The following is a 55,590-nucleotide window of genomic DNA, read 5'->3' as shown; positions in this document are numbered from 1 at the left end:
GCCGCCGGCACCAAGGGCAGCATGGACACCAAGGCCGCCGAGGACCTGCTCGCGAAGATCGCTGAGATCGACAAGATCTTCTGGGAGACCAAGCAGGGCTGAGCGCGTCCAGCTCACCGCGAGGGCCGTCCGCTCCAGGACGGCCCTCGCGGCTTGTCATGGGGCGATCAAGCGGGCGAGGGACGGGCGGCCCGAGTGAGGGCGTCGCCGGTGAGGCGGTAGACCGTCCACTCGTCCTGCGGGCGGGCGCCGAGGGCCTTGTAGAACCCGATCGCCGGCTCGTTCCAGTCCAGGACCGACCATTCGACGCGCCCGTAGCCGCGGTCGTCGGCGACGCGGGCCAGCTCGGTGAGCAGGGCCTTGCCGTAGCCGTGGCCGCGGTACTCCGGCTCGACGTACAGGTCCTCCAGGTAGATGCCGTGCGTGCCGTTCCATGTGGAGAACGACAGGAACCACACGGCGAACCCGACGACCCGTCCGTCGTGCTCGGCGACGTGGGCGAAGACCTTGGGGTCGTCGCCGAACAGCCGGTCCCGCAGCTGGTCCTCGGTCGCCTTCACCTCGTGGCGGGCGCGCTCGTACTCGGCCAGTTCGTGGACCAGCCGCAGGATCTCCGGGACGTCGCCGGTCGTCGCGTAACGAATCACACGTGGAAGGCTATTCGAGCGGCGGCAGTGCGGCGTCGGGGTCGGCCCACCGGTCGTTGGGGACGAGCGGGTACCAGCCCGGGCGGCCGGGGTCGCGGTCGTAGGGATAGCCGCCGAGCTCCCTGTACAGCTCCGCGTACTCGGCCAGCTTGTCGCGGTCCAGGCTGACGCCAAGGCCGGGCCCCGACGGAACCGGGATCCTGCCGCCGGAGTACCGCATCGGCCCGCCCTCGATGACGTCGTCGGCGAGGTGGTGGTAGTGCGCGTCGGCGGCGTAGGTGAGGTTGGGCAGGACGGCGCCGAGGTGCAGCATGGTGGCGAGCTGGATGCCGAGCTCGCCGGAGGAGTGGACGGCGACGCCGATCTGGAACGTCTCGCACACCCCGGCGGCCTTCACGCACGCCCGGATGCCGCCCCAGAACGTGGTGTCGAGCAGGACGACGTCCGCGCTGCGGCGCAGCACGTTCGCGGCGAGCTGCTCGAAGTTCACGACGACGGTGTTGGTGGCGAGCGGGACGTTGACGCGCTCGCGGACGAGGCGCAGCCCCTCCAGCCCGAGGACGGGGTCCTCCAGGTAGTCGTTGGGCAGGTCCTCGATGGCCTTCCCGAACCGCAGGCCCTCCTCCAGGCTCAGCACGGAGTTCGGGTCGTAGCGGAAGCGGTCGCCGGGGAACGCCTCGGCGAGCGCCTTGTAGCACTCCAGCTCGTGGGCCGGGGGGAACACCCCGCCCTTCAGCTTGTGGACGGTGAACCCGTGCGCGTCCTTGAGCGCGCGGGCGTGCTCGACGAGCTGCTCGGGGGTGCGGACCTCCGGCGAGCCCCCCGCGCCCGGATAGCGGTAGAACAGGTAGGACGCGAACGGGACGGAGTCGCGGATGCGTCCGCCGAGCAGGTCGTGCACCGGGACGCCGAGGTGCCGGCCGACGAGGTCGAGGCACGCGAACTCGATGGCGGCCAGCATCTGGGTGCGGTTGTTGTACAGGCTCGCCGTCGGATTGGCGATCTTGAAGCGGAGCGCCTCCAGCTCGAACGGGTCGTGGCCCTCCAGGTGCGGGGCGAGGGCCTGGAAGGCGGCCTCGGCGCTCTGCCCGCCCCCGCCCATCTCACCGAGCCCGACCAGGCCGTTGTCGGCCTCGACCTCGACGATCGTCCGGACGAAGCGGCCCCAGTGCGCGCCGTTGCTGTGCAGGAGGGGGGCCTCCAGCGGCACGGTGACCGTGGTGGCGCGGATACCTGTGATCTTCATGTGTCCCCGATCCGTACTCAACGCCGAACCGTGACGGTGGCGACGCCGCAGGCGGGCAGCCGCACCGTCATGGTGCCGTCCCGGACGGGCAGCTCCGCCGGGTCACGCTCCAGGCCGCCGCTCAGCAGGGCGCCGGTGGCGCCCGGAACGTGCAGGCCGGTCTCCACGGGGCCCGCGGCGAGCGACTGGAGCCGGACGGCCAGCCCGTCGCCGTCGCGGGCACGGCCCACGGAGGTGACGAGCACGTCCGGGTCGTCCACGCGCAGGAAGGTCCCCGATTCCGCGGCGGGCATGTCGCCGGTGGCGAGGGTGGCGACGAACGGGTCGGTGATCCCTGCGGCCGTGCGGGCGCCGAGCCGCCGGCCCGAGCCCGCCGCGCCGGAGGCGAACGCGTACCGGAACGTGGTCTCGCCCTGCTGCTGGGACGGGAAGTTGGTGTCCCAGATGTTGTTCAGCGCCCACGAGTAGACGGTGCCGTCCTCGTTGTCGAGCGTGGGCGGGAACGGCGCGTAGGGCATGTGGATGGAGCCGAACTGGACGAGCGGCGCCTCCAGCGTCGCCCAGGCGACGGTCAGTCCGGGGTCCTCGAAGGCGACCCAGTGGCGGATCGGGCGCATGTGCTCGGCCGATCCCGGGACGCTCGGGACGCCGGTGCCGCCGACGCCGCCGGTGAGCTCCCACGCGGCGGGCGGGCCGTCCACCGCGAACGGGAACGCGAAGAAGACCGCCTCCTTGGCCGCGGTGGGCTGCTTGCCGAGCTGGTAGCGGACGTCCACGCGCGGCACGCCCGCGTACAGGTCGATGGTCGTGCGCAGCCAGTCGACGCCCTTGCCGTGCAGCTCGACGACGAGCCGCTCCCCCGCGGGCGTCCGGCTGCACTCGGTGACGGTGGCGTGGGTGGCGACGGCCCGGTCGCCGAGCATCGTCTTGTCGTGCACGAGCATGTGCCCGGACATGTGGTTGAAGTGCGGCGCGGTCGCGTACCGGTCGTAGACGTACTGCCCGAACCCGGCGACGGAGTCGGAGTTCACCAGCTCGCGGCCGGCGGTCTTGTCGAAGACCGAGCCGATGTGCCCTTCCCTCAGGTCGTAGACGACCCGGTAGAACTCGTTCTCGATGGTGCCGTCGAAGCCGAGGTCGACCGGCTCCGGCGCGGCCGTCCCGGCGCGGACCACGTCCACGCGGACGTGGCCGTGGCCGGGGACGTCCGGCACGACCGCCTCCAGGTGGCGGCCGATGGGGCGGGTGGGCCACTCGTCCGGGTCGACCTCCTCCTCGCGGTGGGGGACGGGTTCGCCGGTGCGGGCGTCGACCAGCGCGAGGGGGACGTCCACGGCGACTATGTCGCGGGGCAGGAACGCGCGGGCCACGTCCGTGCGGGCGGCCGTGCCGGGGTTGACGACGAGGAACGACGCGAGCGCGTCCGGCGCGGCCCCGAACGTCGCGCCGATCCGCCGCGCGCCGGCCTGCAGCAGGTCGAGGGCGTCGTCGTGGGCCTGGTAGCCGACCTGGGACTTGCGGGTCCACTGCAGGCCGCCGGAGTCGCCGCCCTCCTCCGCGTCCTCCCACGGGTTGGCGGCGCCCCAGGTGTGCTCGTCGAACAGCGCGGCCCGGTCGTAGGCCTCGTCGATCGCCCTGGTGGCCGAGAGGGACGCGCCGGCGCCCTCGCCGCCGCGCTCGTCGGCGAGGGCGTGCAGCGTCTCGGCGGCCCGCAGGACGTTCTGCGCCCGGCGCACGTAGCCGAGCGGCCGGGCGCCGGAGCCGAGGCCGTCGGCCCACCAGTCCGTCCAGTCGCCCTCGTGGGTCTGGAGCCGGTCGCCGTGGTGCTCCTCGACGTACTCGAAGAAGTCGGCGTTGGTCGCCATCCGCAGCCGCGGGTACGCCCAGGTCTCGTTCCACCGGTGCGCGATGTCGGCGGGGACGATCGACGGCCCGGCGTTGTCGGCGTGCGCGCCCTGCACGCGCAGGTGGACGGCGTCCAGGAAGTCGGGGTCCTTGGCGGCGCCGACCTGGCCGGGCGCGGCGTACCAGCCGAACGTGCCGGGCCCGTAGGGGTAGGGCCGGTCGGCGAGGGAGCCGAGGTAGCGGGGCAGCAGGTCCTCGGCGAGGTCGTAGCCGTCGACGAGCCCGACGGTGTTGCCCTCCATGTAGGCCATGCCGTGCGGGGTGTCGGTGAACCAGACGATCAGCTCGCCGCCGCCCGGCGACCGCCACCGGAACGGGCGGGCGAGCCTGTCGCCGCCCGTGATGTACGGGACGGAGCGCCCGGCCCAGTTGTGCGCGGCGGCGAGGTACCGGACGCCGGCCGCGTTGAGGGCGTCCACGGTCCCGACGACCGCGCCCGGGATGTCGGTGTGCATCGCCGACCGGACCTCGATGCCGTGCTCGCGGCGCAGCTGCTCGACGAAGCGGAGCTGCCGGTACAGCTCCTCGGTCGAGCACGCCTCGGTGTGCAGCTGCATCGGGAACGCGGTGACCTCGATGTCGCCCGCGCGGGCCCGCTCGGCGAACTCGGCGACCTGGTCGTCGGGGCGGGTCGCGAGCCACCGCAGCGCGGGCATGGACGACTCGACCGACCAGCGGAAGCGGGCGTCGTCCGGCCGCCCGTCGGTCTCGCGCGCCAGCCGCAGCGCCGCGTCGAGGTAGTCGAGGTGGTGCCGCAGGACGGTGCCCTGCGTGTCGGTGTAGCCGATGTCGAGGTGCGAGTGGTGGACGACGAAGACGTTCCACTTGCGCTGGGGGATGACGTCGAGCGGCGCGGCCCCGACGAGTCCCCCGGAGTCGCGCACCTCCAGGGTGAGGCGGCGGGGGGCGTCCACCTCGGGGACGAGCAGCGTGACGCTCCCGCCCTCCGCCGCCGCGGACGCGACCCGGGCGTCGCCGTCCTTGAGGACCGCCTCCACCGGCGCTTCGCCGGACAGCGTCAGCCGGACGGCCTGGAGGAGCGCGCCGTTCCCGTCCCGCCTGAACAGCGGCAGCACGGCGGCGCGCACCGACAGGCCGCGCACGGCGAGCACCTCGGTGGAGGTGTCCTGGCGCAGCGCGTCGCGGATCCCGTCATAGTCGGGCGAGCCGAGGCTCGCCTGGAGCAGGCGACTCGTCATCGTTATGCGTCACATTCCTCTCTGGGAGTCCGCCGGGGGTTCCAGGGGGCCGCCCCCCTGGGCAGACACGGGCTAGAACTGGGCGAGGGTGAGGCCGCGGGTGAACAGGCGCTGCGTCGCGAGGAAGATCGCGACGGTCGGCAGCGAGACCACCAGGCCGGCGGCCAGCGCGATCGGCACCGGCGTCCCGGCGTAGACGTCGGTGGTCAGCGCGGACAGTTCGGCCCACACGGGCCGGACGGTCGGCGACTGCGAGAGCGTCAGGCCGAACAGCAGGTCGTTCCAGACGAAGGTGAACTCCAGGATGAACACCGCGGCGAGGGCCGCGGCCGACAGCGGCAGGTAGATGCGCCAGAAGATCCGGAAGGTGGAGGCGCCGTCCAGCCTGGCCGCCTCGAAGATCGACACGGCGACGTTGCCGAAGAAGTTGCGCATCACCAGCGCGGCCAGCGGCACGTTGACCGCCGAGTAGATGATGATCAGCCCGAGGCGGTCGTCGTACAGCGTCACCTTGCTGTAGCCGACGAACAGCGGCACCAGCAGCATCTGGAACGGCACGACCGTCCCGGCGAAGATCACCACGAACCAGGCGAAACCGTGCCGCAGGCGCAGCACCACGATCGCGTACCCGGCGAGCGCGCCCGTCAGGACGGCCAGCGCGGGCGAGACGACGCTGTACAGCAGGGTGCTGAGCAGCGTGTCGCCGACGGCGGTGCGGTCCCAGGCCTGCGCGATGTTGTCGAACAGGCCGATCGAGGACGGCGGGCTCACCGCGTCCGAGGGGTCGTAGTCGCCGGCGGGCCGCAGCGCGTTCGCGACGATCAGGTAGGTGGGGAAGAGCCACACCAGGCCCAGCGCCGCCAGCACGGCGCGGCGCAACTGGAGGAGTCCCTTTCCGGTCATCGCGTCTCCTCCCTGCTCACCTGGCGGCGCAGGTACACGTACGAGGCCAGGCCCGTGACGGTGGTGAGCAGGACCGCGACCGCGGACCCGTAGCCGTACTCGTTGGCGACGAACACGTCCCGGTACATGGTCACGGCGAGGGTCTCGGACGAGCGTCCGGGACCGCCCTGCGTCATCACCCACACGATGTCGAAGTTCTTCAGGCCGGCGACGAGCGCGAGACCGAACACCACGGTGGTGATCGGGCGCATCAGCGGCCAGACGACGTGCCGGAACATCGCCCATCCGGACGCGCCGTCGATGCGGGCGGCCTCGATCGGCGCCTTCGGGATCGACTGGAGGCCGACGACGAACAGCAGCATGTTGACGCCGAGCTGCTGCCACGTCCACACCACGATCATGGCGACGGTGTTGCGGGGGCCGTCCTGCAGGAACGCGGTGTCGCCGCCGGGCATCCCGAACAGGGTCAGGATCTGGTTCGCCATCCCGTCCGGCTGGAGGATGAAGCCCCAGATCACGCCGAGTCCGGCGCCCGACATCGCGTACGGGAGCAGGAACGGCAGCCGGAGCCACGCGCCCCGCTTGAGGTCGTAGGACAGGACGGCGACGAGCAGGCCGAGCCCCACCGGCAGGACGACGGTGCCGACGACCCACAGCAGCGTGTTGCGGATCGAGGTGACGAGCGCGTCGTCCTCAAGGAGCCGCCGGTAGTTGTCGAGGCCCGTGAACTCGGGTGAGGCGAGCCCGTCGTAGCTGGTGAAGCTCAGGTACGCCGTCCACAGGAACGGCAGGTAGAGCAGGACGGCGACGAACAGCACGGCCGGCGATATGTAGACGTGCCGGAACCGGCCGTGCAGCGCGAAACCCCTGCCGGGGCGGGCGCCGGACGCCTTGCGGCGCCCGCCGCCCGCGGGTGGCACCACCGTCAGCTCGGGACGGTCCGCGGTGGCCTTGTGCGTGCCCATGGATCAGTGCGACTTCCAGTAGTCCTCGTTGACCTTCTGGATGCCCTTGAGCACGTCCATGTAGGTCTCCGGCTTGTTGAGGAACTTGTCGAAGCCGCTGAGCGCCTCGGTGAGCACCGGCGCCGGCGCCGCCTCGAAGTAGCGCAGGACCAGGCGGTTGCCGCCCGACGCGGCCTCCTTGGTGACCTTGTCCAGCTCGGGGTCGGCGACCTTCACCTTCGGGTTGCCGGAGACGTCGCCGCGCGCGTTCGCCCACTTCTCCTGCGCGGCGGGCGTGACCCACCACTTGAGGTACTTGGTGCTGGCGGCCGCGTCGGGGGCCTTGCGCAGCGAGCACAGCGGGCCGCTCTCGAACACCAGCGACCGCTTGGGCAGCGCCGGGTCCACGTTCGGGATGAAGAAGAACCCGTAGTCCTCGCCCTGCTTGAGGCCGCGCTGGGTCATGCTCGTGTTGAACCAGGTGCCGTTGACGACCATGGCCGCGTCGCCGGACTTGAAGTGGTCGGCGGGGTCGGCCTTGTCGCCCGGCTTGCTGAACCACCCGGCGTCGATCATCGACTTCCAGCGCTCCATCGCCTTCACGACGCCGGGGTCGGTGTAGGACGCCTGGCCCTTCGACAGCCGCTCGTACAGGTCGGGGTCGGTTCCGGCGAGGATCTGCTCGAACCAGGCGAAGGAGAACAGCGACGTCGGGGTGGTCTGGTTGAAGGGCACCTGGCCCTTCGACTTCAGCGTCCGCGCCGTCTTCTCCAGCTCCGCCCACGTCGTGGGCGGCTTCAGGTCGTACTTGTCGAAGACCTTCTTGTTGTAGAACATCCCCCAGTAGGCGGTGTTCAGGGGGACGCAGTACTGCTTGCCGCCGACGGTGTAGTACTTCTTCAGGTCCTCGGTGAGGTCGCCGCTGCCGATGGCGTCCTGCCAGATCTTCGTGGTCTCGGCGACCTGGTTCTGCTTGACGATCTCTTCCAGGCGCCCGCCGGTCGTCCAGGTGAACAGGTCGGGCTTGACGTTCGTGCGGAACGAGGTCTTGATGAACGCCGTGTAGGTCGGCTCGTCGGTGTAGCCGACCGGCGTCATGCCGAGGCCGGTCTGCTGCTTGCCGAGGGCGCCCATCTGCTCGAAGAAGGGCTTCCACGCGCCCTTGTCGTTGTAGAGCTTGAGTTCGGACCTGCTCCCGCCCGAGTCGCCGGACCCGCAGCCGGCGGCGAGCAGCAGCGCGCCCACGGTGAGCGCGGTCACCTGGAGTCGCTTGGACGGCACCATGGTGAGCCTCCTTCATCGGGCGGCGATGCCCGATCGGGGTGGTCGAAGGATGGAATCGGAGAAGGGTGAACCGGCCGCGCGGCGCTCTCGCCGGCGGCGGGGAGGCGGCCCGCTCAGGCGAGCCGCTGCTCGATCACGTGCTTGACGTCGGCGAGGTGGGACCGCATGAGGGACTCGGCGTCCCGCTCCGCGCCCGCCTCGATGGCGGCGAGGATCGCGGTGTGCTCGTCGAAGTCGCGGACGCGGTCGTCGAAGATCCGCTGTATGGCGCGCTGCTCGGAGGCGTGCACCGACAGCAGGGAGTCGATGACCTCGCAGAGCACGGAGTTGCCCGCGACGCCGGCGACCTCCCGGTGGAAGGCCATGTTCGCCTTGTGCAGGCGGGCCTCCGCCTCCGGCTCGTCCGTGCCGAGGTCCGCGCCCGCCTGGTCGAGGAGGGCCCGGAGCAGCTCGATGTCGGCGGGCCGCGACCGCCGCGCCGCCCGTCCGGCCAGCGGCGGCTCGATGAGCAGCCGCGCGTCCAGCAGCTGGAGCAGCCGGTCGGCCTCCAGCTCGCGGACGTTGGGGTTGGGGATGACCACGCGTTCGAGGTCGGCGCCCACGTAGATGCCCGAGCCGTGCCGGAGCTGGATCGCCCCCGTCGCCTCCAGGCGGCGCAGCGCCTCCCGCAGCGTCGGGGTCGTCACCGCGAAGCGCTGGGACAGCTCCCGCGCGGACGGCAGCCGGTCGCCGGCGCGCAGGCCGCCGTCCCTGATCAGGTCCAGCATGCGCTCCGTGAGGGCGTCCGCCAGGCTCGGCCGGGCCACATCCTGTGACATCGCCACCTCGTTCCCAAGACGTAAAGTCATCTAATCACTTAGCGATTGGCGTGTCCACCCTCCCGGAGAGACATCGCCGCAGGACGGCGCGCTCCTCCTCGAACGCGAGCCGCCCGAGCCGCGCCGACATGATGCCGTCGAAACCGTGGCAGGCGCCCGGCACATGGTGCAGCTCCGTGGAAACCCCGGAGACGATCAGCCGGTGCGCGTAGGCGAGCCCCTCGTCCCGCAGCGGGTCGTGCTCGGGGACGAGCACGTAGGCGCGCGGCAGGCCGCTCAGGTCCTCGGCCCGCGCCGGGGCGGCGTAGGCGGGGACGTCCGCCCGCCCGCCGAGGTAGTGGCGCCACATGTGCCGCACGTCGCCGCTGTTGAACAGCGGCGGCTCGGTGAACGTCCGCATCGACGGCGTGGCCATCCGGTCGTCCAGGACGGGGTAGAGCAGCATCTGGAACACCAGCGGCGGCCCTTCCTCGTCCCGCGCCCGCAGCGCCACTGCGGCGGCCAGCGCCCCGCCCGCGCTCCCGCCGCCGACCGCGACCCGCCCCGGGTCGCCGCCCAACTCCCCCGCGTGCTCGTGGGCCCACGCGGTCGCGGCGTAGCAGTCCTCGAACCCGGCCGGGAAGGGATGCTCGGGCGCGAGCCGGTAGTCGACCGAGACGACCGCGATCCCGTCCTGCCCGGCGAACTCCAGGCACCGCTCGTGCTCGTTCTCCAGCCCGCCGGTCACGAACCCGCCGCCGTGGAAGTACACGAGCACGGGCGCCGGCGTCTCGCGCGGCCGGTAGACCCGCACCGGGACCCCGCCGGGAACGAGCCGGTCCTCGACGACCACCCTCTCGTCGCCCACGGGGCGGGCGAGGGCGCGGACCAGATCGTTCATGGCGGCGCGGGCCCGCACGGGATCCGCGAGCCCGACATAGGGCATGCCGTCCAGCGCGGCGGCGAGTTCGGGGTCAAGGGGCATGGTCGGCACCTCCGGAGGGGGCGAACGGGACGCGCCCCCGGGCGGGAGGTCACCCGGGGGCGCGGGAAGCGGCACCGCCGTGGACGGGACGACGGCACCGCGGCTTCGGGCTAGCCGGAGACCGGCAGGTTGATGTAGCGGGCCCGGTAGATGCTCACGTCCCGGTAGTTGTCGTTGGCCGGGCCGTCGGTGGCGTCCAGGCTGTTGACGTTGTAGGAGATGACCAGCGTGCCGCTGGACGAGAGCGCCGCGTGCTGGTGGGCGTTGTAGGTGAAGATGTCCGGGTCGCCGTAGGAGCCGAAGGGGCCGGTCTCGGGCGTCTTGTACACGGTCTGCTCGCCGCTGAACGGCCCGGCCGCCGAGCACGACAGCCAGACGTCGATCTCACCGCCGAAGGCGATGTTCGCGTCCTGGTTGACCATGATGTAGTGCGATCCGCGCTTGGTGACGCTGAACTCGTTCGACACCCCGCTCATCAGCCGCACCGAGTCCGTCTCCGTGGACGACCAGCCGCTCGCGGTGCGGTACTGCCAGGCGCCGCGCAGGTCCGTGCCGCTGACCCGCGCGACGCGCAGGTACTTGGTGTTCACCTGCGTCTGGGGGTCGGTGTAGTCCTCGGTGCCGTAGACGTAGGTGTAGCCGCCGTCCCTGAGCAGCGCCGACCCCCATTGCACGCCCGACGCCGAGGGCATCGCCTGCACGGTCGGCGCGGCGAGGTTCCCGCTGGGGAACCGGGCGAGGACGTTGTCCTTGAACTTCATGTCCCACCCGGTGCCGTTGCTCGGGTCCGGGTCGTAGTACTCGCGGTAGAGCTGCTGGACCTCCGACCCGCTCTGGGTGAGGTCGCCCGCCCAGTACCAGTGGGCCGGCTGCGCGGGCGGCATGACCGCCTTCGGGTCGGCGGCGGTCCCGCCGTGCACGGTGGTCAGTCCCCCGCCCGTCCCCTGGACGACGAACGAGTTGTTGATGAACGGCGTCGTGCCGCCCTCCTCGACGACGACCGGCCGCGACCCGTCCGCGTTGACCTTGCCGAGGAAGGTGTCGGAGTAGGCGTAGACGATGCGCCCGTCCGAGAGCTTCAGCGAGTACGTCGTGTCCGCGCCGGTCCAGTCGTCCAGCAGCGTGTTGCTGTTGCCGTAGGACGTGAACTTGCCGTTGAGGGCGGTGTTCTGCGAGGCGGTGCCGAAGGTCGGCGCGGCGTTCCCGGAGCACGCGGGGCCGGCGGCCGCGCGGCCGAGGGCCTTACCGCGCCCCTTTCCGGGGCCGTGGCCGTGCGTGTCGGCGCCGGCGGGCGCGGCGGGCGCGGCGACGAGCGCCAGGACGGACGCGAAGACTCCGGCGCGCCGCCGCCACCCCCCGCGAACGGAGGAGGGGCGATCGGGAGAGAAGGGAGAGGGAGGGACGGACGCCTGCATGGAAACCTCCGCGAGGTCACGATCACACGGTCCTCGTGCGCCCCACATTTTGAGTCATCAAATGACTTGGTGTCTAGGTCTTTTAGGAGATTTCCGGCAGTGCGGCCGGATTGCGGGCCAGCAGGCCGCCGTCCACCCGGTGCTCGGCCCCGGTCACGAACGACGAGCGCGGCCCGGCGAGGAACGCCACGACCTCGGCGACCTCCGCGGGCGCCGCGACCCTCCCGAGCGGATGCGCGCGCCCCCATTCGGCGACCTGCGCGTCCTGCTCCCTGTCGCCGCGGAACAGGTCGGCGGCCCAGCGCAGCATGGGAGTGTCGACCGACCCCGGGCACACGACGTTCGCGCGGATGCCGTCGGCCGCGTGGTCCAGCGCCACCGCCCGCGTCAGCGCGTTGATCGCGGCCTTGCTCGCGCTGTAGGCGGCGACCCGGTCCTGCGAGACGAACGCCTGCACCGACGACACCGTGACGACGGCGCCGCCTCCCCGGCGCCGCAGCTCCGGCACGGCGGCGCGGCAGGCGAGGAAGACGCCCTTGACGTTGACGCCGAGCACCTCGTCCCACAGCTCCTCGGACGTCTCCTCGACCGTCCCGTACCGCTGCACGCCCGCGCACGTCACCAGCACGTCCAGGCCGCCGTACCGGGACACGGCCTGCCCGACCAGCCCGTCCATCCGCGCGGCGTCGGTCACGTCGGCGACGGCGCCGGCGACCTCCAGCCCCTCGCCCCGCAGGTCCTCCTCCGCCCGACGGACCTCGTCCTCCCCGATCCCGCAGAACACCACGGCGGCGCCGTCGCGGGCGAGCCGCTCCACCACGGCCCGCCCGATCCCCAGCGACCCGCCGGTCACGACGGCGACCTTGCCCTCGAACTCCCTCACGTGCCCTCCTCGATGACCGCGGCACGCAGCCACAGGCTCCGCCGCGCACGCGGTTCCAGCGTCAACGCGGTGCCGTTCGCGACGGCGGCGGCCAGCCCGTCCGTCGGGTATCCGGCGAACGGCTCCAGGCCCATCACGTACGCGCGGCCCCACCACGGATGCCCCGTGGTCGCCCCGAACTCCTGCCACAGCCACAGATGAGGCAGGACGTCCACGTCCCAGCGCACCCGCATCCCGAAACCGTCCGGGTCGACGACCTCGTAGCGGCCCTCCTCCAACCCGGTGAGATAGACGATCTCACTGGGCACCCCGGCCTCGGGCACCACACCGAGATCGACGACCTCGCCGTTCTCCCCCGGCACACGCGGCCAGGCATGCGGCCCGTGCCCGCTCACCCGCCGCCCGCCGGGACCGATCGCCGTCTCGTGCGGAACCACGACGGCGCCCTCGGCCACCCTGACCCGGTGCCCGGGCCGCAGAAACGGCGCCCCGAACACGATGTGGTGCCCCCACATCGCCTCCAGCGCCACCCCCGACTCGTTGACCAGCTCCTCCTCGACGAGGAGCTCGGCCTCGCCCGCCTTCAACCGCAGCGTCTTGACGACCCGCAGCGGCATCCGCCGCCCCCGGACGGTGAGCCGGACCGCGACCTCCCGAGCCTCGTCGACCACGATCTCGGAATCCCACGGCAGCCCCGCCACCTCCCCGTGCTGCGCGAACGCCGCCCCCCGATACGTGCTGGGCGCGCCCCCGTTGGGCAGGACCTCCTGCCACCCGCCCTCGTAGCCGTCGAGGAACAGAGCGACATCATCGCCCGCTCCCCCGGCCACATCCCGCGGATCGCGCAGCCCATCAGGGGAAAGCCACACGAAATCCATGTCGCGCGGCTTGAAGCAGAATTCGGCGACGTCACCGCCCTTGCCCACGAGGACGGTGACCCGAAGCAGCTCGTTCTCCAGGACCAGGGCCTCGACCCCCGCCCAGACGATCTCGTGAACGCGGGCGCCCCAGTTGCGGGACGGCCGATGCCGGCGCATCAGCTCCAGTTCTCCGCGCCGCTGAAGGCGAAGTGCTCCCCCGCCCGGTACCGGGGCCGCGGCTGGTACTCGTTCACGCCCGGGTCGCCGCGCAGCAGCAGCGCGGACGGGAACGGCAGCGGCTCCTCGGTGATGCGCGTCGAGGTCGGGATGTACCGGATGGTCAGCCCGCACCGCCGGTACGGCGACTCGTTCGCGTTGCTGCCGTGCATGATGTTCGGGTGGTGGACCTCGACGTCGCCCGGTTCGAGGACGAGGTCCACGGCGCGCGACTCGTCCACGCCCACGGCGCTCTCCACCCCGAAGACGGCCTCCGCGTCCTCCCGCTCCCGCACCTCGTGCAGGACTTCCCTGTGACTCCCGGGAATGACGCGGAGGCACCCGTTCTCCGGCGTCGACCGGTCGACGGCGAGCCACAGCGTCACCACGCGCATCGGTTCGAGCGGCCAGAACGCCCCGTCCTGGTGCCACAGCACGGCCTTGCCCGTGAAGGGCGGCTTGGAGATGTAGGCGGACGCGAACAGGGCGATGTCGGGCCCGATGAACCGCTCGGCGACATCGAGAAGCCGCTCATCGGACACCAGCCGCACCCAGAACGGGTCCCTGGCGACGAGCTCGGTGGAGAGCTCCTCGCCGGTCCGGTCGGGATGGCGGGCCTCCAACCAGCGGACATGCTCGTCCGCCTCCGCCACCAGTTCCGGATCCAGGACGTTCCGGAAGATCGCGTACCCGTCCTCGTCGTAACCTCGCAGCGGGTCGTGCATGGGGCGTCCCTTCTCGATGAAGCGCGACACCCCGAAGTCTTAGTCATCAGATCACTTGTTGTCTAGATGTATCGTGACCCGCCATGCGGAACCGGATCGCCCTGATCGGCGAATGCATGATCGAACTGAGCCATCTCGCCCCCGACCGCCTGGCCGTCGGCTACGCCGGCGACGCCTTCAACGTCGCCGCCTACCTGGCCCGCACCGCCGCCCCCGGCACGGCCGACGTCCAGTTCGTCACCCTCGTCGGCGACGACCCCTACAGCACCCGGATGCGCGCCTCCTGGGAAACCCACGACGTCGGCTCCGATCACACCCGCACCGTCCCTGGCGGCCAGGCAGGCCTCTACCTCATCCGCACCGACGAGGGCGGCGAGCGGACGTTCCACTACTACCGGTCGCAGTCGGCGGCCCGCGGCCTGTTCGGCCCCGCCCACCCCCGGGACATCGACGACGCGATCGCCGACCACGACCTCGTCTACCTGTCCGGCATCACGCTGTCGATCCTCAGCCCCGACGCTCGCGGAAGGCTCCTCACCGTCCTGGACGAGACCCGCCGCCGCGGCGGCCGAGTGGCCTTCGACACCAACTACCGCCCCGCCGGCTGGCCCTCCCCGGCGGCCGCCTCCGAAGCCATGTCCGCCGTCCTGACCAGGACGGACATAGCCCTCCCCACCTTCACCGACGACCAGACGGTCTTCGGCGACCTGACCCCGGCCGACACGATCAGACGCCTGAGACAAGCCGGAGTGACCGAGATGGCGGTCAAACGAGGCCCCCAAGGCTGCGTGATCGCCGACACCATGACGAACCTCTCGATCCCCGCCGTCCCCCACGTCCAAGTGATCGACACCACGGCCGCAGGCGACGCCTTCAACGGCGCCTACCTGGCCACCCGCCTGACCGGCGCCCCGCAGCAACAAGCAGCCGAAACCGCCACCACCCTGGCCGCCCAGGTGATAACCCACCGAGGCGCCCTACTCCCCCCGCGCCAAACCCGCCCCCCAGCACACGAAACGAGCAAGACAAGCCCCACCCGAGAAGCGACCCACTAGGCAAGCGAAGCACGGCACGAGCGAAGCAAGGGCCAACCGCGAAGCGAGCCGCAAGGCGAGCCGAAGCGCCAGAGCAACCCCCCAAAACCCGCACCAGAACCCACGCACGGTGCAAGCGAAGCGAGCACCACCCGCGAAGCGAGCCGCTAGGCGAGCCGAAGCGCCACCGCAACCCCCCACCACCCGCGGTAGACCCCCGCAGACGGGCCCCACCGAAACCCCCCGCTCCGCACACATCACCAGCCACCACAGCACCCCGGACCAAGGGTGACGGTCGCGATCGCGTCCGAAGGCAGTTTCGAGCGAAGCAAGAAACTGATCGCGCAGCGAGCCGCAAGGCGAGCCGGAGCGATGCAGCGATCGCACGCGGTGCGTTGGGTTGGGGCGCCCCAGGCGCCCCAACCCAACGCACCGCAAATAAACACAGCGCGCCGAAGTCTCGATGCACGGCTCGTAGGCGGTAGTTTCGATGGCAGCGGGACCATCCTGCGAGGGAGTGACGTGACCGAGGAAACCGCTGCAATGCCGGCCAGTACGAAGTTGTCCGTCCGTGACGTGGTCACGGTGAAGCTGCCTGCCGCGAGTGCCTACCTGTCCGTGCTGCGGACCGCGACCGCGGGCCTGGCGGCCAGGTTGGACTTCACGCTGGACGAGATAGAAGACCTGCGCATCGCCGTTGACGAGGCGTGCGCGATGCTGCTCGCTCAGGCGGTGCCGGGCACCGACCTGACGTGCGAGTTCGAGCTGACCGGGGAGGCGATGCGCATCTCCGTGTCGGTCCTGACGGTGGACGGTGAGGAGCCGAGCCGCGACACGTTCGCCTGGACGGTGCTGTCGTCCCTGGCGGGCGAGGTGGACGCCAGGGTGGGCTCCGACGACCGGGTCACCGTGACGCTGCAGAAGCGGCGCGGTGCGGCGGGGGCCCCGTGACGGAGAAGACGACGACGGAGCAGACGACGGTCGCGGGGGCGAGCACCGAGCGTTCGGACAGCAGCGCCGTCCCGGACCGGGCGCGGGCGCGGGCGCTTTTCGAGCGTCTCGCGCAGCTGCCGGAGGGCGACCCGGAGCGTCAGCGCATCCGCGACCAGCTCGTGGAGCTGCATCTGCCGCTGGTGGAGTATCTCGCCCGGCGCTTCCGCAACCGCGGGGAGTGGCTGGACGATCTGATCCAGGTCGCCACGATCGGTCTGATCAAGTCGATCGACCGGTTCGATCTGGAGCGCGGGGTGGAGTTCTCCACCTATGCCACGCCGACGATCGTCGGTGAGATCAAGCGGCACTTCCGCGACAAGGGCTGGGCGGTGCGCGTGCCGCGCCGGCTGCAGGAGCTGAAGCTGTCGCTGACGAAGGCGATCAGTGATCTCGCGCAGCGGGAGGGCCGCGCCCCGACGGTGAGCGAGCTGGCGGCGCACCTGCAGATGAGCGAGGAGGAGGTGCTGGAGGGGCTGGAGTCGGCGAACGCCTATTCCACGGTGTCCCTCGACGCGCCCGACTCCGGCGACGAGGACGCGCCCGCGGTGGCGGACTCGCTCGGCATGGTGGACGAGTCGCTGGAGGGCGTGGAGTACCGCGAGTCCCTCAAGCCGCTGCTGGAGAAGCTCCCGGCGCGCGAGAAGAAGATCCTTCTGCTGCGTTTCTTCGGGAACATGACGCAGTCGCAGATCGCCGCGGAGCTCGGCATCTCCCAGATGCACGTGTCCCGGCTGCTGGCGCGGACTCTCGCGCAGCTCCGGGACGGGCTGACCGCCGACGAGTAGCGGGTGAAGAGCCGAAAGGGCCCCGAGGACGCGTCCTCAGGGCCCTTTCGGCGTCCGGTCAGTTCTGGCCGTTCTTGGTGGGCTGTTCGTTGAGGCGGTCTTTGAGGCGCCGTCCGAGGGAGCGCGGCTCCCCGGTCGGCGCGGCGCCGGCAGCCTTGGCGGGTGCGGGGTCCTTCGGCGCGGCCTCCTCGTCGTCCCGGTCGTCCTCGTCGTGGTCCTCGATGAGCCAGGCGGTGCTCGGCGGGCTGAGGACGGCGATCAGTGCGAGGACGGCGACCACGCCCAGCGGGACGGCGATCGCGGGACGGTCGCTCTGCCACAGCGAGTAGGCGATCGGCAGGGCGAACAGCTGGGTCAGGACCGTGGGGGCGCGGCTCCACTGGGCGGCGCGCAGCAGCCCGCGGGCGCAGCCCAGCATGCCGAGGCCGCCGGCGAGGGCGAGGACGGTGACCCCGATCGCGCTGGCCGGGTCGACGGCGGCGCCGGCGGCCGTCTCGACGCCGGTGAAGACGCCGAATCCGACGGCTGCGGCACCCTCGGCGGCCTGGAGCGCGGCGGCGGCCTGCACGGTGAAGGGACGCTTGGTCACACCCCGAAACCCTACTCGCCCCTTGCGGCGGCCCGCTCCCAGGGGAAACTGCGGGCGAACGCATCCGGAACGATCGATACCCTGACGCCGTGCGCGCCATGCTCATCGCCAACCCCAAGGCGACCTCCACCTCCCGGCGGGCCCGTGACATTCTCGTGCGGGCCTTCACCGGCGACCTCGATCTCGTCCTCGCCGAGACCGGCCATCGCGGCCACGCGACCGAGCTGGCCCGGCAGGCCGCCGTCGAGGGTTACGACGTCGTGGTCGCCCTCGGTGGGGACGGGACGGTGAACGAGACCGTGAACGGGCTGCTCGCTGACGGCCCGTCCCCCGATCTGCCGGCTCTGGCGGTGCTGCCGTGCGGGAGCGCGAACGTGTTCGCCCGCGCGCTCGGCCTGCCGGACGATCCGATCGGCGCGACGCGGTCCGTCCTGGAGGCGCTGCGGGCGGGCCGGCATCGGGCGGTCGGGCTCGGCACGGCCTCCCATCCCGGCGCCCCCGAGCGGTATTTCACGTTCTGTGCGGGAGTGGGGCTGGACGCGGAGGTCGTGCGGGAGGTGGAGCGGCGCCGCGAGGCGGGCCTGCGCGCGGACCCTTCGCTGTATGTGCGGACGGCGATACGGCATTTCTTCTCCGGCACCGATCGGCGCCATCCGTCGCTCACTTTGGAACAGCCCGGACGGCCACCGAAATCTGGACTGTTCCTGGCGTTCATCTCCAATACGTCTCCGTGGACTTTCATGGGCCGGGTGCCGGTGAATCCGAGTCCGAAGGCGAACTTCGCGCGGGGGCTGGACGTGTTCGGGATGCGTTCCCTGGAACTCGGCGCGACGCTGGGGGCGCTGACCCAGATGCTGACCCCGCGAGCGCGTCCCATTCAGGGGCGGCACGTCCTCAACCTGCACGATGAGGCCGAGGTCACAGTGCGCGCGGACCGTCCCGTGGCGTTCCAGCTGGACGGCGACTACCTGGGCGAGCAGCGGACGGTCACGTTCCGCTCCGTGCCGAAGGCGATCCGCATCCTCATTTGAGACGCGCGAGCACGCATGTGAGAGCCAAGTAACACGCCCGACCGATGGGTGTGACACATGCGACACCCATACTTTGAGAATCCTTTCTCAAAGGTCTTGCGTCTGCCCGCACCCTCCTGAAACGCTCAAAGTGCGCCAGCAGACAGGGACCCCAACGCCGCCGGTCACCTGCTCTCGGCGCCGCCGAACACGCATCCCTGGACCCTGGCCACAGCCACCCTGGGCGTTCGCGACATGTGAACCCGTTCACAAAGAGTGGAGCATCTCCACCACCTGACGAAGGAGTGGACCGCATGGACTGGCGCCACCGCGCAGCCTGCCGTGACGTGGACCCCGAACTCTTCTTTCCCATCGGCAACACCGGCCCCGCGATCCTTCAGATCGAGGAGGCCAAGCAGGTCTGCCGCCGCTGCGACGTGAGCGACGCCTGCCTGCGCTGGGCGCTGGAGTCCGGCCAGGAGTCCGGCGTCTGGGGCGGCATGGGCGAAGACGAACGCCGCGCGCTGCGTCGTTCTCATCGCCGTGCCCTTAGCGTCAGGCGCTAGAGCGCCTTCCTTGCGGGCGCGGCCGCGATCGCTGGCATCGCTTCGACTCGCCTTGCGGCTCGCTGCGCGATCAGTTTCTTGCTTCGCTTGAAACTGGCTTCGCACGCGATCGCGCACCTTCGGGTTTCTGACGGCTGAGGTGCCGGTTGCTCCCAGTGAGGAGTGAGCACGGCCCAGAGTTCATGGCCGTGCTCAGGGTCGGCTGGGGCGGTGGTGGTGGTCGTCCAGGGGGATGTCGACCACTACCTCGGTGCCGCCGCCTTCTCTTGGGCGGAAGTCCAGGTGGCCGCCCAGTTCCCCCACGATGAGGGTGCGGACGATCTGAAGGCCCAGGCTCTCGGTGCTCTCCATGTCGAAGCCGGCGGGCAGGCCGACGCCGTCGTCCGCGACGATCGTGACGAGGCGGCGGCCGGACGGGCGCTCGGGCTCGGCGCCCGGGGCGCGGGGCTCGTTCGCGCCGGGCGCCGTCCACTCCCCCCAGACCGGGACGCCGCCCGGCTCGTGGGAGACCTCCCCCTCGCCGTAGCGGTGCGCCACGACCTCCAGGGTCCCGAACCGGTTCGCCAGGCCGTGCTCCAGCGCGTTCTGCAGCAGCTCGGTGAGCGCCATCGCGAGCGGCGTCGCGACCTCGGCGGGCAGGACGCCGAAACTGCCGGCCCGCTTGGGCGTCACCTTGGTCTCGGGGGTGGACACCTCCCCCGCCATCGTGATCACCCGGTCGGCGATGTCGTCGAAGTCGATCAGCTCGTCGGGGGTGTGCGACAGCGTCTCGTGCACGATCGCGATGGACCCGACGCGCCGGACGGCCTCGTCCAGCGCGGCCCGTCCCTCCGGGATCCGCAGCCGCCGCGCCTGGAGCCGCAGCAGCGCCGCGACCGTCTGCAGGTTGTTCTTCACCCGGTGGTGGATCTCCCGGATGGTGGCGTCCTTGGTCATCAGCTCCCGGTCGCGCCAGCGCAGCTCCGTCACGTCCCGGCACAGGACGATCGCGCCGATCCGCGTCCCGCCGACGACGAGCGGGATCGTGCGCAACTGCATGATCGACCCGCGCGACTCGACCTCGACCTCGCGCGGCGCGCGGCCCGACAGCACGACGCTCAGCGCCTCCTCCATCGGCTCGCCGGTGTCGCACAGGTCCGCGGTGATCTTCCCGAGCGCCTCGCCGACGAGGTCCGTCGGGTAGCCGAGCCGCCGGTAGGCCGACTGGGCGTTGGGGCTGGCGTAGGTGACCTTGCCGGAGCGGTCCAGCCGCATCAGGCCGTCGCCGACGCGCGGCGAGCGGACCATGTTCGGCTCCTCGCCCGGCACCGGGAACCGGCCCTCGGAGATCATCGTGGCGAGGTCGCTGGCGCTCTGCAGGTAGGTCAGCTCCAGCCGGGACGGGGTGCGCGCCGAGCTGAGGTTGGTGCTGCGCTGGATCACCCCGAGGATCTTGGCGCCGCGGCGCACCGGGATGGACTCCTCGCGGACGGGGATGCCGCTGCCCCACTCCGGGTCGCCCTCGCGGACGATCCGGCGCTCCCGCCACGCCACGTCGATCAGCCCGCGGCGCCCCGTCCGGACGACCTTGCCGACGAGGTCCTCCGGGTAGGCGGTCGGCCCGGTCGTCGGCCGCATCTGCGCGATCGCGACCCAGCCGGGGACGGCCGCGCCGGTGTCGAGCACGCTCGGCCTGCCCCGGCCCGCGCGGGACGTCCCGTCGGCGGGCAGCGCCTCCGCCGACCGGAGCGGCACCCACAGCAGCAGGTCCGCGAACGACAGGTCGGCCAGCAGCTGCCAGTCCGAGACCAGCGCGTGGAGCCACTCCAGATCGGTGTCGGTGAGATCGGTGTGGTCGCGGACCAAATCGGTCAAGGTAGGCACACCACCATCATCGCCGATGGTTTTCCGTCCCGGGGCAGGTGGCCCCGGCTCCGGGGCCACCTGGCAGGATGCCCGGCATGACCGCAGGACGAGACCCCCTGGCCAGGCTCCGGGACGCGGCGGAGCGGCGCGCCGCCGCCGGGCTGCGCCGGTCGCTGCGCCCCCGCCCCGACGGGCTCACCGACCTGGCGTCCAACGACTACCTCGGCCTGGCCGGCGACCCGCGGCTCGTCGAGGGCGCCGTCGCCGCCGCGCGCGAGTGGGGCACCGGCTCCACCGGTTCGCGGCTCGTCACCGGGACGACGGAGCTGCACGCCGAGCTGGACCGGCGGCTCGCCGCGTTCACCGGCAGCGCCGCCGGCCTGGTGTTCTCCTCCGGCTTCCTGGCCAACCTCGGGGCCGTCACCGCGCTCGCCGGGCCCGACACGCTCGTGGTGTCCGACCAGGTCAACCACGCCTCGATCGTGGACGCGTGCCGGCTATCGCGGTCCCGCGTCGTGATCGTCCCGCACCGGGACGCCGCCGCTGCGGAGCGGGCCCTCGCCGAGCGCGAGGAGGACCACGCCCTCGTCGTCACCGACGCGGTGTTCTCCGTGGACGGCGACCTCGCGCCGCTGGACGCGCTGCACGCGGCCGCACGGGCGCACGGGGCGCTGCTCGTGGTCGACGAGGCGCACGCGCTCGGCGTCGTCGGCGACGGGGGCCGGGGCGCCGCGCACGCCGCCGGCCTCGCGGGCGAGCCGGACGTGGTCCTCACCCTCACGCTGTCGAAGTCCCTCGCGTCGCAGGGCGGGGCGGTGCTCGGCGCCCCCGAGGTGATCGAGGCCCTGGTCGACACCGGGCGGTCGTTCATCTTCGACACTGGGCTGAACCCGCCCGCCGCGGGCGCCGCCCTCGCCGCGCTCGACGTCCTCGGATCCGACCCGGGGCTGCCCGGCCGCGCCCGCGAGCGGGCGCTGGCGATCTCAAACCTGGCGGCCGGTTCCGGCCTGGAAACGGCCAGGCCCGCGGCGGCCGTGGTCCCGGTGTTCCTGGGCGAGCCGCAGGCCGCGGTGCGGGCCGCCGGGATCTGCGCTGAGCACGGTCTCCGCGTCGGCTGCTTCCGTCCGCCGTCGGTCCCGAAGGGCCGCGCGTGCCTGCGCCTCACCGCACGTGCCACGCTGGACGAGTCGGACCTCACACGATTGCGGGCGGCCCTGGCGGAAATCGCGTCTTCTACCGGCCGTAGTCTTCACCCATAACATCGGGGAAACCGGTGATGAACGTGAGGAGACGCCGTGACGGAGGTCAGGGGCGGGCCCCGGCACGGGGGCGGGTTCGAGCACGGCTTCGACCGGATCTCGCTCGGCGACCTCGGTAAGCGCCACCCGAACCAGGCGCCGCGGATCCCCAAGTACTACAAGCTCAAGGAGCTGCTGGTCGAGCTGATCCAGTCGCTTCCCGCGGGCAGCCCGCTGCCGCCCGAGCGGACGCTCGCCGAGAAGTACGAGACGTCCCGCACCACCGTCCGGCAGGCCCTCGCCGAGCTGGTCGTCGAGGGGCGCCTCCAGCGCATCCAGGGCAAGGGGACCTTCGTCGCCAAGCCGAAGGTCGCCCAGGAGCTCCAGCTCGTCAGCTACACCGAGGACATGCGGCACCACGGGCTGCGGCCCGAGACCCGCATACTGGAGGCCGGCTACGTCAGCGCCGACGAGCGCCTCGCCACCCTGCTGTGCATCCGCCCCGGCGGCCGGGTGCTGCGGATCCACCGCCTCCGGCTGGCCGACGGCGAGCCGATGTCGATCGACACCTCCCACCTCCCGGCCCGCCGCTTCCCCGGCCTGCGCCGCGAGCTGCCGCGCCACCACTCCCTGTACGAGACGCTCGCGACCGCCTACGACGTCCACCTCACCGAGGCCGAGGAGACGATCGAGACCGTCCTCGCCACCCCGCACGACGCCCAGCTCCTGGGCGTGGACGTGGGCCTGCCGATGCTGCTGCTGTCGCGCCACGCCTTCGACACGACGGGCCAGCCGGTCGAGTGGGCCCAGTCCCTGTACCGGGGCGACCGCTACAAGTTCATCACCCGGCTGAGCCGCTGACCCGCCGCGCGGGCGCGTCTCAGAGCGTCCGGCTGAGGGCCTTGATCGGCATCTGCAGCTCGGTGAGCAGCTCCAGGTCCTGCCGTGCCGGACGGCCGAGGGTGGTGAGGTAGTTGCCGACGATGACGGCGTTGATGCCGCCGAGCATGCCCTCGCGGGTGCCGAGGTCGCCGAGGGTGAGCTCGCGCCCGCCGGCGTACCGCAGGATGGTGCGGGGCAGGGCGAGCCGGAACGCGGCGATCGTCTTCAGCGCCTCGGCGCCCTCGACCAGCGGGTAGTCGGCGAACGGCGTGCCGGGCCGCGGCGCGAGGAAGTTCAGCGGGACCTCGTCGGGCTCCAGCTCCGCGAGCTGCGCGGCGAACTCGGCGCGCTGCTCGACGCTCTCGCCCATGCCGACGATGCCGCCGCAGCACACCTCCATGCCGGCGTCCTTGACCATGCGGAGGGTGTCCCAGCGCTCCTCCCACGAATGCGTGGTGACCACGTTCGGGAAGTGGGAGCGGGCCGTCTCCAGGTTGTGGTTGTAGCGGTGGACGCCCATCGCGGTCAGCTCGTCCACCTGCTCCTGTGTGAGCATGCCGAGCGAGCACGCGATGTTGATCTCGACGGCGTCGTTGATGGCCTTGACGCCGTCGCGGACCTGCGACATCAGCCGCTCGTCCGGCCCCCGCACGGCGGCGACGATGCAGAACTCGGTGGCGCCGGTCGCGGCGGTCTCCTTCGCCGCCTCGACCAGTTCGGGGATGTTCAGCCACACCGACCGGACGGGCGACTCGAACTTGCCGGACTGCGAGCAGAAGTGGCAGTCCTCCGGGCAGCCGCCGGTCTTCAGCGAGACGATCCCCTCGACCTCGACCTCGGGCCCGCACCACCGCATCCGGACGTCGTGGGCGAGCGCGAGCAGGTCCTGGAGCCGGTCGTCCGGCAGGTTCAGCACCTCCAGCACCCGTCCCTGCGACAGGCCCTCGCCCTCGTCCAGGACCTGGCGGCGCGCGATGTCGAGGATGTCCGTCACGTGTTCTCCTTGTCGGGGCCGAAGGCGGCGCGGAAGACGGCGGCGTCGAAGCCGCCGCCGAACGAGGGGGCCAGGCCGCGGTGCGCGGCCACGAGGAACTCCGCCGGGTCCATGGCCCCGGCGCCGGCGGGCAGCGCGCCCGACAGCGGGCGTGCCGCGATGGTCTCCAGGTCGCGGATGTTGCTGCGCATGGCGAGGTCCGGCTCGTCCGGCCAGGCGCCGATCACCACCCCGGCGAGCTGCACGCCGCGGTGCGCCATCGCCTCCAGGGTGAGCGCGGTGTGGTTGAGCGTGCCGAGGTCGGGCCGGGCCACCACCACGACCGCGGCGCCGAGCCAGCGCGCGAGGTCGGCGATCGTGCTTCCCTCCTCGTCGTAGCGGACGAGGAGCCCGCCCGCCCCCTCGACCAGCACCAGCCTCCGCCCGGACGCCAGGTCCCGGACGCGTTCGGCGACGTCCGGCATCCGGACGGGCGGCATCCCCGCGTGGCGGGCCGCGGCGGCCGGGGACAGGGGGTCGGGGAAGCGCGCGTACTCGTGCACGTCGTCGATCCCGGCGAGCCTGCGGACCTCGTCGAGGTCGCCCGGCTCGCCGCCGGCGACGCCCGTCTGACCGGGCTTGACGACGGCGACCGACGCGCCGCGCGCGGCGGCGACCGCGGCCAGCGCCGCGGTGACGACGGTCTTCCCCACACCCGTGCAGGTCCCGGTCACAACGAGCACACTCACAGATCGGCACACTAGCGCGGGCCCGGAATCCGCCCGTCGCCGGGTGTTCCCGGAATCGGCGGAACCCGGGCGGGCCGCCGAGCGTCCAACCGTCATGGCCGGTCCGTACACACGCTCCCGCCGGGCGCCGGCACTCGCCTGCGTCGTCCTGACCGCCGGCGCCGCGCTGGCCGCCTGCGGCGACGGCTCCGGCACCGCCGAGCCCTCCTCCCCCGCGCCCGCCCCGTCCTCGTCCTCGTCCTCGCCGGGCGGCACCTCCACGGGCGAGAAGCTCGTCCTGCGGTGGCGCAAGACCGGCGGCATCGCCGGTCTCGGCGGTCCCGGAAGCCTCCCCGACTTCTCCCTCTACTCCACGGGCCGCGCGGTCGCCTCGGCCCAGGGCGGGCCGACGGAGTACCGCCTGAAGCCCGAGGCGCTGCGGCGCCTCCTCGACGGGGCCCGCGCGGCCGGCCTCGCCCGCTCCCACTCGGTCGGGCCCGGCGGCGTCGCCGACGCGATCACGATCGTGGTCGCCATGGACGGCGCGACGACCCGGATCATCCAGCCCGAGGCCCAGTCGGGCCCGGAGGGCCGCTTCCTCCGGCGCCTCGACCCGGCCGCCTGGCCCGCGTCCGACCTCACCGGGAAGCCCGCCCCGTACAGGCCGGAGAAGACCGCCGTCCTCGCCGGGCCCACCACGGGAAGCGCCACCGTCAAGGCGTGGCCGCTGGAGCCGCTCGGCAAGGGCGTCCCAGTCGCCGGTGCGATCTGCACGGTGGCCCCGGCCAAAAAGGTTCCCGCCACGAACCCGGACACCGCGTGGCGCAGCGGCGGCCAGACCTACTCCGTCCGCCTGCGCCCCCTCCTCCCCGCCGAGTCGTCCTGCCAGGACGTCAAGTGATCGTCCGGACGGCGCGCCCAGACGAGTACGACCTCGTCGGCGAGCTGACCGTGGAGGTCTACGTGCGCGGCGGCCTGGTCAGCCCGGAGTCCCCGTACGTGCACAAGCTGCGCGACGCCGCCGACCGGGCCGCGAAAGCCGAACTGCTCGTCGCCGAAGACGCCGGGCGGATCGCCGGTGCCGTCGCGTACTGCCCGCCGGGCACCCCCTACGCGGATCTGGCCGGACCGGACGAGGCCGAGTTCCGCATGCTCGCCGTTCTGGAGGACGCCCGCGGCAGGGGCGCGGGCCGCGCCATGGTGCGCGCCTGCATCGAGAAGGCCCGCAAAGCCGGCCTTTCGGGCCTGCGCCTGTCGACGCAGCGCAACATGGAGTCCGCGCAGCGGATGTACGAGAAGATGGGCTTCGTCCGCACCCCCGACCACGACTGGGCCCCGGCCCCGGGCGTAGACCTCATCACCTACGCCATGTCGTTCCGGGACGCGGACGCGGCTCCTCGTATGCGCGGAGGTCGCGGGTGAAGAGCCCTGAGAACGCCCGGCCTCTCGCCTAGGCGAACCGTTAGGGGGCTTGGTCCGCGGGTTCGAGGGGGCCGTGCGCGGAGCATTCGGCCGTCCAGGCTGCCGGCGTGACCTGGACTATCAGGCGGCGGCGGCAGTCGGGGCAGTAGCGGGGCGGTTCCATCCGGCGGGCGGTCCGGCAGGAGGTGTGGTCGCCCTCGGCGGGCTCGCCGCAGCGGTCGCAGTACACGGCGTCACTCTACGACGGGCGCGGAGGCCGCGCTCAGGGGGCCTGGTGGCCGCGCATGCGCGCGACCAGCCCGGTGTCGTAGGTCCCGTCGGCGAACTCAGGGCGGTCGAGCAGTTCGCGCAGGAACGGCAGGTTCGTCGGCGGGCCCTCGATGTGGAACGCCTCCAGGGCGGCGCGGGCGCGGGCCAGGGCGTGGGCGCGGTCGTCGCCGTGGACGCACAGCTTGGCCAGCAGCGGGTCGTAGTGGCGGGTGACGGTGTTGCCCTCGGCGTAGCCCGCGTCGATGCGGATGCCTTCGCCGACGGGCTCCTCCCACACCGTGATCTCACCCGTCCCGGGCAGGAAGCTCCGCGGGTCCTCGGCCTGGACGCGGAACTCGACGGCGTGCCCGCGCGGGGCGGCCGAGGTGAACGAGACGGGTTCGCCCGCGGCGATGCGGAACTGCTGCTCGACGAGGTCGATGCCGGTGACCAGCTCGGTCACCGGGTGCTCGATCTGGAGGCGGGTGTCCATCTCCAGGAAGGTGAACTCCTGCGCGGCGGGGTCGACCAGGCATTCGACGGTGCCGGCGCCGCGGTAGCCGACGGCCTCGCCCGCGCGGACGGCGGCGGCCAGCATCCGCTCGCGCAGCGCCGGGGTGACGCCGGGGGACGGGGACTCCTCCACGACCTTCTGGTAGCGGCGCTGGACGGAGCAGTCGCGCTCGCCCAGCGCGACCACCGTGCCGTCGGCGAGCCCGAGGATCTGGACCTCGACGTGCCGGGCGCCCTCGACGTACCGCTCCAGCAGGATGTCGCCCCGGCCGAAGAGCTGCTCGGCGGAGGCGCGGGCCTCCTCGAACGCCTTGCGCAGCGACGCCTCGTCATGGACGGCGGCCAGGCCCATGCCGCCGCCGCCCGCGGCGGGCTTCACCATGACGGGGTAGCCGATGCGCTCGGCCTCCTCGGCCGCCGTCGCCGCGTCGGGCACCGGCTCCCAGACGCCGGGCGCGACGGGGACGCCCGCCTCCTTCATCAGGTTCCGGGCGTTGATCTTGTCGCCCATCCGGGCGATGGCGAGCGGGGGCGGGCCGACCCAGACCAGGCCGCGCTCGCCCACCCGCCGGGCGAACGCGGCGCTCTCGGCGAGGAACCCGTGACCGGGGTGGACGGCCTGCGCGTTGGTCCGGTGCGCGGCCTCCAGGATCGCGGCGGCGTTGAGGTAGCTGCCGGACGGCTCGGCGGGCCCGATCAGGACGGCCTCGTCCGCCTCGGCGACGAAGGGGAGGCCCTCGTCGGCCGCGGAGTACACCGCGATCGCCTTGAGCCCCATCGCGCGGGCGGTGTGCACGATCCGCCCGGCGATCTCGCCGCGGTTGGCCACGAGCACCGACTCGAACACCTGGGGGCTCCTCCTCGCGGACCGGCGGGACCCGGTGTCCCGCCCCGGCAGAGACTAGTGGGGCCGCCGGCTCCGCGACCGACGATTCCCGGGTCCGCGCCCCGTACACGCCGTGTGGCGAACGTCTCGGCGAGGGTGTCGGCGAAATCGCCGGTCTCCATTCCGGCGGGCCGGGCGGGAACCCTGCTCATCCGCCTGATCGGCACGGTTGTGTCCCGGCACAATTGACTTGCCGCCGGGCGGCGTTCACTGTGTGGGCGTCGCGACGGCCTTTCCCGCAAGGGCGCGGAATCCATTCTCTCTGGGCCTGGCCGCCGCATGCAAAAAGTGCGCCGCAGTTCTCACTCGGCGCGGCTCCCCAAGGAGGAAACCCCTTGTCCCGAAGAACGCTCCTCACACTGCTCGGCGCGCTCGCGCTGCTCACCGGGGCCGTGCTGGCCCCTGCCGCCGCGCAGGCCGCACCGGCCGCGCCGGCCGCGCAGCCGCAGACCGTCACCCTCCGGTACGGCCCCTACACCATTCCGAAGGCGGCGAACGGCGAGCACGGCGAGCTGCCGAACCAGATAGCCGTCGACGTGGCGAAACCGTGCGAGAGCTGTTTCGTCACGGGTTTCAAGCCGAATCTCGTGTACGCCGACGGAAGCAACGCCAACATCAATACCGGGCCGATGCTGCACCACGCCGTCATCTTCAACTCGGCGGCGTGGGACATCGTGTGCGGCGGGCCGCGGCGCGTTCTGGCGTCCGGCAACGAGCGGATGGAGAGCGTCTTCCCGGCCGGCTACGGGTTCCGGATGGGCCCCCTCGACCGCTGGACGCTCCTCGCCGACCTGATGAACCACGCGCACGAGGAGAAGACCGTCTACGTCCAGTTCACCTTCACCTACCAGCCGGTGCTCGGCTCGCACATCAGACCGGTGGTCCCGCTGTGGCTGGACGCCGGCGGCTGCGCCGACTCGACCTGGGACGTCCCCGCGGGGCCGCAGAGCGAGAAGTCCAGGACGTGGCGCTCCACCGTCTCGGGCGACGTCGTGCACGTCCGCGGGCACCTGCACCACGGCGGCGTCGCCGTGCGGACGGAGGACGCGACCACCGGGCGCCTGTTCTGCCGCAGCGAGGCGGAGGAGGGCGGCACGCCGGAGTTCGTCGACCACCACGGCATGACCGAGGTCTCGAACATGCCGTCGTGCGGCGGCTCGCCGATCGGCCGGATCGATCTCGGCGACATCTTGAGGATCACCGCGTCCTACCGGGCGTCCGACGAGGGCTTCACGGACGTCATGGGCATCATGCACGCCTGGGTGACCGAGGGATGATCCCGATGGACCGACTGGGCGGACCGGTGCTCGGGCTGTTCCGCGCCGTCATGGGCCTGCTGTTCCTGTGCCACGGCACGGCGTCGCTGTTCGGGGTGCTCGGCGGCAACCGGGGCAGCGGGCACGCGGTCGCGCTGGCCGCCTGGCCGGGATGGTGGGCGGCGCTCATCCAGCTCGTCTGCGGCGCGCTGGTCCTTGCCGGGCTGTTCACGCGGCCCGCGGCCCTCCTGGCGTCCGGCTCGATGGCGTACGCGTACTTCACCGTCCACCAGCCGCACGCGCTCCTGCCGCTGCGCAACGGCGGCGAGAGCGCGGCGATGTTCTGCTGGGCGTTCCTGCTGATCGCGGTGCTCGGACCGGGCGCCGGGGCGCTGGACGCCCTCCTGGCGGGCCGCCGCCGAGAACCGGCGGCGGCACCGTCCGGATCCTGACCCGGGCGCGGAAAAGGGGGCCCGGCGAATGCCGGGCCCCCTTCACGTCAGCCCGAGACGAGCGTCCGGGCGACCGCGGCCGGGACCTCCGCGTAGGACGCGAACCGCATGGTGAACACCCCGCGGCCCGACGTCATGCCGCGCAGGTGCCCGACGTAGCCGAACATCTCCGACAGCGGGACGAGGGCGTGCACGATCCGGGCGCCGGCGCGCTCGCCGGTCCCCTCGATCCGCCCGCGGCGGGCGTTCAGGTCGCCGATCACCGGGCCCAGATGCTCCTCGGGGGCGGTGACCTCGACGGTCATCACCGGTTCGAGCAGCACGGGCGACGCGCGCCGCACCGCCTCCCCGAACGCCAGCGAACCGGCGATCTTGAAGGCGAGCTCGGACGAGTCGACGGGGTGGAAGTCGCCGTCCAGCAGCGTGACCCGCACGCCCGTCATCTCGTACCCGGCGAGGACGCCGAAGCGCATCGCCTCCTGGCAGCCCGCGTCCACCGAGGGGATGAACTCCTTCGGGATCCGTCCGCCGGTGACCCGGTTGACGAACTCGTACCCGTCCTCGATGGGCTCGACGGCGATCTGCACCTTCGCGTACTGGCCCTTGCCTCCCGTCTGCTTGCGGTGGGTCAGGTCGACCCGGTCCACGGCCGTGCGGATCGTCTCGCGGTAGGCCACGCGCGGCCGGCCGACGTTGGCCTCGACGTGGAACTCCTCCCGCATGCGGTCGATGAGGATCTCCAGGTGGAGCTCGCCCATGCCGCCGATGACGGTCTGCCCCTCCTCGTCGTGGACCTGGAACGACGGGTCCTCCTCCGAGAGCCGCTGGATCGCGGCGCCCAGCTTCTCCCGGTCGGCCTTGGACCGCGGCTCGATCGCGACCTCGATGACCGGCGCCGGGAAGTCCATGGACTCCAGGACCACCGGGCGCGCCTCGTCGCAGAGCGTCTCACCGGTGGTGGTCTGCTTGAGCCCCATCACCGCGACGATGTCGCCCGCGCCCGCCGACGCGATCTCCTCGCGGGCGTCGGCGTGCATGCGGTAGATCTTGCCGATCCGCTCCTTGCGCGCCTTGACGCTGTTGAGGACGCTCGCGCCCGCCGCCAGCCGCCCGGTGTAGATCCGGACGAAGGTGAGCCGCCCCAGATGCCGGTCACTCACGATCTTGAACGCGAGCGCGGAGAGCGGGGTCCGCTCCAGGGCGTCCCCGACCTCCGGCGGCGCGACGTCGAGCGGCGACGGCAGGTACCGCACCACCGCGTCCAGCAGGGGCTCGACGCCCTTGTTGCGGAACGCGCTGCCGCACAGCACCGGGGTCGCCTCGGAGGCGACCGTGAGCCGGCGGATCGCCGCGTGCAACTGCTCCGGCGACGGCTCCGCACCGCCCACGTACAGCTCCATGACCCGCTCGTCGCGCTCGGCGACCGTCTCGACGAGCCTGCCGCGCCATCGGCGGACGTCCTCGGCCATGCCGGACGGGACGTCCACGACGGCGTGCCGGCCCTCCGGCCAGACGTGCGCCCGCCCGGAGACGAGGTCGACGACGCCCTCGAACCCGGACTCGGCGCCGATCGGCAACTGCGTGACCAGCGGGACGGCGCCGAGCCGCTCGCGGATCATGTCGACGCAGGCGAGGAAGTCGGCGCCGGCGCGGTCGAGCTTGTTGACGAAGCAGATCCGCGGCACGCCGTAGCGGTCGGCCTGGCGCCACACCGTCTCCGACTGCGGCTCGACGCCCGCCACGCCGTCGAACACGGCCACGGCGCCGTCGAGGACGCGCAGGCACCGTTCGACCTCGATCGTGAAGTCGACGTGGCCCGGCGTGTCGATCAGGTTGATCGTGTGCTCGGCGCCGCCGGGGGCGTCCCGGACCGTCCAGCGGCAGGTCGTCGCCGCGGAGGTGATGGTGATGCCCCGGTCGCGTTCCTGCTTGGTGTAGTCCAGCGCGGTGTTGCCGTCGTGCACCTCGCCGATCCGGTGCGACACACCGGTGTAGAACAGGATCCGCTCGGCGGTCGTCGTCTTGCCGGCGTCGATGTGCGCCATGATCCCGATGTTGCGAACCTTGGTCAGAGCGAAGGCTGTGGTTGTTGTCATCGGGAATCCTCCTGGTTCTCTCTGATGACGACCGCCGCCGGACAAGATCGTGCCGTGCGGCAGGCCGACCGTAACGGCGGAGAGAGGGCCGGCGCGAAGGGTTTTCCGGCTAGGAGGCGATCTCGCCGAGGGCCTCGATGACGCTGCGCAGGTGCGCGCGGGCGGCCTGCTCGGCGGCGGCCGGGTCGTGGGCGGCGATCGCGTCGATGATGGCGAGGTGCTGCGGGAGGGACACCTGGGGGCGGCCCGGGTGCATGGCCAGCTTGAACTGGTGCCGGACGCTCTGGGCGCGCAGGCGCTCCAGGACGCCCGAGGCGGTCCGCTGCCCGCTGATCTCGCGGACGCGGCCGTGGAGGCGCTCGTTCAGCCGGGAGTAGCCGAGCACGTCGCCGGACGCGACGGCGGCGCGCATCTCCTCGCCGATCGTCCGCAGCTCGGAGATCTCGGCGGGAGCCGCGCACTCGGCGGCCTTCGCCGCGCACAGCCCCTCGATCACCATCCGGACCTCGGAGATCTCCACGGCCTCCTCCAGGGAGACGGCGCGCACCCGGGCGCCGCGGTTCTGGACGCGCTCGACAAGGCCCTCGCCCGCGAGCACGGCGAGCGCCGCTCGGACGCCGGCGCGGCTCGCCGCGAACTGCTCCGACAGGTCCGCCTCGACCAGCCGCTGGTTCGGCACGAACTCGCCGCCGAGGATCGCCTCGCGGATCGCGGCCGTCACGTCGCTCACGGAGTCTCCGGGATTGTCGCCAATTTTGGTGTGATCTAGGGTAGCGGTTCGCGGGACATCCGGCCGCGGAGGAGGACGCATGACGGTGATCGCCGTACTGGGGCTCGGTGAGGCGGGCGGCGCGATCGCGCGCGACCTCGTGGCGGCGGGGGCGGTGGTGCGCGGCCACGACCCGGCCGTCGCCGCGTCCGGCGGGATCGTCCAGGCGCGGAGCGAGGCCGACGCCGCCGCCGGGGCCGATCTGGTGCTGAGCGTCAACAGCGCGCACGACGCCGTCGCGGCGCTCCGGGCGGGGATCGGCGCCGCCCGGGGCGCCGTGTGGGCCGACCTGAACACCGGCTCGCCCGGGTTGAAGCGGGAGCTGGACGCGCTCGCGCGGCGGGCCGGGGCCCGGTTCGCCGATGTCGCGATCATGGCGCCGGTGCCGGGCCGCGGGCTCCGCACGCCGATGCTGGCCAGCGCGGAGGGAGCCCGGGCGGTCGCCGCGACCCTCACCCCGCTCGGCGCCGCGGTCGAGGTGATGGACGCGGAGGCGGGCGCGGCGGCCGGGCGCAAGCTGCTGCGCAGCGTGTTCTTCAAGGGGCTGGCCGGGTCGGTGGTCGAGGCGCTGGAGGCGGCGCGGGCGGCCGGCTGCGAGGACTGGCTGCGCGAGGACATCGTCGCGGAGCTGGCGGCGGCCGGGGAGCACACCGTGGACCGGCTCGTCGCCGGGACGTACCGGCACGCCGACCGCCGCGCCGCCGAGATGGAGGCCGCGGCGGCCATGCTGGACGAGCTGGGCGTCCCCCCGGCGATGGCCGCCGCGAGCCGCGACCTGCTGAGGCGGCTGTCCGCCCGCGCGCGCTAGGCGCGGCCGTCGCGCAGGTCGTCGAGCAGCAGGCGGCTGAGCCGCAGCAGCTCCTTGCGCGGGTCCCACAGACCGGGGGCGTCGGTCCGCGGGCCGAGGTGGGGGCGCTCCATCTCGTGCTGCATCTTCTCGGCCTCCGCGAGCGCCGCGTCGTCCGGCACGTCGGGCAGTTCCAGGACGAGGCCGCCGAGCGTGCGGAGCACCGCCGCGTACCCTCGCCGGAAGTCCTCTCCCGGAACCACCGCCTCGTCGGCGTCCGCGAGCCGGCGCAGCGTCGCCGCGATCGACCGGCTGTAGGCCGTCGCGCGGTCGAGCATCGTCATCAGGTCCGGCGCCGGCCACTGCCCGGGGACGCCCCGCCAGCGCAGCCGATAGCCGCGCAGCTTCGCGCGGGGGTTGGCGCGCAGGCTGGCCTCCCCCTGCTCGACGGCGTACCGCGCCTGATCCTGGACGCTCACCAGCCGGGACTCGCGCTCCTGCCACAGCGAGCTCCACTCGGCGGGCTCGACGACGTCGTCGGCGAGCGTCCCGAGGGCGTCGGCGAGGGTCTCGCGCATCTCCCGGACCGCGTACTCGCCGCGCCGCAGGTACAGCGGCGGGAAGACGGCCGCGTTCACCCCGAGGCCGACCACGAGCCCGACCGCGACGTCGGCCAGGCGCGGCAGCGTGTAGCCGACGACCTCGTGCCCGCCCAGCAGCAGCGCGAACAGCGCCGTGAACGGGACCTGGGACGCCTGCTCGCCGAGCCGCCGCCATCCCGACGCCATCATGGCGAGGACGACGACGAGGGCGATGCCGGCGATGTTCGGGCCGACGAGCAGCCCGACGGGGATCGCGAGCGCCGCGCCGATCACGAACCCGCCCCCGTAGGCCAGGCTCTCCCGCACGGACCGCACGACCGTCGGGTACACCCCGAGCAGCGCGGCCAGGGGGGCGAAGTACGGCTGCGGTTCGCCGAACACGTTCTTCGCGACCAGCCATGCCGTGACCGCCGCGAGGACGGCCTTGAGGGTCAGCTTCGCGCGCTCGTCCCAGTACCGGCGTCCCGCAAAAGGCATCAAATGCCTTCGAATCCTCCCGAAAAACACCAAATCGCGGTTCCCTCCCACCGCGCGTCGAACCATGATCGGGCGCGCGGGGAGGCCCGGGCGGGGCCCGGCCCGGGCAGTCCCGGTGAGCGAGACCACAGGGGGGTGATGTGTGACACAAGGCCGATTTGCGGAAAGATGCCGGACGAACGGACGGAGGGAGCCACGTGGCGGGCAGGCGCGCGACACCGACCGGCAGGTACGGCGGCCGGTCCGCGGCCGAGCGGCGCGCCGAGCGCCGCCGCCGGTTCCTGGACGCCGGGCTGGAGATGTTCGGCCGCGGCCCCGGATACCGCGGCACCACGGTCGCGGCGCTCAGCGAGGCGGCCGGGCTGTCCACCCGCCAGTTCTACGAGGAGTTCAGCACGCTGGAGGACCTCCTCGCCGAACTGCACCTCGAGGTCAACGACGCGGCCGAGCGGGACGTCCTGGCCGCGCTGCCGTCCGTCGCGGGCCTCGGGCTCGCCGAGCGCACGGCGCACCTGTTCCGCGCCTACGCCGCCAGCATCACCGCCGACCGGGCCCGCATCCGGATCGCGTTCGTCGAGATCATCGGCGTCAGCCCCCGGCTCGACCGCCAGCGCCTCACCCGCCGCGCCCGCTGGGTCGAGTTCATCTGCGCCGAGGCCGCCGCCGCGGCCGAGCGGAGCGAGATCCCCGACCGCGACTACCGGATCGCCGCGACGGCGTTCATCGGCAGCATCAACGGCCTCCTGCACGACTGGACCGCCGGCTGGGTCGAGGCCACCCTCGACGAGGTCATCGACGAGCTCGTCCTGATGCTCCTCGGCCGCCTGCACTCCCAGGACGCCCTGCCCGCGCCCGGATCGGCCTCCCTCGGCCCCGGGCCCGTCGGCCGGTGACCGGCCGGCCCGGCCGTCAGGGGCGTGCGCGCTCGGCCCGGACGTCCGTCGTGGGGGTGACCAGGCCCAGGCGGGCCCCGGTCGGATCGGTGACCACGGAGAACCGGCAGGGCTTGAGGTCGGTGGGCGGGATGCGGACGTGGGCGCCGAGCTCGACGGCCAGGGCCGCGGACTCGTCGCAGTCGGAGACCCAGAAGAACGGCGTCCAGTGCGAGGCGTGGCCGGGCGGCCAGTGCTCGTCCATGGAGACCATGCCGGCCACCGCCCAGTCGCCGACCTTCCAGTGGGTGTAGACGGAGTCGTAGTAGTCCCGGTCGACGGCCCTCCAGCCGAAGACCTCGCCGTAGAAGCGGCGGGCGCGTTCGATGTCGCGGGCGGCGAGCTCCACCCAGACCATCGCGGACGGCTCGTCGACGACGCCCGCGCCCTTGAGGTTGTACGGGTACCAGAGCGCGAAGTCGGCGCCCTCGGGGTCGGAGCACAGGGCCATCCGTCCCAGGTCGGCGATGTCGGTGGGCTCCACCGTCTCCAGACCGCCCGCCTCGCGCACGGCGGCGAGCGTGGCCGGGACGTCGTCGGTCCGGAAGTAGCACGTCCAGGAGGCGGTCTCCGAGTCGTCGGCGAGCGCCTGCATCCCGGCGACCTCGGGGCCCTGGACGCCGCCCAGCGTGAAGATCTCGTAGTCACCGAGGTCGCTCAGGGTCAGCGTGTAGGAGTACCAGCCGAACAGCTCGCGGTAGAACCGCCTGGACCCCTCCGGGTCCGGGCTCGCGAGTTCGGCCCACGACGGGTGGCCGGGGGCGAACGCGGTCACCTCGGGCATCGGATCACCTCCGGCATCGCCTCCCTGGCGGCGCGCCCCGGCGGCGCGCGTTCCTCCAGGCTAGGGACGCCCGCGCAATCCCCGCCGACGCGAATCCCCAAGATCACCCCAATGTTCGCGTCTCCGCCCGGCGGGCGGAGGGGCCGCGGTCATCCGTGCGGACGGTAACGCAGGCGCGAGTCGGCCGCCGGGGTGAGGACGGCGAGGCGCGCCCCGCACGGGTCGGTCATGACGGCGACGCGGCCGGGCTTGATGTCGGTCGGCGGGACATGGACGACCGCCCCGAGCTCGGCCGCCCGCGCCGCGGCGGCATCGCAGTCGGAGACCCAGAAGTAGGGGATCCAGTGGGGCTCGAAGTGGGCGGGCCACCACTCCGCCAGCGGCACCATGCCCGCCACGGACCACTCTCCGACCTTCCAGTTGGTGTAGTCGGGCGCGAAGGAGGAGCGGTCGACGGCCCTCCAGCCGAAGACCTCCCCGTAGAAGCGCCGGGCGCCCTCGACGTCGCGGACGGCCAGCTCCATCCAGCACATCGCGGACGGCTCGTCCACGACGCCCGCGCCCTGGAAGGTGTAGGGCGTCCACAGGGCGAAGTCGGCGCCCTCGGGGTCGGCGCAGTGGGCCATCCGCCCGAGGTTGGAGAGGTCGGTGGGCTCGCTCAGCTCCTGCCCGCCCATGGCGCGCACCCTGTCGAGGGTGCCCCGGATGTCGTCGGTCCGGAAGTAGCACGTCCACGTCGGCTCCATCGAGTCGTCCGCGAGCGGCTGCATGCCGGCGACCTCCGGGCCCTGGACGTCACCGAGGGTGAAGATCGAGTAGTCGTTGAGGTCGCCCGCCAGCGTGTAGACGTACCAGCCGAACAGCTCGCAGTAGAACCGCTGGGAGGCCTGGACGTCCGGGCTGACCAGCTCGGCCCAGGTGGGATATCCGGGGGCGTATGCGGTTACTTCGGGCATCGCCGACCCTCGAAAGTTCGCATATCCCCACGTTAGGGACCGATGCGCAATATCCAGGGCCGCGAAAACTTAAGATCACCCCAACGGCGGTCCGCCGGGCCTTGGATCGCTTCAGACGCTCTCGACGGTCTGGAGGAGCCCCCAGACGAAGTGCGCGACGAGGACGGCGCCGTCCGGGCCCGCGATCGTCGCGTGCCACCGGCTCGGGACCTCGCCGTCCTGGTGCGCGACCGAGCCGAAGCGCGCGTCCACGTCGCCGACGACGCAGGACCACGGGACGAGGTCGTCCACGGTGTCCAGCCGCGGCACGGGCACGCCCTCGTCCCGGACGAGCCACTCCTGCATGACGGCGCCGTCCGGGCCCATCATGATCTCGAAGCGCAGGCCCGGCCACAGGGGGAAGGGCGGCCACCACGCCGTCTCGCAGGCGACGTCGCCGATCGGGCGCTCCTCGACCGCGGCCGGCGGGCCGAGGACGGCCTCGTAGCGGCGGCGGCCGCGCGGGAACGTCCGGGACCGCAGGACGCGCTGCCACCGGGCGTTGACCTCGCGCATCTCCGTGCGCGAGGCGCCGAGCGACCGGATCGCGTCCTCGACGAGGCCCGGCTGGTAGTCGGCCATGCGCCGCAGCAGGACGAGCTGGAACTCCCGCCGGGCGAACCCCTTCACCGTGCCGCTCCCCGGGCCGCCGGGCGGGCGGTCAGGACTTGCGGGCGCCGATGGACTTGGCGATGGTCGGCCAGCTGCGGGCCAGCTCGATGCGCCAGTACTTCCAGTTGTGCATGCCGGGCCCGTACAGGTGGGAGGTGACCGGCACGCCCGCCTTCTGAGCCGCGGCGACGAAGTTCTCGTTCATCGTGCCGGCCAGCTGCTCGCCGATGCGCCCCGCGTCGTGGGGCGGGGTGTCGGCCTTGTCGTAGGGGCCGGGCTGCCCGTTGCCGGACGAGACGTAGACGCCGATGCCCTTGAGCTTGGACACCATGACGGTCGCGTCGTGCGCCCGCCAGTTCGCCCGCGCGGTGATCGGGTCGCCCCAGATGGCGGTGCCCGCCTCGCGGTTCATGGACGTCAGGATGACCGGCATGCCGGGCGCCGTGATGTTGAGGGCGCCGCTGTAGGAGGCGGCGTACTTGAACATGCGGTGCCGCTCGGCGTAGGTGATGGCGCCCTGCCCGCCGGACGACAGGCCGATCGCGGCGCGCACCGAACCGGCGTGGAAGTTGCGCTCCATCAGCGGGATGACCTCGCCGATGTGGAAGGTCTCCCACTCGGGGATGCCGCCCTTCCCGCCGTTGTACCAGTTGGTGTAGGACCCGTTCCAGCCGCCCTCGGGCATCACGACCATCGCGTCGTAGGGACCGATGACCTGCTCGATGTTGGAGTCCTTGGTCCAGGACAGGTAGTTGTTGTTGCCGCCGTGGTAGGCGTACACGACCGGCCACGACCTGGTGGCGCCGGCCTTCCAGCCCTTGGGCACCATCACGCGGGTCTTCACGGCGGCGCCCAGCGCCGGCGAGGCGATCGTGACGTCGAAGATCCGCGAATTGATCTTCTTGACGCCCGTGATCGCGGCCCCGTCGGGGGCCTTGGCGTACTTGCCCGGCGCCGCGCCCGACGGCATCTGCGGCTTCTTGCCGCGGTTGCCGGTGTTGCTGTCGGGGTCGGTGGGGCTCGGCGTCCCTCGCCCGGTGCGGAACGGGTTGCTGTTCAGCGGGATGCTGGGCAGCTTCGCCGCACCCGGCGACTTCGTCGGGGAGGCGGACGCGCCGCCGGGGACCGACGGCTGCGTCGCGGGGCCGAACGAGGGGATCGGCTTGGAGTTCCCGCTGGCCTCCGACTTGCCCTTCGGGACTCCCACGCCGGCCTGCGCGAGGCCGACCATGACGGTGGGCAGCAGCACGGCCGCCGCCGCGGTGCCCGCGATGGCGATCTTCCTGTCGGTACGCTTCTTCATGACTCCCCAGCCGCTCGGGCCACGCCCGGCCCGCCGCTCCGCTCGCCCGACGAAACTACTGTCCCCGCCGTCACAGCCGCAAGTATTGGCAGCGAATGCAATAAAGGCGAGATGATCCGTGACGCTGCGCTACCGGGCCTGTGCCGCTACCCCGGCTTCCCCGGACGGACGGACTGGGCGTGCCGGAACACGTTTCCCGGATCCCAGTGCCGTTTGACCTCCTGGAGTTTCGCGTAGGCGTCCTTGTAGTAGAGGGTCTCCCACGTCTGGGACGACTCGTTCCAGCGCCCGTCGTTCAGATCCGCGTCGGGATAGCCGATGTAGCAGCCGTCCGTGGTCTCGCCGTCCGCGACGGGGACGCCGCCGGTCGCGGCGAACGTCGCCTTGTAGATGTCCCGGATCCACGCGATGTGCGTGTCCTCGTAGGCGTCATTTTGCGTCCAGTACACCTGGTACTGGAGTTTCATAATGGAATCGCGCTGCCGCGCCGCCGTCTTGTGCAGCGGCCTGTTGACGGCGCCGCCGTACGAGTCGACCTGGATGAGCGCCTGCTTGTTCGCGTAGTCGGTGTACTTCTCCTTGCCGAGATAGGCCCACATCGCATCGATCTGTTGACTGGTAAACGGTTTGCGCAGGTAGGCCGACTTGTACTTTCCGCAGCGGTTCTCGCCGCTGGCGTTCAGCGCCTGGGTGGCGGTCAGCCACGGCATCACGCGCGGGATCTCGAGGTGCACGAAGTGCTCGCCCATCATCGTGCGCATCGGCCTCGCCGCCGGGCCGATCCGCCCGTCGAGGGCCACGATGAAGTCGGTCATCGCCCTCGCCCCGTCGGGGTCGTCCACGTCCACCTGTGCCAGCAGCCCGATCTGGCCGTTGCTGACGTGGTTGAGCTTCAGCATGGCGAAGAGCTTCCCCGCCGCCGAGGACGGGTCCTGGTGGTCGCGGAAGTACTCCCCGTACGCCCCCAGCAGGGCGGCGAACTCGTCCTTGGTGAAGTCCTTCCAGTCCCACGCGAGCGCCGTGAGCAGCACCTGCTTCGGCGGCTGCGGGAGGCCCCGGAACCAGAACCGCGTGACCACGCCGAAGTTCCCGCCGCCTCCCCCGGTGTGGGCCCACAGCAGGTCGCGGAGCCACGGGTCGCCGTCGTCGCGCCGGGCCACGACCAGCTCGACGTTCTGGCGCTCGTCCACCACCGCCGCCTCCACCGCGTAGAGGTAGTCGACGGTGAGGCCGTGCTGCCGCGACAGCAGCCCGAACCCGCCCGCCGGGATGTGCCCGCCGAGCCCGACCGAGTAGCACGACCCGCCGGGCAGCGCCTTGCCGCTGATCGGGTACAGGTGACTGTAGACGTGCCAGTTCGTCGCCCCCGCTTCCACGCAGTACGCCTGCATCGCGGCGTCGTAGGACACCCCGCACATCGGGCTCACGTCCAGGATGACCCGCACGTCGGAGCCGCAGACGAAGTCCTCGTAGCAGTGCCCGCCCGCCTTCACCGTGATCCGCGTCCGCCGCGGGTCGGCCGGCCGCTCCCGCACCGCCTCGGCGAGCGCCGTCCGCGCCTCCTCGGGCGACCGCACCAGCCGCACGTACTCGGGCTCTCCGATCCACCGCTGGTTGAACCCGCGGCTGAGCGCCGGATACCGCCTGTCGCCGGGCCGGACGGTCGTACTGGGCAGGCCGGTCGCGCCGAACGAGCCGGTCGCGCCGGACGGTGTCGGGATCTCGCTCATCGGGGCATCGCCTCCACGCACCTCGGATAAGGGATGCGTGGACACCTTCCCCACCATGTCATAAAGTAGTCGATCAGTAACGAACAGTTAGCATCTTGGTCAGGTTTTCGCGCGGCGAGCCCCACTCACCTACAAGTCGCAGTGCAACGGCGGAAAGGGGTGCCCTCTCCGCCGTTGCGGGTCAGCGGAGGCGTCAGCCCCCGCTGGGTTGGGTCAGCGGCGCGTCACTTGCCGCTCGGTTGCGCCCTGACGCGGACCGCACCGCCGGAAGGCTCCTTGAGGGAGGAGACCCCGAAGGCGGCACCGGCGATCAGGAGGATGGCGACCCACTCCGGAAAGAAGGTCAGCCGCTGGTCGGAGGGCAGCCGCCCCATCGCGGCGCCGGCCAGCGCCACCATGGCGTGGACCGGCGTCGAGAGCGACTGCATGACACCCACGTCGAGCTCCGAGATACGACGGAGCGCGGCGTTGGTCAGGACGACCGGCAGCATCAGCGTGAGCAGACCTGCCAGCCCGGCCACGAAGAACAGGTCCGGGGACACCCAGTCACCGCCCCGCAGGAGGAACACCGGCACGAACAGCGCCGGCGCCGCCAGCAGGTTGGCGAGCGTGGCGCCCTGGTCTGCCAGTCCGTGGTCCTTCATCTTCCCCAGCACGGTGACCGTGTTCCAAACGCACCATGCGCTGCCGAAAGCGCACAGCAGGCCCACGATCTCACCCTGCAGGGGCCAGTTGAGCATGAGGATCCCGCCCAGCACGAGCGAGCGCCCGCACAGGTGCTTGAACCCCCACGCGGTGGCCCTCAAGTGCCAGATCCTCTTGGAGCCCACCGAGAGGTAGCCGAGTACCACGACGGCGGCGACGGTGCCCAGGTTCAGGCGCGACACCGCGTACGGGTAGAGGACCGCGACGGCGGCGTTCCCGACGGCCAGGCGGCCGATCAGCCACCACATGGGCCGCTCGTACTGCCTGAACGGAGACCGTCCTGTAAGAAGCATCAGCACGCAGAGGGCGAGGGCACCGACCGTTTGCATCGGTGCCGCCACCTCCAGCGCGTGGTAGCTCGTGGTGAAGGCGTAGCCGATGCCTGACGACACCAGGCTGGCCACGATGAGACCTCTGCCGGCGAGCCGGCCGGGGTCGAGTGAAGAGGACATAGTCCTGCCCCTCTAGGTTGTGAGAGGCCGGAGCGCTCCGCGAGCGACAAGCCACCGGTTCCGCGAACCGGTGGCCGCCGCTCGGGGAGCGATCGACCACCGGTTTCGGAAACCGGCAAGAGGGACCGTGCGGGCTGGTGCGGATTTATCAACTACACCGGTCGATAAACCAGGAAATGGTGCAGGGCGGGCGGCGAACCGGGCATGGCCTCACAGTGAGCGACCCGCGTCACGATCCAGGATGCGACGGCGGAGGCGGCTCGTCAGCCGGACTGCCGATGTGGTCCTTCGCGCGATACCGAACCGGGGCGTGTCATCGGTCCAGGTGGCGGGTGTAGAGGGCGCCGGCCTGGAAGCGGGTGCGGGCGCCTAGGCGGTCGCAGAGGTCGCGGACGCGGCGCTGGACCGTGCGGGTGCTGATGGAGAGGCGGCGCGCGATGGCGTCGTCGGTGAGGCCCGCGGCGAGGAGGGCGAGGACGGCGTCGTCCGGGGCGTCCTCGCCGGGGAGCGGGACGGCGGAGCGCCACAGGGCCTCGAAGAGGGAGACCAGTGCGTCCAGCAGGGCGGACGGGTGGACGATCAGGGAGCTGTCGACCGAGCTGGCGTGCTGGGAGGTGAGCGGCAGCATCGCGGTGCGGCGGTCGGCGACGGCGAGCTTGATGGGCACGGCGCCGAGGCGGGCCTGCTCGCCGGACGCGACGGCGCGGCGGACGTACTCCAGGGCGCGGGGCTCGTCGAGCGCTTCGGGCCCGTAGATGCCGCGCACCGTGATGCCGCGGCGCATGGTGCGCTCCTGCTCGTCGCTCGACACCGCGGCGTCGGTCGCGAACGGCGGCTGGACGAGGACGAGCAGCTCCTCGCGGGCGCCGTTCATGAGCTGCAGGTAGCGGCGGGACACCGCCGTCCGGCCGCTGACGACCTCGACGAGCTCCTCCGGGTGCGGGGCGGCCTCGGCCAGCAGCGGGCCGATGGCGGCACGGCTGCGGGCGATCTCCTCCTGGCGGCTGGCGACGAGGGCCTCCACCGCGACGTGGGGCGGGGTGGCGAGGAGTCGCAGCGGACGTCCGGCCAGGCGGGTCACGAGTCCGAGTTCCTCAAGGCGCGGCAGGAGGCGGCGCAGGGCCGCGACGGACGCGCCGTGGCGCGCGGCGAGGTCGGCGAGGGTGGACGGGCCCTCCCGCAGCAGGGCGCGGTACGCCCCCTCCTCGGCGGCGGTCACCCCGAGCCCCTCCAGGAGCGGCGAATCGGACACGTCCTAAATCTACGGCTTCCCGGTCCGTTTGACGGGTTCCCGCCATGGCGGAAGCCGCCAGCGCCTTCCCTGGATCGGCCGCGGCGGCCGGCCCGACAATCAAGATCCACTTTTTGGGGAGGGATGGCCATGTGGTCGAGAACCGCGGCGGCCCTGGGGATCGGCGCGCTGGCGCTCGCCGCGCCCGCGGCGGCGGACGCCGCGCCCGCGTCCGCGTTGCGGGCGGAGGCCGGAGCATTCGACGTCACGCTGCCCACCGGTGACACGGTGCACGTCGCGGGGGGCGGCACGACCGTGACGCCCGCGCCGGGACGCGATCCGGCGTTCTCCGTCCGGCACAGCGGAGGCGACCTGTACGTCGTCCCCGTCGACCGGCTCGGCGACGACCCGGAACGGTACAACGTGACGGCGCTGCACGAGCGGCGGCCGGCCGCGCCGGAGCCGAAGGCGAAGGCGTCCGGCGAGCTGGTCACCGTCCGGGTGAGGAGCATCGCGCGGGACGGGCGGCCCGGCCCCGGCGCGGTCGGCTTCCTGAACGTGAAGGACGCCTCGCTCGGCAACGCGCACCGGCCGCTGCCGGGAGACCCGGACGGCCCCTGCACGGACGAGGGCTGGAACGACTCGAACTGCGTGCGGCTGGCGCCGGGGACCTACTCGGTCATGGGCATCGTGAAGACGATGCCGTCGTGGGCGCCGAGCACCGACGGCGGCAAGCCGCTCGACTACAGCCTCGTCGGCTACCCGGAGATCGAGATCACCGGGGACACCGAGATCGTCCTGGACGCGCGCAAGGCGCGGGAGGCGACGGTCCGGACGCCCGAGCACGCCACCGCGCCCGGACCGGGGGCGGTCAGCCACCTGATGTGGACGCGCGGCACCGCGAACGGGCAGGCCGTGGACGAGGGCGTCTACCTGGGCGACGGCTCGATGCTGGAGGAGCGGGTGTTCCTCCAGCCGACCGAGCGGGTCCGCACCGGGACGTTCGAGGCCTACACGCGGTGGCGGCTGGAGGCGCCCGCGATCACGATGCGGGCGGGGAGCCGGGCGCTGCGCCCCCAGTACTATCCCGCGGCCTACTTCAGCGACACCTCGGACCAGTTCCCGCGCCTCGACGGCAGCGCGGAGATGCGGGTCGCGGACGGGGACCGGCCGGGCGCCGACCTGCGCGGCCGGCTCGCCCTCGTCCAGCGCCGCGACGGCGTGCCCGTCGCCGAGCAGGTCGAAAGGGCCGCCAAGGCGGGCGCGCGCATGGTCGCCGTCTACAACGACGCTCCCGGCGTGAACGACGACCCGGGCGACTACGGGAAGCCGCTGAAGGTACCCACAGTCCGTCTGTCCCATGAGGAAGGACGGGCTCTCCTGCGGGAGCGGGCGACTGTCACGGCCAAGGGCATCGTGGACAGTCCCTACCAGTACGACCTCGTGTTTCCGGAGGAGGGGCGGATTCCCGAGAAGCTGGACTACGTCGCTCGCACAAGGGATCTGGCGCGGATCGACAGCGCCTACCACGGCGATGGCGCCATGACCGCCGCGCGCTACAGCAAGCGCCCCTGGGAAGAATTCGCCCTCGCATACGCCCACCCGGTCACGGGTACTCCGCGAACGCGCGTGGAGTACGTCTCAGCCGATCCGAAAACGCGGTGGTCCGCAATGGCGGTCACTCCGGAGCAGCCTTACAACAACGCTTTCCCCGGCCCGGAGACGCCGCACGTCGTGCTCGGCGAGACGGAATGGTCCTCCTACAGGGCGGGGCAGCGCGACGCGCACAGCTGGAACAAGGGACCGCTCACCGGCGGCATCAGCGCGCAGTCACCGATCGTCCGCGCCGGCGACCAGATCCGGCTCCGCGTCGGCCTGGCGGACGCGGCACGCAATTTCGCCGACGTCTACTCCAGCTCCTTCCCGAATGGCTTCACCACCGACTTCCGCGTCCACCGGGACGGCGAACTGATCGCGCAGACCGCCCACAAGGCGAACGGCACCCTGGTGACGACCCCGGAGAACGCCGAATACCGGGTCGAATTCGACTTCGCCAACAGCGCCCCCTGGGCCCGGCTGTCCACACGGGCCAGGACGTCGTGGACGTTCCGCTCCGCGCGCACGGCCGATCTCACCGTCCTTCCGCTGCTCCAGGTGGGTTACGACGCGGCTCTCGACCCGCGGAACAGGACTCGCTCCCGGACGTTGAGGCTGACGGTCGCCCACCAGGACGGCTCGTCCGCGCCGCTGCGCCGCCTGTCCCTCCAGACGTCGTTCGACGACGGCGTGACGTGGACGGACGTTCCGCTGCGGGACGGCGTCGCCCGTCTGCGCGGGAAGGGGACGGTGTCCCTGCGGGTCCAGGCCGAGGACGGCCGGGGCAGCTCGATCACCCAGGAGACCATCCGCGCCTACGAACTGCGCTGACGGCCCTTCGGCCGAGTGCCGTGACCCCGGCGGAGAGCCGGGGTCACGGCGCGGGGGCGGGTCCGGTCGACGTCAGGTCCGGCGCCGCCCCCGCCGGGGATCAGGGCTGCTTGTAGTCGTACTTGGCCGTGATCTTGGCCGAGGACGGGCAGAGGAAGCCGCTCGTCTTGGGGACGACCTGGTTGGTGAAGGTCGCGGTGAACGGGAAGTTCGTGGCCGAGGCGGTGCCGGTCAGGGTCCCGCCGTAGGTGCAGCCGATCGCACTCATCGAGAAGTTGTTGATCTTGACGGTGGTGCCGCTGAAGGTGCCGCTCCAGGGCAGGGCCCCGGGAGTGACGGTGACCCCGCAGCCGCCGGCGCTCGCTGACGTGTAGGACGCGTTGACGCCGCCCGACAGGACCGTGCCCTTCAGTACGGAGCTGGTGCAGCTGGCCGGGACTCCCGCGTCGATCACCATGGTGCCGTTGAGGGTGGCGGTGAACGTCCCGGTGTTGACGGCCAGTGCGGGGGAGGCCGTCAGGGCGACGGTGGCGGTGGCGGTGGCCGCGACCGCGGCCGAGGCGACCGCGGCGATCTTCGTGGTGCGAGACAAGGGGGGTCCTCATTTCGAACGGTGGGCGTCGCGCCTGCACCCGAAGGGTGGGGTGGGAGGTCCGTCGATTCATGCGCGGCTCCGCCCATGGCCGGTGGGGAGGCCGCCGCGAATCAAGGGACCGGGCCGGGGAACCGCCCTGTCGCCCTCGACATGGGTTCCGACCGGAGTAGAACGCGTTCTAACAGAGACCATAGACAAGGGTTGTTGAGTGGTCAATACCCAAACGACACTCTGCGGTTATCTGAAGATGACACTGTTCATAAAATGCCCCTGCGCATGTCCGTAAGTGCGTATCCATGCAGGATACAGACGTATTCGTGATCAGTGGTCTTCTTCGGCGCCGGCACTGCGGCCTCCTTACGCCGGAGCGGCGAGAAGGGATGCACGCCTGGCAAGAACCGGTTACATAGCGCCAACAGGGCACCGGGTTTACGAGGGAGCGTCCAGGCGGATGTGAAATTTCAGATTCGCTCTGATCGGCATTGAAAATCCGGTTCCGTTTCGATGGCGCGGCATCTGTGAGCTGGCGTTTCGCCCGTGGCCTCAGTTCCCGTAACGCCCGCCTGGACCGGCCGCCCGACCATTGTCAGGCGGGCGGTTCCGGTCCATCGTGACGGGATCGCGAGCGTCCGTGAGCGTCCGCAGGAGACCCCGCCGCGCGACGAGCGGGCGCGCAGAGCCGAACGGCAGGTACCCCGTCATGAGAACCTCCCGCCGATTGCGTTCCCTGCTCGCCGTCCCGTCGGCGCTGGCGCTGGCCCTCACCGGGCTCGCCGCGCCGTCCGCCGCCTCGGCGCCCGGCCCCGAGACCGCCGGCCAGTACGTCGTGACCGGTCCCCGGACCGGTCAGCAGCGCAGCCAGGTCGCCCGGACCGGAGCGGCGATCGGCGCCGTCCGGGCGGACGGGCTGGAGGTCAGCGCCATCCCCTCGGAGGTCAGGGCCATCCGGCGGCTCGGCTTCTCCGTGAGGCCGGCTCCCGTCCGGGCCGCGGACCCGAGCGCGGCCCCCAGCACCGCCGCGACCTCGTACCACACGTTCGCCGAGATGCGGCAGGAGGTCGACTCCGTCGTCGCCGCCCACCCGCAGATCGCCCGCCAGTTCGTCGTCGGCAAGTCCTACCAGGGCCGCGACATCGTCGGCGTGAAGATCAGTGACAACGTCGCGACGGACGAGAACGAGCCCGAAGTGATGATCATCGCCAACATCCACGCGCGCGAGCGGCTCACCGCCGAGCAGGCGCTCGACTACATCGGGCAGCTCACCACCGGGTACGGGTCCGACAGCCGGATCACGAACCTGGTGAACACGCGCGAGATCTACGTGATGCCGATGGTCAACCCCGACGGCCAGGTCTACGACATGACCAGCGACACGCAGCCGGGACGGATGTGGCGCAAGAACCGCCAGCCCAACCCCACGTCCACGGGCACGGACCTGAACCGCAACTTCGCCTACAAGTGGGGCTGCTGCGGCGGCTCTTCCGGCAACGGCTCCAGCGAGACCTACCGGGGCACCGGCCCCGAGTCCGCCGTCGAGACGAAGGTCCTCGCCGACTTCGTGCGCAGCCGGGTCGTGGGCGGCAAGCAGCAGCTCGGGATGTTCCTGGACATCCACTCGGACGCGGAACTGGTGCTGTGGCCGTTCGGCTACACCTACAACAACACCGTGCCGGGCTCGATGTCCGCCGACGAGGAGGCCGCCCACCGCACCATCGGCCGGGAACTGGCCTCGACGAACGGCTTCGCTCCCGAGCAGTCCAGCGACCTCTACATCACCGACGGCACCACGGACGACTACACATGGGGGCAGCAGCGCATCTTCTCGTTCACGTTCGAGCTGGCCGGAGGCAGCTTCTACCCGCCGCCGTCCGCGATCGCCGGTGAGGTCCAGCGCAGCCGCGAGGCCCTGCTGCGGCTGGCCGAATACGCCGACTGCCCCTACCGGGCCATCGGCAAGCAGAGCCAGTACTGCGCCCAGTGACGGGCGGCGCGCCGGTCCGGCCCCGCGAGGGACCGGACCGGCGTGTCAGCCGAAGCGTTCGCGCAGGGCCGGCAGGAGGTCCGCCTCCGCCCAGGTCCGGAAGTCCTTCTGGTGCTCAGGCCCGGACTGGCAGAACGAGATGTGGGTGAAGCCCGCGTCCGCCCACTCCTGGACCGCCTCGACGTAGTCGTCCACGTCGTCGCCGCACGGGACCGACTCCACGACGTCCTCCGGACGGACGGTCTTCGTGGCGGCCTCGAAGTTCACCGGGCCCGGCAGCTCGGCCATCACCTTCCACGCCGGGGCGGAGAACTTCCACGTGCTGTGGGCGCGTTGCCTGCACTCCTCATAGTCGTGCCCGAAGGCCACGGGGATCTGCCCGTAGACGGGCTTCCCGGCGCCGCCCTCGTTGCGGAAGAGCTCCACGACCTCCGGCACGGGCTGGTCGGAGATGAGGAGGTCCGCGTGCTCGGCGGCGAGCCGGCCGGCCCGGGGGCCGAAGGCCGCCATGCCGATCCGGACGGGCTCGTCGGGCAGGTCGTACAGCTTCGCGGAGTCGACGGTGAAGTGGCGGCCCCGGTAGTTGACGTAGTCGCCGCCGAACAGCGCCCGGATGATCTCCACGGCCTCGGCGAACATCTCGTGCCGGACGTCCACCGACGGCCATCCGCGCCCGACGACGTGCTCGTTGAGGTTCTCCCCCGCGCCGAGGCCGAGCGTGAACCGGCCGTCGGACAGCACGCCCATCGTGGCGGCCTTCTGCGCCACCACGGCCGGGTGGTACCGCATGATCGGGCAGGTCACGAACGTCATCAGCGGGATGTGGCGGGTGGCCTGGGCGAGCGCGCCGAGCACCGACCAGGCGTAGGCGGAGTGGCCCTGGCTCTCCAGCCACGGGAAGTAGTGGTCGGAGATCACCGAGTAGGCGAACCCAGCCTCCTCGGCCTCCACGAGGTCGGTGACGAGCTGCTTGGGCGGCGTCTGCTCGCAGAGCAGCGTGTATCCGAATTCCATGTCAGATCCCCAGCAGGTCCATGATGTCGTCGGCGTGTTCTTCCTCCTCGGCGAGGATGTGCTCCATCAGCCGCCGGGTCGTCACGTCGCCGTCCCCGAGCCAGCGGATGATCTCCTGGTAGGACTCGATGACGATCCGCTCGGCGACGAGGTTCTCCTCCAGCATGCTCTTCAGGTCGTTCTCGTCGAACGTCCTGTAGGTGGTGTGGGAGCGCTCGGCCAGCGTCTTCGGATCGAAGTCCGGCCGCCCCCCGAGCTGGCTGATGCGCTCCGCGGCCCGCATCGCGTGGCCGCGCTCCTCGTCGGCGTGCTCGCTGAACTCCGCCGCCACCTGCGCCCGGTCGATCCCGGTCGCGCTGATCGCGTGCTGCGCGTAGCGCATCCAGCACACGATCTCGGTGGCGAGGACGTCGTTGAGGACGCCGACGACCTCCTCGGCACGGCGGCCGTAACCCGCGGTCACGGGGCCGTCGGTCATCTTCGCGCGGGCGCGTTCCCGGATCGCCGCGACGTCGATGCTGAAGCTGCTCTCGGCCATGCACTCCTCCTGATCAGCGCGAATGTGAGATCCCCTACCCATCACGGGCCACTCATGCCTGTGCGCCGACGCGAGGAACCTGCCACCCGGAGGGTCACTTGGCCACCGTGCGTCACATCTGCTATACGTAGAGCTACCTCGCTCCGACCTGGGACGAGGGAAGGGACATCCGGTATCCACCTTGAGATCCGGGCGTGACAAGGAAGAAAAGGAACCACATGAAGTCCTTCAGCTACACCGAGCTGGACAAGCTCGCCGGTGAGGTCCTGCCGGAGCGCGCCGTGCTGTCCACCCTTCTCGTCGGGGGCGGCGAGAACGAGAACGTCAACCTCAACCACGGCGGCGGCGACGGCGGCACGACCGCGATCATGAACGCCTGCCAGAGCCAGCAGACCCGTCCCGACAGCGGTCTGCTGCAGCTGGTCGGCCTGCACGCGCAGACCGACGCCAGCTCGCAGTCCTGCGTGCCGGGCGCCGCGATCTCCGGCCACTGAGCCGAGCGCGCGTAACCGCGGGCTTCTGCTCGCAATCGGAAGGGCTGGCGGCTTCCGCCAGCCCTTCCCCCTTCCTACAGCGAAGCGAAAGCGATCCCATGAGCTCTTCCAACCCTCAGCGGCTCACCTATGCGGAACTGGACCGGCTGACCGCGGAGGTCCTGCCGCGGCGGCTCGCGCTGTCCGCCCGGCCCGGCGGCGGCCACGGCGGCGACACCGAGGTCTTCTACGCCTGCCAGGCCACCCAGTCCGCCGGCACGACCGGCCTGCTTGGCACCGGCCTGCTCGCCGAGGCTCCGGCCTCCACGGTGTCCTGCATTCCCGCCGTCGTGGTGCACGACAACCGATGAGCGCGCCCGCCGCCCTCGCCCTGCCCGCACTGGTGGACGGCGCCGAACTCGTCGGCGAGTTCAAGAACTCCGGGTACCGGGAGCCGCCGCAGCTGGTCCGCCTGCCGAACCGGCAGCTCGTCCGGCTGCCTCCGCTGCTCTTCCTGGTCGCCAAGGCGCTGCACGAGCACCGCCACCTGGCGGGCGAGGGCGACGTGGCCGCCTCGCTCGCCACGGTGGCCGACTCGGTCAGCCGGGAGGCGGGCGCACGGCTGTCCGCCGAGCAGATCGTCTACCTGGTGGACCGCAAGCTCGCCCCGCTCGGCGTCACCACCTTCAGCGACGGCACCGCGCCGCAGAGCGTGCGGTCCGACCCGTTCCTGGCGCTCAAGTTCAAGATCGCGGTGTTCCCCGAGTCGGTCACCTGGTTCATCGGCGGCCTGTTCGCCTGGTTGTTCCGCCCCTGGGTGATGGCGCCCGTGCTCGCCGCGTTCGTGGCCGGCGAGGTCTGGGTCCTCACATCCAGGTCGATCGCCGACGCCATGTCCATGGCGATCCTCAAGCCGGTCAGCATCCTCCTGGTGATCGCGCTCGGGATCGCCTCCTGCGCGTTCCACGAGGTCGGGCACGCCTCGGCCTGCCGGTACGGCGGCGTCCGCCCGGGCGTCATGGGCTGCGGCATCTACCTGGTGTGGCCCGCGTTCTACACCGACATCACCGAGTCGTACAGGCTCGGCCGCGGGGGGCGGCTCCGCACCGACCTCGCCGGCGTCTACTTCAACGGCATCTTCGTCATCGGGCTGACCCTGCTGTACGCGCAGACGGAGTTCGCGCCGCTGCTGGTCGCCATCGTCTACGTCAACCTGGAGATCGTGCAGCAGCTGCTGCCGACGCTCCGGTTCGACGGGTACTACATCATGTCGGACCTCATCGGCATCCCCGACCTGTTCCGGTACATCGGGCCGATCCTGCGCCGGACGCTCCTGCGGCGCCCCGCCGACGCCCGGCTCGAAGACCTCAAGCGCTGGCCCCAGATCTTCGTCTCGGTCTGGGTGCTGACGGTGATCCCCATGCTGGCGTTCCAGATCGTGCTGATCATCACCCAGGTCCCCGGGCTGGTGGCCCAGGACTGGGGCATGATGCGCAGGCTCGCGTCCGCCGCCGCCGACGGGGCGGACCCCCTCACGCTGCTCACCTCCGGGCTCCAGATCGTCCTGCTCGTCCTGCCGCTGGTCGGTGTGGCGTTCATCCTGTACAGCATGGCCCGCGGGGTGGTGCGGTGGGCCGTCCGCTACGTGAACGCGCCGGTCGCCGAGGCGGCCTCCGGGACCTGACAGACCCGTCCCGCCAACGCGCCGGGTGCCGCCAGGGGGGCACCCGGCGCGTTCTTTGCCGTTCCGGGGAAATGCATTTTATAAGCTTTTCCGGTCGCGCTTCGGACCGTGAGGGCCGGGAATCCCGGGAACGGGGAGAGAAAATCCACGCAAAGGATCTCTTCCTTTCCCAAGGCCGGCGCCTCTTCGCCGCCGGTGTCCCCGGAAGGCCCCGCGTTGCTCCGTCCCCCTGCCCCCGCCGCATGGCTGGGGGCCTTCGCGCTCCTCCTGCCCCTCGTGCTCGCGGACCGGTCCACGGCCGACCCTCCCCGCGCCGAGGTCGTCGCCGAGACGGCCGTCGCGCCCCGCATCCTCGACCTGACCATCGCCTCTCCCGCCATGGAGGGCCGCCAGAAGGTGCGGCTCCTGCTCCCCCCGGGCTGGTCGCGGGACGCGAAGCGCACCTGGCCCGCGCTGTGGCTGCTGCACGGCGGCGTCGACGACTACACCGCCTGGACGCGCGACACCGACGTCGCGGAACTCACCGCCGGCGCCGGCGTCATCGTCGTCATGCCGAACGGCGGCCGCTGCGGCAATTACTCCGACTGGTGGAATTACGGGAAGGGCGGCCCGCCGCGCTGGGAGACGTTCCACATGACCGAACTGCGCGGCGTCCTCGAACGGGACTACCGCGCGGGGACGCGACGCGTGATCGCCGGCAATTCCATGGGCGGCCTCGGCGCCATGCTGTACGCGGCCCGGTTCCCCGGGGCGTTCGCCGCCGCGGCGGCGTTCAGCGGCTACCTCGACACCCTGTACGGCCACGAGCCGGGCGACGACTCGACCGGCTGGGGGCCGTCCCTGGCCTGCCCCGGCACCGACTGGCGGCGGGTGTGGGGCGACCCCGACGACCAGGCCGAGATCTGGCACGCCCACAACCCGACCGACCTCGCGGGGCGGCTGCGCGGCGTCCGGCTCTGGGTGGCGAGCGGGAACGGGAAGGCCGGGTCGCTCGGCGGGCTGCCGTTCACCGACCCGGTCGAGGCGGGCGCGAACGACCACGCGCACGCGTTCGTCGACCGGCTGCGGGCCGTCGGCGTCCCGGTGACCGCCCGCTTCTTCGACGGGCAGCACGACTGGCCGTACTGGCAGCGCGACCTGCACGAGGCGTACCCGATGCTCATGGACGCCCTGGGGCTCGGCCCCTGCCCCGGGCTCAGCCGCTCTTGAGCCGCTCCGGAGCGTCTTCCGCACCGAGGGGCCCGTGCCATTCGAGGAGCAGGACGGTGGCGTCGTCGTCCAGGCGCCCCGCGTGGTGCTCCAGAATGCTGTGGACGAGGCGCCGCAGCGTCTCGGGGACCGACAGCCCGTCGGCCTCGCGCCGGATGATGAAGTCGACGAACCGCTTCAGGCCGAACTCCTGCTTGTCGGGGTCGCGGGCCTCCACGATCCCGTCGCTGTAGAACAGGATCCGGTCACCCGGTTCCAACTGCTCGCCGCACAGCTTCGGCTGCACGCCGAGGCCGGTGCCGAGCGGGGTGCCGGGCGAGCATTCCAGCGTGGTGACCCACCGCGACCCGCGGATGACGACCGGCGGGGGGTGTCCGTGCGAGATCCAGGACAGCTGCCCCGAGGGGAGGTCGAGTTCGGCCAGCACGCCCGTGACGAAGCGCCCGCTCGGGTCCTGTTCCAGGAGCGCCGCCTCGATCGCCTGCGCCGTCTCGATGAGCCCGGCCCCCTGGATGCGGGCGTTGCGGCAGGCCGCGACGGCGAGGTTGGAGGTGAGACCGGCGGCGGTGTCGTGGCCCATGGCATCGAAGATCGTGAGATGGACGATGTCGCCCGCGAGCGCGTAGTCGAAGGTGTCGCCGCCCAGCATGTAGGCCGGCTCCAGCGCGGCGCCGATGACCACCTGGTCGTTGGCGAAGGTCATCGGAGGCAGCAGCCGCCACTGCATCTCCGCCGACACCGTCATGTCCCTGGTCCGCACGAGCCGGGAGAAGGAGTCGCTGTACGGGCCCTTGCTGACGATGATCAACGCGACCAGGCCGGCCAGGGACTCTGCCTCGTCGTAGGCCCGGGCGTCGTCGCGGCGGACGGTCACGCGCAGCACGCCGAGCCGCTCGGCCCCGTCGAGGATGGGCACCCAGTAGTGGCACCTCCCGCCTTCCAGACCCTGCCCTGCGGCGGGCTCCATCATCTGGAAGGCGCGGCCGGCGACCGTCCCGTCGACTCTCAGCTCCGTGGTCTCGGCTCCGGCGTTCCGGCCGGCGTCCGGGCCCTCGCCCGTCAGCAGCCGCAGCACCGTCTGCTGGAGGTCGACGACGTAGATGGTCGCGTCATGCAGGCCGTGGGCGGCGGCGTGCCGGGCCACCGCGCCCGGCAACTGCTCCATCGACATCAGATGGCTGGCCGCCAGCAGCTCTCTCAGCATCGGTTCGCCGCCCTGCCTGCTCGGGTTCTCGGGGTTCGCGCACTCCACCGTCCTGCGGGCGGACCACCTCTCACCAGGACCGCATTCCCCCCTTATGCGCAGGACACTACCCTCCCGCGCCTTGTCCATGTGGCATCCGGTCCGAGGCGGGCCAGACGTAGGGCAGGTCGTCCGGCACGCCGGGGAACAGGGGGCGGTAGAAGCCAGGGTCCTTGCGGACGAGCGCCGACCGGTGGCTGAGGTGGAAGGCGCGGTCGCCGAGCCAGGGCGGCAGCTCCCCCGCCGCGGCGAGCCGCTCCTGCTCGCGCGGGCCCCGGACGCCCCGCATGTCGGCGAGCTCGGCCGTCAGCGTCGCCGCGCAGGTGTCGCCGTGGCCGAACCCGCGCCAGCGCCCGCAGATCTCCAGGCCGTACCGGACGAGCGCCTCCTCGTACCCCGTCCACATGAGCGCCGCCGGGTGGCGCCGCCAGCCGTAGCCGGGCACGGTGAGCGCCCGCAGGACCTGGACGGTCTCGACGCGCTGCTTGCCGAGCCGCCGCCGGTCGAGGACCTCGGCCGTGGCCGCGAAGTCCGCGTACGGCAGAAAGGTCTGCATACCGCCCCCTCGGATATGCCCGTCCGGCATACCTACCCGGCGATGCGCGGGCAAGCGCGTCGCACCCGAGGTCAGGACCGGGACGGGGAGGGGCCGGACGGCAGCAGCGCGGCGATCTCGGGCTTCAGCAGACCCCGGACGTTCGCGTAGGAGGTGCCGAAGTTCAGGTTGCCGCAGCCGTCGCTGCCTCCCGCCAGGAAGGAGATCTCGAATCCGGAGGGGGTGAAGAACGGGAACAGGAACGGCACCTGGCCGAGCGTCGCGGGCCGGTCCCTGCGCGGGGAGAAGTCGGCGAGCTCGAACGGACCGTCGGGGCTGCAGTCCTGCCACCGGCGCTCGTTCTGAGCCGGCTTCTGCGGGACGAGGGAGTTGAGCCGGCGCACGCCGGCCGCGGTGAGCGTCGAGGGCTGGAAGACGTCGGCCGCGCTCAGGCTGCGCCCGGTGCGCAGGTCGACGGTGACGACCTCGCCGCCCGGGGAGCCGTCCGCCTGCTGGCAGTTGTCCGACAGCATGAAGTAGCGGACCGACACCAGGCGGGGTCCGCGCAGCCCGAGCCTCGTCTCGGTGCCGAGCTTCACCGGCTTGCCCTTGCAGTCGACCTGGGAGGCGATCCGTCGCGCGGAGGCGACGAGCCGGTCCACCGGCCCGCGGAGTTCGGCGTTGACGCGGCGCTCCAGGGCGGGGTCCTTCAGTCCGGTGACCTTCGGGTACCGCGCGTTCTGGAGCTCGATCGCCGGGCCGGTGAGCTTGCGGTTGTCGGCGACGAGGGTGACGACGGGGGCGGGTGCGGCGGCGGGCGGCTGGGGCTTCTGGTCCTGCACCGCGTAGACGACGCCGCCCGCCGTCCCCGCGACCACGGCGGCGCCCGCGGCCGCCATCGTGCCCTTGCCGACCGCGGTGGCGAGGAAGCCCTTGCTCACGGCCGCCCCCGTGGTCCCCGCACCGCCGGCGCCGCCCGCACCGGC

The 55,590-nt window shown here is 72.0% G+C and carries 54 protein-coding genes (1 of these 54 only partly in view); 20 read left to right on the top strand and 34 right to left on the bottom strand.

Annotated elements, in window-relative coordinates:
• Positions 1–102 carry the final stretch of a superoxide dismutase, Ni gene (gene sodN / locus AB0K37_RS08310; RefSeq protein WP_345183267.1) on the top strand. The gene continues 300 nt to the left of window position 1, outside the view, so only the last 102 of its 402 coding nucleotides appear in the window; its start codon lies off the left edge, out of view; it ends in the stop codon at positions 100–102.
• Between the two features lie 65 nt (positions 103–167).
• Here the strand turns inward: sodN and AB0K37_RS08305 are convergent, their stop codons facing one another.
• From AB0K37_RS08305 to AB0K37_RS08250, 12 genes are all read right to left on the bottom strand, one after another.
• Positions 168–647, bottom strand: coding sequence for a GNAT family N-acetyltransferase (locus AB0K37_RS08305; RefSeq protein ID WP_363976707.1), 480 nt, complete (start codon positions 645–647; stop codon positions 168–170).
• Positions 648–657: 10 nt separating this feature from the next.
• Complete coding sequence (locus tag AB0K37_RS08300) at positions 658–1,893, bottom strand: enolase C-terminal domain-like protein (protein ID WP_363976705.1); 1,236 nt, start codon at positions 1,891–1,893, stop codon at positions 658–660.
• A gap of 17 nt (positions 1,894–1,910) precedes the next feature.
• A complete protein-coding gene (locus AB0K37_RS08295; protein WP_363976702.1) occupies positions 1,911–4,997 on the bottom strand; it encodes a glycoside hydrolase family 38 C-terminal domain-containing protein in 3,087 nt (1,028 codons plus the stop codon).
• 72 nt (positions 4,998–5,069) lie between these two features.
• Entirely contained in the window at positions 5,070–5,900 is an 831-nt protein-coding gene (locus tag AB0K37_RS08290) for a carbohydrate ABC transporter permease (RefSeq protein WP_363976699.1), read from the bottom strand.
• Complete coding sequence (locus tag AB0K37_RS08285) at positions 5,897–6,865, bottom strand: sugar ABC transporter permease (protein ID WP_363976696.1); 969 nt, start codon at positions 6,863–6,865, stop codon at positions 5,897–5,899. The genes AB0K37_RS08290 and AB0K37_RS08285 overlap by 4 nt, the downstream gene beginning before the upstream one ends.
• Positions 6,866–6,868: 3 nt before the next feature.
• A complete protein-coding gene (locus AB0K37_RS08280; protein WP_363976693.1) occupies positions 6,869–8,128 on the bottom strand; it encodes an extracellular solute-binding protein in 1,260 nt (419 codons plus the stop codon).
• 113 nt (positions 8,129–8,241) lie between these two features.
• A complete protein-coding gene (locus tag AB0K37_RS08275; protein ID WP_363976690.1) occupies positions 8,242–8,946 on the bottom strand; it encodes an FCD domain-containing protein in 705 nt (234 codons plus the stop codon).
• A 34-nt stretch (positions 8,947–8,980) separates the two neighbouring features.
• A complete protein-coding gene (locus AB0K37_RS08270; protein ID WP_363976687.1) occupies positions 8,981–9,910 on the bottom strand; it encodes an alpha/beta hydrolase in 930 nt (309 codons plus the stop codon).
• A 110-nt stretch (positions 9,911–10,020) separates the two neighbouring features.
• The gene (locus AB0K37_RS08265) at positions 10,021–11,325 is read right to left on the bottom strand and encodes a DUF4185 domain-containing protein (protein WP_363976684.1); all 1,305 of its coding nucleotides are present in this window, start codon (positions 11,323–11,325) and stop codon (positions 10,021–10,023) included.
• An 82-nt stretch (positions 11,326–11,407) separates the two neighbouring features.
• Positions 11,408–12,208 carry an SDR family oxidoreductase gene (locus AB0K37_RS08260; protein ID WP_363976681.1) on the bottom strand — a complete coding sequence of 267 codons (801 nt, stop codon included), beginning with the start codon at positions 12,206–12,208 and terminating at the stop codon, positions 11,408–11,410.
• Entirely contained in the window at positions 12,205–13,245 is a 1,041-nt protein-coding gene (locus tag AB0K37_RS08255) for a DUF4432 family protein (protein ID WP_363976678.1), read from the bottom strand. Before AB0K37_RS08255 ends, AB0K37_RS08260 begins: the two co-directional genes overlap by 4 nt.
• Positions 13,245–14,039 carry a phytanoyl-CoA dioxygenase family protein gene (locus AB0K37_RS08250; protein ID WP_363976675.1) on the bottom strand — a complete coding sequence of 265 codons (795 nt, stop codon included), beginning with the start codon at positions 14,037–14,039 and terminating at the stop codon, positions 13,245–13,247. Before AB0K37_RS08250 ends, AB0K37_RS08255 begins: the two co-directional genes overlap by 1 nt.
• 53 nt (positions 14,040–14,092) lie before the next feature.
• Here AB0K37_RS08250 and AB0K37_RS08245 point away from each other — a divergent pair, with 53 nt between their 5' ends.
• The 3 genes from AB0K37_RS08245 to AB0K37_RS08235 all read left to right on the top strand — a co-directional run bounded on the left by AB0K37_RS08245 (position 14,093) and on the right by AB0K37_RS08235 (position 16,821).
• Positions 14,093–15,064: a sugar kinase gene (locus tag AB0K37_RS08245; protein WP_363976672.1), complete on the top strand. Its 972-nt coding sequence runs from the start codon at positions 14,093–14,095 to the stop codon at positions 15,062–15,064.
• A gap of 501 nt (positions 15,065–15,565) precedes the next feature.
• Positions 15,566–15,994, top strand: coding sequence for an anti-sigma factor (locus AB0K37_RS08240; RefSeq protein WP_179843572.1), 429 nt, complete (start codon positions 15,566–15,568; stop codon positions 15,992–15,994).
• A gap of 116 nt (positions 15,995–16,110) precedes the next feature.
• Entirely contained in the window at positions 16,111–16,821 is a 711-nt protein-coding gene (locus AB0K37_RS08235) for an RNA polymerase sigma factor SigF (protein ID WP_345183373.1), read from the top strand.
• A gap of 58 nt (positions 16,822–16,879) precedes the next feature.
• On the opposite strand, the gene AB0K37_RS08230 is transcribed toward AB0K37_RS08235, so the two are convergent.
• The gene (locus tag AB0K37_RS08230) at positions 16,880–17,410 is read right to left on the bottom strand and encodes a hypothetical protein (protein WP_363976669.1); all 531 of its coding nucleotides are present in this window, start codon (positions 17,408–17,410) and stop codon (positions 16,880–16,882) included.
• An 89-nt stretch (positions 17,411–17,499) separates the two neighbouring features.
• Between AB0K37_RS08230 and AB0K37_RS08225 the strand changes: the two genes are divergently transcribed.
• Together AB0K37_RS08225 and AB0K37_RS08220 are read left to right on the top strand one after the other, a co-directional pair.
• Entirely contained in the window at positions 17,500–18,441 is a 942-nt protein-coding gene (locus AB0K37_RS08225) for a diacylglycerol kinase family protein (protein ID WP_363976666.1), read from the top strand.
• A gap of 293 nt (positions 18,442–18,734) precedes the next feature.
• Positions 18,735–18,986 (top strand): WhiB family transcriptional regulator, encoded by a 252-nt coding sequence (locus AB0K37_RS08220; RefSeq protein ID WP_089314516.1) that lies wholly within the window; start codon positions 18,735–18,737, stop codon positions 18,984–18,986.
• A 192-nt stretch (positions 18,987–19,178) separates the two neighbouring features.
• Here AB0K37_RS08220 and AB0K37_RS08215 read toward each other — a convergent pair whose 3' ends face one another.
• The gene (locus AB0K37_RS08215) at positions 19,179–20,849 is read right to left on the bottom strand and encodes a histidine kinase N-terminal domain-containing protein (RefSeq protein WP_363976663.1); all 1,671 of its coding nucleotides are present in this window, start codon (positions 20,847–20,849) and stop codon (positions 19,179–19,181) included.
• 77 nt (positions 20,850–20,926) lie between these two features.
• Here AB0K37_RS08215 and AB0K37_RS08210 point away from each other — a divergent pair, with 77 nt between their 5' ends.
• A complete protein-coding gene (locus AB0K37_RS08210) occupies positions 20,927–22,090 on the top strand; it encodes an 8-amino-7-oxononanoate synthase (RefSeq protein WP_363976661.1) in 1,164 nt (387 codons plus the stop codon).
• Between the two features lie 96 nt (positions 22,091–22,186).
• On the top strand, positions 22,187–22,930 hold the full coding sequence (locus AB0K37_RS08205; RefSeq protein ID WP_345183375.1) for a GntR family transcriptional regulator: 744 nt from the start codon (positions 22,187–22,189) through the stop codon (positions 22,928–22,930).
• A gap of 19 nt (positions 22,931–22,949) precedes the next feature.
• Here the strand turns inward: AB0K37_RS08205 and bioB are convergent, their stop codons facing one another.
• Together bioB and bioD are read right to left on the bottom strand one after the other, a co-directional pair.
• Positions 22,950–23,945 (bottom strand): biotin synthase BioB, encoded by a 996-nt coding sequence (bioB, locus tag AB0K37_RS08200; RefSeq protein ID WP_363976658.1) that lies wholly within the window; start codon positions 23,943–23,945, stop codon positions 22,950–22,952.
• Complete coding sequence (gene bioD / locus AB0K37_RS08195) at positions 23,942–24,673, bottom strand: dethiobiotin synthase (RefSeq protein ID WP_363976655.1); 732 nt, start codon at positions 24,671–24,673, stop codon at positions 23,942–23,944. Before bioD ends, bioB begins: the two co-directional genes overlap by 4 nt.
• A gap of 94 nt (positions 24,674–24,767) precedes the next feature.
• Between bioD and AB0K37_RS08190 the strand changes: the two genes are divergently transcribed.
• Both AB0K37_RS08190 and AB0K37_RS08185 read left to right on the top strand, forming a co-directional pair.
• Complete coding sequence (locus AB0K37_RS08190) at positions 24,768–25,553, top strand: hypothetical protein (protein ID WP_363976652.1); 786 nt, start codon at positions 24,768–24,770, stop codon at positions 25,551–25,553.
• Positions 25,550–26,074, top strand: coding sequence for a GNAT family N-acetyltransferase (locus AB0K37_RS08185; protein WP_363976650.1), 525 nt, complete (start codon positions 25,550–25,552; stop codon positions 26,072–26,074). Before AB0K37_RS08190 ends, AB0K37_RS08185 begins: the two co-directional genes overlap by 4 nt.
• 40 nt (positions 26,075–26,114) lie before the next feature.
• On the opposite strand, the gene AB0K37_RS08180 is transcribed toward AB0K37_RS08185, so the two are convergent.
• Together AB0K37_RS08180 and AB0K37_RS08175 are read right to left on the bottom strand one after the other, a co-directional pair.
• Positions 26,115–26,303 (bottom strand): hypothetical protein, encoded by a 189-nt coding sequence (locus tag AB0K37_RS08180; protein ID WP_363976647.1) that lies wholly within the window; start codon positions 26,301–26,303, stop codon positions 26,115–26,117.
• A 33-nt stretch (positions 26,304–26,336) separates the two neighbouring features.
• Positions 26,337–27,683, bottom strand: a complete 1,347-nt coding sequence (locus tag AB0K37_RS08175; RefSeq protein WP_363976644.1) for a biotin carboxylase N-terminal domain-containing protein — start codon at positions 27,681–27,683, stop codon at positions 26,337–26,339.
• 374 nt (positions 27,684–28,057) lie between these two features.
• On the opposite strand from AB0K37_RS08175, the gene AB0K37_RS08170 reads away from it, so the two are divergent.
• Complete coding sequence (locus AB0K37_RS08170; RefSeq protein WP_363976641.1) at positions 28,058–28,999, top strand: hypothetical protein; 942 nt, start codon at positions 28,058–28,060, stop codon at positions 28,997–28,999.
• Positions 28,996–29,430 carry a DoxX family protein gene (locus AB0K37_RS08165; protein WP_363976638.1) on the top strand — a complete coding sequence of 145 codons (435 nt, stop codon included), beginning with the start codon at positions 28,996–28,998 and terminating at the stop codon, positions 29,428–29,430. Before AB0K37_RS08170 ends, AB0K37_RS08165 begins: the two co-directional genes overlap by 4 nt.
• 47 nt (positions 29,431–29,477) lie before the next feature.
• Here AB0K37_RS08165 and fusA read toward each other — a convergent pair whose 3' ends face one another.
• Together fusA and AB0K37_RS08155 are read right to left on the bottom strand one after the other, a co-directional pair.
• Positions 29,478–31,526: an elongation factor G gene (gene fusA, locus AB0K37_RS08160; RefSeq protein WP_363976635.1), complete on the bottom strand. Its 2,049-nt coding sequence runs from the start codon at positions 31,524–31,526 to the stop codon at positions 29,478–29,480.
• Positions 31,527–31,635: 109 nt separating this feature from the next.
• Positions 31,636–32,256, bottom strand: a complete 621-nt coding sequence (locus tag AB0K37_RS08155; RefSeq protein WP_363976632.1) for a GntR family transcriptional regulator — start codon at positions 32,254–32,256, stop codon at positions 31,636–31,638.
• 79 nt (positions 32,257–32,335) lie between these two features.
• Here AB0K37_RS08155 and AB0K37_RS08150 point away from each other — a divergent pair, with 79 nt between their 5' ends.
• Positions 32,336–33,103 carry a DUF1932 domain-containing protein gene (locus AB0K37_RS08150; protein WP_363976629.1) on the top strand — a complete coding sequence of 256 codons (768 nt, stop codon included), beginning with the start codon at positions 32,336–32,338 and terminating at the stop codon, positions 33,101–33,103.
• On the opposite strand, the gene AB0K37_RS08145 is transcribed toward AB0K37_RS08150, so the two are convergent.
• The gene (locus tag AB0K37_RS08145; protein WP_363976627.1) at positions 33,100–34,161 is read right to left on the bottom strand and encodes an FUSC family protein; all 1,062 of its coding nucleotides are present in this window, start codon (positions 34,159–34,161) and stop codon (positions 33,100–33,102) included. The two genes, AB0K37_RS08150 and AB0K37_RS08145, sit on opposite strands and share 4 nt — an antisense overlap.
• Positions 34,162–34,358: 197 nt before the next feature.
• Here AB0K37_RS08145 and AB0K37_RS08140 point away from each other — a divergent pair, with 197 nt between their 5' ends.
• Complete coding sequence (locus tag AB0K37_RS08140; RefSeq protein ID WP_363976625.1) at positions 34,359–35,054, top strand: TetR/AcrR family transcriptional regulator; 696 nt, start codon at positions 34,359–34,361, stop codon at positions 35,052–35,054.
• 16 nt (positions 35,055–35,070) lie between these two features.
• On the opposite strand, the gene AB0K37_RS08135 is transcribed toward AB0K37_RS08140, so the two are convergent.
• The 7 genes from AB0K37_RS08135 to AB0K37_RS08105 form a co-directional block, all read right to left on the bottom strand.
• Positions 35,071–35,877 (bottom strand): VOC family protein, encoded by an 807-nt coding sequence (locus AB0K37_RS08135; RefSeq protein WP_363976622.1) that lies wholly within the window; start codon positions 35,875–35,877, stop codon positions 35,071–35,073.
• A 149-nt stretch (positions 35,878–36,026) separates the two neighbouring features.
• The gene (locus tag AB0K37_RS08130) at positions 36,027–36,833 is read right to left on the bottom strand and encodes a VOC family protein (RefSeq protein ID WP_363976619.1); all 807 of its coding nucleotides are present in this window, start codon (positions 36,831–36,833) and stop codon (positions 36,027–36,029) included.
• Between the two features lie 111 nt (positions 36,834–36,944).
• A complete protein-coding gene (locus AB0K37_RS08125) occupies positions 36,945–37,502 on the bottom strand; it encodes a hypothetical protein (RefSeq protein WP_363976616.1) in 558 nt (185 codons plus the stop codon).
• Between the two features lie 31 nt (positions 37,503–37,533).
• On the bottom strand, positions 37,534–38,787 hold the full coding sequence (locus AB0K37_RS08120; protein WP_363976613.1) for an alpha/beta hydrolase-fold protein: 1,254 nt from the start codon (positions 38,785–38,787) through the stop codon (positions 37,534–37,536).
• A 146-nt stretch (positions 38,788–38,933) separates the two neighbouring features.
• Positions 38,934–40,517 (bottom strand): FAD-binding oxidoreductase, encoded by a 1,584-nt coding sequence (locus AB0K37_RS08115; RefSeq protein ID WP_363976610.1) that lies wholly within the window; start codon positions 40,515–40,517, stop codon positions 38,934–38,936.
• Between the two features lie 224 nt (positions 40,518–40,741).
• On the bottom strand, positions 40,742–41,674 hold the full coding sequence (locus tag AB0K37_RS08110) for a hypothetical protein (RefSeq protein ID WP_363976607.1): 933 nt from the start codon (positions 41,672–41,674) through the stop codon (positions 40,742–40,744).
• Positions 41,675–41,987: 313 nt separating this feature from the next.
• A complete protein-coding gene (locus tag AB0K37_RS08105; RefSeq protein ID WP_363976604.1) occupies positions 41,988–42,926 on the bottom strand; it encodes a helix-turn-helix domain-containing protein in 939 nt (312 codons plus the stop codon).
• 129 nt (positions 42,927–43,055) lie between these two features.
• Here AB0K37_RS08105 and AB0K37_RS08100 point away from each other — a divergent pair, with 129 nt between their 5' ends.
• On the top strand, positions 43,056–45,332 hold the full coding sequence (locus AB0K37_RS08100) for a PA domain-containing protein (RefSeq protein ID WP_363976601.1): 2,277 nt from the start codon (positions 43,056–43,058) through the stop codon (positions 45,330–45,332).
• 100 nt (positions 45,333–45,432) lie between these two features.
• Here the strand turns inward: AB0K37_RS08100 and AB0K37_RS08095 are convergent, their stop codons facing one another.
• Positions 45,433–45,924 carry a hypothetical protein gene (locus tag AB0K37_RS08095; protein WP_363976598.1) on the bottom strand — a complete coding sequence of 164 codons (492 nt, stop codon included), beginning with the start codon at positions 45,922–45,924 and terminating at the stop codon, positions 45,433–45,435.
• A gap of 703 nt (positions 45,925–46,627) precedes the next feature.
• Here AB0K37_RS08095 and AB0K37_RS08090 point away from each other — a divergent pair.
• The gene (locus AB0K37_RS08090; protein ID WP_363976595.1) at positions 46,628–47,908 is read left to right on the top strand and encodes a M14 family metallopeptidase; all 1,281 of its coding nucleotides are present in this window, start codon (positions 46,628–46,630) and stop codon (positions 47,906–47,908) included.
• Positions 47,909–47,953: 45 nt separating this feature from the next.
• Here the strand turns inward: AB0K37_RS08090 and AB0K37_RS08085 are convergent, their stop codons facing one another.
• Together AB0K37_RS08085 and AB0K37_RS08080 are read right to left on the bottom strand one after the other, a co-directional pair.
• On the bottom strand, positions 47,954–48,922 hold the full coding sequence (locus tag AB0K37_RS08085; protein ID WP_363976592.1) for a TIGR03557 family F420-dependent LLM class oxidoreductase: 969 nt from the start codon (positions 48,920–48,922) through the stop codon (positions 47,954–47,956).
• A 1-nt stretch (position 48,923) separates the two neighbouring features.
• Positions 48,924–49,460: a ferritin-like domain-containing protein gene (locus tag AB0K37_RS08080; protein ID WP_363976589.1), complete on the bottom strand. Its 537-nt coding sequence runs from the start codon at positions 49,458–49,460 to the stop codon at positions 48,924–48,926.
• Between the two features lie 218 nt (positions 49,461–49,678).
• Here AB0K37_RS08080 and AB0K37_RS08075 point away from each other — a divergent pair, with 218 nt between their 5' ends.
• The 4 genes from AB0K37_RS08075 to AB0K37_RS08060 all read left to right on the top strand — a co-directional run bounded on the left by AB0K37_RS08075 (position 49,679) and on the right by AB0K37_RS08060 (position 52,826).
• Positions 49,679–49,954 (top strand): hypothetical protein, encoded by a 276-nt coding sequence (locus AB0K37_RS08075; protein WP_363976586.1) that lies wholly within the window; start codon positions 49,679–49,681, stop codon positions 49,952–49,954.
• 98 nt (positions 49,955–50,052) lie between these two features.
• Complete coding sequence (locus AB0K37_RS08070) at positions 50,053–50,304, top strand: hypothetical protein (protein ID WP_363976583.1); 252 nt, start codon at positions 50,053–50,055, stop codon at positions 50,302–50,304.
• Positions 50,301–51,617: a hypothetical protein gene (locus tag AB0K37_RS08065; protein ID WP_363976580.1), complete on the top strand. Its 1,317-nt coding sequence runs from the start codon at positions 50,301–50,303 to the stop codon at positions 51,615–51,617. Before AB0K37_RS08070 ends, AB0K37_RS08065 begins: the two co-directional genes overlap by 4 nt.
• Before the next feature lie 216 nt (positions 51,618–51,833).
• On the top strand, positions 51,834–52,826 hold the full coding sequence (locus AB0K37_RS08060; RefSeq protein ID WP_363976577.1) for an alpha/beta hydrolase family protein: 993 nt from the start codon (positions 51,834–51,836) through the stop codon (positions 52,824–52,826).
• On the opposite strand, the gene AB0K37_RS08055 is transcribed toward AB0K37_RS08060, so the two are convergent.
• From AB0K37_RS08055 to AB0K37_RS08045, 3 genes are all read right to left on the bottom strand, one after another.
• On the bottom strand, positions 52,813–54,030 hold the full coding sequence (locus AB0K37_RS08055) for a PP2C family protein-serine/threonine phosphatase (protein WP_363976574.1): 1,218 nt from the start codon (positions 54,028–54,030) through the stop codon (positions 52,813–52,815). The genes AB0K37_RS08060 and AB0K37_RS08055 overlap by 14 nt on opposite strands.
• A gap of 106 nt (positions 54,031–54,136) precedes the next feature.
• The gene (locus AB0K37_RS08050) at positions 54,137–54,625 is read right to left on the bottom strand and encodes an MSMEG_6728 family protein (protein ID WP_363976571.1); all 489 of its coding nucleotides are present in this window, start codon (positions 54,623–54,625) and stop codon (positions 54,137–54,139) included.
• Between the two features lie 71 nt (positions 54,626–54,696).
• On the bottom strand, positions 54,697–55,590 hold an 894-nt coding region (locus tag AB0K37_RS08045; RefSeq protein ID WP_363976569.1), incomplete at its 5' end, for a hypothetical protein.

Origin of the sequence: Actinomadura sp. NPDC049753 (assembly GCF_040674655.1) — a bacterium.
Classification (GTDB): domain Bacteria; phylum Actinomycetota; class Actinomycetes; order Streptosporangiales; family Streptosporangiaceae; genus Spirillospora; species Spirillospora verrucosospora.
This window is presented reverse-complemented; position numbering and strand designations above follow the sequence as displayed.

What these genes read in the sequence shown, in the direction of transcription:
- AB0K37_RS08300 (WP_363976705.1), bottom strand. Translation starts at nt 1,893, where the DNA reads ATGAAGATCACAGGTATCCGCGCCACCACGGTCACCGTGCCGCTGGAG.
- AB0K37_RS08295 (WP_363976702.1), bottom strand. Translation starts at nt 4,997, where the DNA reads ATGACGAGTCGCCTGCTCCAGGCGAGCCTCGGCTCGCCCGACTATGAC.
- AB0K37_RS08290 (WP_363976699.1), bottom strand. Translation starts at nt 5,900, where the DNA reads ATGACCGGAAAGGGACTCCTCCAGTTGCGCCGCGCCGTGCTGGCGGCG.
- AB0K37_RS08285 (WP_363976696.1), bottom strand. Translation starts at nt 6,865, where the DNA reads ATGGGCACGCACAAGGCCACCGCGGACCGTCCCGAGCTGACGGTGGTG.
- AB0K37_RS08280 (WP_363976693.1), bottom strand. Translation starts at nt 8,128, where the DNA reads ATGGTGCCGTCCAAGCGACTCCAGGTGACCGCGCTCACCGTGGGCGCG.
- AB0K37_RS08275 (WP_363976690.1), bottom strand. Translation starts at nt 8,946, where the DNA reads ATGTCACAGGATGTGGCCCGGCCGAGCCTGGCGGACGCCCTCACGGAG.
- AB0K37_RS08270 (WP_363976687.1), bottom strand. Translation starts at nt 9,910, where the DNA reads ATGCCCCTTGACCCCGAACTCGCCGCCGCGCTGGACGGCATGCCCTAT.
- AB0K37_RS08265 (WP_363976684.1), bottom strand. Translation starts at nt 11,325, where the DNA reads ATGCAGGCGTCCGTCCCTCCCTCTCCCTTCTCTCCCGATCGCCCCTCC.
- AB0K37_RS08255 (WP_363976678.1), bottom strand. Translation starts at nt 13,245, where the DNA reads ATGCGCCGGCATCGGCCGTCCCGCAACTGGGGCGCCCGCGTTCACGAG.
- AB0K37_RS08245 (WP_363976672.1), top strand. Translation starts at nt 14,093, where the DNA reads ATGCGGAACCGGATCGCCCTGATCGGCGAATGCATGATCGAACTGAGC.
- AB0K37_RS08220 (WP_089314516.1), top strand. Translation starts at nt 18,735, where the DNA reads ATGGACTGGCGCCACCGCGCAGCCTGCCGTGACGTGGACCCCGAACTC.
- AB0K37_RS08210 (WP_363976661.1), top strand. Translation starts at nt 20,927, where the DNA reads ATGACCGCAGGACGAGACCCCCTGGCCAGGCTCCGGGACGCGGCGGAG.
- AB0K37_RS08190 (WP_363976652.1), top strand. Translation starts at nt 24,768, where the DNA reads ATGGCCGGTCCGTACACACGCTCCCGCCGGGCGCCGGCACTCGCCTGC.
- AB0K37_RS08165 (WP_363976638.1), top strand. Translation starts at nt 28,996, where the DNA reads ATGATCCCGATGGACCGACTGGGCGGACCGGTGCTCGGGCTGTTCCGC.
- fusA (WP_363976635.1), bottom strand. Translation starts at nt 31,526, where the DNA reads ATGACAACAACCACAGCCTTCGCTCTGACCAAGGTTCGCAACATCGGG.
- AB0K37_RS08150 (WP_363976629.1), top strand. Translation starts at nt 32,336, where the DNA reads ATGACGGTGATCGCCGTACTGGGGCTCGGTGAGGCGGGCGGCGCGATC.
- AB0K37_RS08145 (WP_363976627.1), bottom strand. Translation starts at nt 34,161, where the DNA reads ATGCCTTTTGCGGGACGCCGGTACTGGGACGAGCGCGCGAAGCTGACC.
- AB0K37_RS08135 (WP_363976622.1), bottom strand. Translation starts at nt 35,877, where the DNA reads ATGCCCGAGGTGACCGCGTTCGCCCCCGGCCACCCGTCGTGGGCCGAA.
- AB0K37_RS08130 (WP_363976619.1), bottom strand. Translation starts at nt 36,833, where the DNA reads ATGCCCGAAGTAACCGCATACGCCCCCGGATATCCCACCTGGGCCGAG.
- AB0K37_RS08120 (WP_363976613.1), bottom strand. Translation starts at nt 38,787, where the DNA reads ATGAAGAAGCGTACCGACAGGAAGATCGCCATCGCGGGCACCGCGGCG.
- AB0K37_RS08115 (WP_363976610.1), bottom strand. Translation starts at nt 40,517, where the DNA reads ATGAGCGAGATCCCGACACCGTCCGGCGCGACCGGCTCGTTCGGCGCG.
- AB0K37_RS08110 (WP_363976607.1), bottom strand. Translation starts at nt 41,674, where the DNA reads ATGTCCTCTTCACTCGACCCCGGCCGGCTCGCCGGCAGAGGTCTCATC.
- AB0K37_RS08100 (WP_363976601.1), top strand. Translation starts at nt 43,056, where the DNA reads ATGTGGTCGAGAACCGCGGCGGCCCTGGGGATCGGCGCGCTGGCGCTC.
- AB0K37_RS08090 (WP_363976595.1), top strand. Translation starts at nt 46,628, where the DNA reads ATGAGAACCTCCCGCCGATTGCGTTCCCTGCTCGCCGTCCCGTCGGCG.
- AB0K37_RS08085 (WP_363976592.1), bottom strand. Translation starts at nt 48,922, where the DNA reads ATGGAATTCGGATACACGCTGCTCTGCGAGCAGACGCCGCCCAAGCAG.
- AB0K37_RS08080 (WP_363976589.1), bottom strand. Translation starts at nt 49,460, where the DNA reads ATGGCCGAGAGCAGCTTCAGCATCGACGTCGCGGCGATCCGGGAACGC.
- AB0K37_RS08075 (WP_363976586.1), top strand. Translation starts at nt 49,679, where the DNA reads ATGAAGTCCTTCAGCTACACCGAGCTGGACAAGCTCGCCGGTGAGGTC.
- AB0K37_RS08070 (WP_363976583.1), top strand. Translation starts at nt 50,053, where the DNA reads ATGAGCTCTTCCAACCCTCAGCGGCTCACCTATGCGGAACTGGACCGG.
- AB0K37_RS08065 (WP_363976580.1), top strand. Translation starts at nt 50,301, where the DNA reads ATGAGCGCGCCCGCCGCCCTCGCCCTGCCCGCACTGGTGGACGGCGCC.
- AB0K37_RS08055 (WP_363976574.1), bottom strand. Translation starts at nt 54,030, where the DNA reads ATGCTGAGAGAGCTGCTGGCGGCCAGCCATCTGATGTCGATGGAGCAG.
- AB0K37_RS08050 (WP_363976571.1), bottom strand. Translation starts at nt 54,625, where the DNA reads ATGCAGACCTTTCTGCCGTACGCGGACTTCGCGGCCACGGCCGAGGTC.